The sequence below is a fragment of the Candidatus Avelusimicrobium alvi genome (assembly GCF_958451995.1).
Taxonomy (GTDB): Bacteria; Elusimicrobiota; Elusimicrobia; order Elusimicrobiales; family Elusimicrobiaceae; genus Avelusimicrobium; species Avelusimicrobium alvi.
Window position 1 is genome coordinate 1 of the sequence record NZ_CAUDSG010000014.1, and the last position, 40,667, is coordinate 40,667.

The 40,667-nt window shown below is 55.8% G+C and carries 35 protein-coding genes and 2 tRNA genes; 9 read left to right on the forward strand and 28 right to left on the reverse strand.

The window, feature by feature from the left end; all coding sequences use genetic code 11:
* Positions 1-254 (forward strand): hypothetical protein (locus tag ACQY36_RS04030; RefSeq protein ID WP_428077909.1); only part of this gene is annotated, 254 nt, incomplete at its 5' end.
* A 213-nt stretch (positions 255-467) separates the two neighbouring features.
* Here the strand turns inward: ACQY36_RS04030 and rpsI are convergent.
* The 8 genes from rpsI to nifU form a co-directional block, all read right to left on the reverse strand.
* A complete protein-coding gene (rpsI, locus tag ACQY36_RS04035; RefSeq protein WP_428056037.1) occupies positions 468-863 on the reverse strand; it encodes a 30S ribosomal protein S9 in 396 nt (131 codons plus the stop codon).
* Between the two features lie 15 nt (positions 864-878).
* Entirely contained in the window at positions 879-1,304 is a 426-nt protein-coding gene (gene rplM / locus ACQY36_RS04040) for a 50S ribosomal protein L13 (protein WP_428056034.1), read from the reverse strand.
* Positions 1,305-1,405: 101 nt separating this feature from the next.
* Positions 1,406-2,398: a tRNA dihydrouridine synthase DusB gene (gene dusB / locus ACQY36_RS04045; protein ID WP_428077911.1), complete on the reverse strand. Its 993-nt coding sequence runs from the start codon at positions 2,396-2,398 to the stop codon at positions 1,406-1,408.
* Positions 2,395-3,885, reverse strand: coding sequence for a bifunctional metallophosphatase/5'-nucleotidase (locus ACQY36_RS04050; RefSeq protein ID WP_428077913.1), 1,491 nt, complete (start codon positions 3,883-3,885; stop codon positions 2,395-2,397). Before ACQY36_RS04050 ends, dusB begins: the two co-directional genes overlap by 4 nt.
* Before the next feature lies 1 nt (position 3,886).
* The gene (locus tag ACQY36_RS04055; protein ID WP_428077915.1) at positions 3,887-5,350 is read right to left on the reverse strand and encodes a bifunctional metallophosphatase/5'-nucleotidase; all 1,464 of its coding nucleotides are present in this window, start codon (positions 5,348-5,350) and stop codon (positions 3,887-3,889) included.
* A 73-nt stretch (positions 5,351-5,423) separates the two neighbouring features.
* The gene (locus ACQY36_RS04060) at positions 5,424-6,872 is read right to left on the reverse strand and encodes a bifunctional metallophosphatase/5'-nucleotidase (protein ID WP_428077917.1); all 1,449 of its coding nucleotides are present in this window, start codon (positions 6,870-6,872) and stop codon (positions 5,424-5,426) included.
* 48 nt (positions 6,873-6,920) lie between these two features.
* The gene (gene nifS, locus ACQY36_RS04065) at positions 6,921-8,090 is read right to left on the reverse strand and encodes a cysteine desulfurase NifS (protein WP_428077919.1); all 1,170 of its coding nucleotides are present in this window, start codon (positions 8,088-8,090) and stop codon (positions 6,921-6,923) included.
* A gap of 1 nt (position 8,091) precedes the next feature.
* Entirely contained in the window at positions 8,092-8,943 is an 852-nt protein-coding gene (nifU, locus tag ACQY36_RS04070) for a Fe-S cluster assembly protein NifU (RefSeq protein ID WP_428077921.1), read from the reverse strand.
* Between the two features lie 139 nt (positions 8,944-9,082).
* Between nifU and ACQY36_RS04075 the strand changes: the two genes are divergently transcribed.
* The 6 genes from ACQY36_RS04075 to ACQY36_RS04100 all read left to right on the forward strand — a co-directional run bounded on the left by ACQY36_RS04075 (position 9,083) and on the right by ACQY36_RS04100 (position 14,881).
* Complete coding sequence (locus tag ACQY36_RS04075; RefSeq protein WP_428077923.1) at positions 9,083-9,913, forward strand: NAD(+)/NADH kinase; 831 nt, start codon at positions 9,083-9,085, stop codon at positions 9,911-9,913.
* A gap of 1 nt (position 9,914) precedes the next feature.
* Positions 9,915-11,573, forward strand: coding sequence for a DNA repair protein RecN (gene recN / locus ACQY36_RS04080; protein WP_428071650.1), 1,659 nt, complete (start codon positions 9,915-9,917; stop codon positions 11,571-11,573).
* Entirely contained in the window at positions 11,557-11,868 is a 312-nt protein-coding gene (locus ACQY36_RS04085) for a hypothetical protein (protein WP_428077925.1), read from the forward strand. Before recN ends, ACQY36_RS04085 begins: the two co-directional genes overlap by 17 nt.
* A gap of 138 nt (positions 11,869-12,006) precedes the next feature.
* Complete coding sequence (locus ACQY36_RS04090; RefSeq protein ID WP_428077927.1) at positions 12,007-12,366, forward strand: hypothetical protein; 360 nt, start codon at positions 12,007-12,009, stop codon at positions 12,364-12,366.
* A gap of 58 nt (positions 12,367-12,424) precedes the next feature.
* On the forward strand, positions 12,425-13,777 hold the full coding sequence (locus ACQY36_RS04095) for an outer membrane beta-barrel protein (RefSeq protein WP_428077929.1): 1,353 nt from the start codon (positions 12,425-12,427) through the stop codon (positions 13,775-13,777).
* Positions 13,778-14,881, forward strand: a complete 1,104-nt coding sequence (locus ACQY36_RS04100) for a glycerate kinase family protein (protein ID WP_428077931.1) — start codon at positions 13,778-13,780, stop codon at positions 14,879-14,881. It abuts the gene before it with no gap.
* Between the two features lie 48 nt (positions 14,882-14,929).
* On the opposite strand, the gene ACQY36_RS04105 is transcribed toward ACQY36_RS04100, so the two are convergent.
* Together ACQY36_RS04105 and gatB are read right to left on the reverse strand one after the other, a co-directional pair.
* Entirely contained in the window at positions 14,930-15,997 is a 1,068-nt protein-coding gene (locus ACQY36_RS04105) for a hypothetical protein (RefSeq protein ID WP_428077933.1), read from the reverse strand.
* 568 nt (positions 15,998-16,565) lie between these two features.
* Positions 16,566-18,011 carry an Asp-tRNA(Asn)/Glu-tRNA(Gln) amidotransferase subunit GatB gene (gatB, locus tag ACQY36_RS04110; protein WP_428077935.1) on the reverse strand — a complete coding sequence of 482 codons (1,446 nt, stop codon included), beginning with the start codon at positions 18,009-18,011 and terminating at the stop codon, positions 16,566-16,568.
* A 34-nt stretch (positions 18,012-18,045) separates the two neighbouring features.
* Here gatB and ACQY36_RS04115 point away from each other — a divergent pair, with 34 nt between their 5' ends.
* Positions 18,046-19,569: a lipid II flippase MurJ gene (locus tag ACQY36_RS04115; RefSeq protein WP_428077937.1), complete on the forward strand. Its 1,524-nt coding sequence runs from the start codon at positions 18,046-18,048 to the stop codon at positions 19,567-19,569.
* On the opposite strand, the gene ACQY36_RS04120 is transcribed toward ACQY36_RS04115, so the two are convergent.
* The 17 genes from ACQY36_RS04120 to mutS form a co-directional block, all read right to left on the reverse strand.
* Positions 19,566-20,750, reverse strand: coding sequence for a hypothetical protein (locus tag ACQY36_RS04120; RefSeq protein WP_428077939.1), 1,185 nt, complete (start codon positions 20,748-20,750; stop codon positions 19,566-19,568). The two genes, ACQY36_RS04115 and ACQY36_RS04120, sit on opposite strands and share 4 nt — an antisense overlap.
* The gene (locus tag ACQY36_RS04125) at positions 20,747-21,829 is read right to left on the reverse strand and encodes a glycosyltransferase family 4 protein (RefSeq protein WP_428077941.1); all 1,083 of its coding nucleotides are present in this window, start codon (positions 21,827-21,829) and stop codon (positions 20,747-20,749) included. Before ACQY36_RS04125 ends, ACQY36_RS04120 begins: the two co-directional genes overlap by 4 nt.
* A 53-nt stretch (positions 21,830-21,882) precedes the next feature.
* Entirely contained in the window at positions 21,883-22,893 is a 1,011-nt protein-coding gene (locus tag ACQY36_RS04130; protein ID WP_428072139.1) for a glycosyltransferase, read from the reverse strand.
* A gap of 152 nt (positions 22,894-23,045) precedes the next feature.
* Positions 23,046-23,119, reverse strand: a tRNA-Met gene (locus tag ACQY36_RS04135).
* 44 nt (positions 23,120-23,163) lie between these two features.
* Positions 23,164-24,351 (reverse strand): prepilin-type N-terminal cleavage/methylation domain-containing protein, encoded by a 1,188-nt coding sequence (locus ACQY36_RS04140; protein ID WP_428077943.1) that lies wholly within the window; start codon positions 24,349-24,351, stop codon positions 23,164-23,166.
* 426 nt (positions 24,352-24,777) lie between these two features.
* Complete coding sequence (locus ACQY36_RS04145) at positions 24,778-25,434, reverse strand: HAD family hydrolase (protein ID WP_428077945.1); 657 nt, start codon at positions 25,432-25,434, stop codon at positions 24,778-24,780.
* Positions 25,435-25,488: 54 nt separating this feature from the next.
* A complete protein-coding gene (locus tag ACQY36_RS04150) occupies positions 25,489-26,388 on the reverse strand; it encodes an alpha/beta hydrolase (RefSeq protein ID WP_428071898.1) in 900 nt (299 codons plus the stop codon).
* A gap of 21 nt (positions 26,389-26,409) precedes the next feature.
* Entirely contained in the window at positions 26,410-27,315 is a 906-nt protein-coding gene (locus tag ACQY36_RS04155) for an NAD(P)H-hydrate dehydratase (RefSeq protein WP_428077947.1), read from the reverse strand.
* Positions 27,312-27,659, reverse strand: coding sequence for a holo-ACP synthase (gene acpS, locus ACQY36_RS04160; protein ID WP_428055987.1), 348 nt, complete (start codon positions 27,657-27,659; stop codon positions 27,312-27,314). The genes ACQY36_RS04155 and acpS overlap by 4 nt, the downstream gene beginning before the upstream one ends.
* Positions 27,659-29,500, reverse strand: coding sequence for a glutamine--fructose-6-phosphate transaminase (isomerizing) (gene glmS, locus ACQY36_RS04165; RefSeq protein WP_428055985.1), 1,842 nt, complete (start codon positions 29,498-29,500; stop codon positions 27,659-27,661). The genes acpS and glmS overlap by 1 nt, the downstream gene beginning before the upstream one ends.
* A 9-nt stretch (positions 29,501-29,509) precedes the next feature.
* On the reverse strand, positions 29,510-30,226 hold the full coding sequence (locus tag ACQY36_RS04170) for a pyridoxine 5'-phosphate synthase (RefSeq protein WP_428055983.1): 717 nt from the start codon (positions 30,224-30,226) through the stop codon (positions 29,510-29,512).
* On the reverse strand, positions 30,223-31,575 hold the full coding sequence (glmM, locus tag ACQY36_RS04175; protein ID WP_428055981.1) for a phosphoglucosamine mutase: 1,353 nt from the start codon (positions 31,573-31,575) through the stop codon (positions 30,223-30,225). Before glmM ends, ACQY36_RS04170 begins: the two co-directional genes overlap by 4 nt.
* Positions 31,576-31,657: 82 nt before the next feature.
* The gene (ftsH, locus tag ACQY36_RS04180) at positions 31,658-33,589 is read right to left on the reverse strand and encodes an ATP-dependent zinc metalloprotease FtsH (RefSeq protein ID WP_428077949.1); all 1,932 of its coding nucleotides are present in this window, start codon (positions 33,587-33,589) and stop codon (positions 31,658-31,660) included.
* Positions 33,589-34,119, reverse strand: a complete 531-nt coding sequence (gene hpt, locus ACQY36_RS04185; protein WP_428055977.1) for a hypoxanthine phosphoribosyltransferase — start codon at positions 34,117-34,119, stop codon at positions 33,589-33,591. Before hpt ends, ftsH begins: the two co-directional genes overlap by 1 nt.
* Before the next feature lie 176 nt (positions 34,120-34,295).
* Positions 34,296-34,913: a 4Fe-4S binding protein gene (locus ACQY36_RS04190; RefSeq protein ID WP_428077951.1), complete on the reverse strand. Its 618-nt coding sequence runs from the start codon at positions 34,911-34,913 to the stop codon at positions 34,296-34,298.
* 167 nt (positions 34,914-35,080) lie between these two features.
* Positions 35,081-36,964 (reverse strand): DNA mismatch repair endonuclease MutL, encoded by a 1,884-nt coding sequence (mutL, locus tag ACQY36_RS04195; RefSeq protein ID WP_428077953.1) that lies wholly within the window; start codon positions 36,962-36,964, stop codon positions 35,081-35,083.
* Positions 36,957-39,518, reverse strand: a complete 2,562-nt coding sequence (gene mutS, locus ACQY36_RS04200) for a DNA mismatch repair protein MutS (RefSeq protein WP_428077955.1) — start codon at positions 39,516-39,518, stop codon at positions 36,957-36,959. Before mutS ends, mutL begins: the two co-directional genes overlap by 8 nt.
* A 196-nt stretch (positions 39,519-39,714) precedes the next feature.
* Here mutS and ACQY36_RS04205 point away from each other — a divergent pair.
* Positions 39,715-39,801: transfer RNA gene (locus ACQY36_RS04205), tRNA-Tyr, on the forward strand.
* A 322-nt stretch (positions 39,802-40,123) separates the two neighbouring features.
* On the opposite strand, the gene ACQY36_RS04210 is transcribed toward ACQY36_RS04205, so the two are convergent.
* On the reverse strand, positions 40,124-40,660 hold the full coding sequence (locus tag ACQY36_RS04210) for a type IV pilin protein (RefSeq protein ID WP_428077957.1): 537 nt from the start codon (positions 40,658-40,660) through the stop codon (positions 40,124-40,126).
* Between the last annotated feature and the right edge of the window lie 7 nt (positions 40,661-40,667).

Genomic DNA, 40,667 nt, shown 5'->3' on the forward strand with positions numbered 1-40,667 from the left:
ACAATACAAGCCTTTTATATCTTTCTTCTTTTATTTCTAAAAGAAGCAAAAGGTTTTACGTCCTTTTTCTGATAGAATTCCAAAACTATTTCCTACTTTTTGTGCCGACAAAAAGTAGGCAAAAAACTCGCTTAGGCGGCCCGCAGGGTTCGGGCCCTATAAAACGCACTCGCGGCGGATGTTTTTACAACTCGCTGCCGCTCAAACAAGTAAAAACATTCTTCCGCCTTGAGGCGTTTTATAAACAGGGCTAAGACCTGCATACAACGACAAAACGAACACAACTTCGGGTCAGCCGCAACAGGTCCAAGGCCTTGGGGCTCTGGCCTGGCCAGGGCCTGGGGAAAGAAGGGGCTTTTATGCCTTTTGGAAATGACAGTTGAGGGAGACAGGGGTTTTCGCTATATGCAACAACCCCCGCGTAAGCGGGGGTTGCAAAACATTTCCTGCAAAGTTCCAGCCAACGATTAACGTTTGGAGAACTGGAAGCGTTTGCGGGCGCCGGGCTGACCGGGTTTCTTTCTTTCAACCATACGCGGGTCGCGGGTAAGATAACCGGCTTTTTTCACGGCTTTTTTCAGATCTTCGCTGATCGCGGCCAAAGAGCGCGCAATCGCGTGGCGCAGCGCGCCGGCCTGGGAGGACACGCCGCCGCCCACTACTTTGGCGGTAACGTCGTATTCTTTATCCAGGTTGGTGAGCGCAAGCGGGGCTTTCACGGCCGCTTTGCAGCGGGCGTGGTTGCCGAAATACTCGTCCAAAGATTTGGCGTTGACGGTGATTACGCCTTTGCCTTTCAAGAGCTCTACCGTGGCGACGGAGGTTTTTCTTCTTCCGGTTTTAAGTTCTTTCGTATTGTTCATAAATTTCTATCCCTCTTATTTACCAAAGCGTTCGGTGAAGGAATGTTCTTCGCCGGCGAACAGTCTCAAGCGTTTCATTCTGGGCGCGCGGAGTTTGTTTTCGTCCAACATTCTCTTAACGGCCAGTTCCAGCACTCTGGTGGGGTTCTTTTCCAACACTCTTTTGACCGGAGTTTCTTTAGCGCCTTTGGCGTAACCGGAGTGGGAGAAGTAAACCTTCTGTTCCAGCTTGTTACCGGTCAGTTTGACTTTGCCGGCATTGGTAACGACGACGAAGTCGCCGCAGTCCATATGAGGCGTATAGGTCTTTTTGTGTTTGCCCATAAGCAGCACGGCGATTTTCGTGGCCAGTCTGCCCAGGGTTTGACCCGTGGCGTCAATCTGATGCCATTTGCGGGTGGTTTCAACTTCCTTAACGGAAGGCAAAAAAGTTTTTGTCATATGTTTGGTTTCTACCTTGTGTAATTAATGCGCAGCGGAGTGGTGGCCGCTGTCTTAATGACTCGTGGTTTCCTATATATTATATCAAAATGTAGGGGATTTTACGGATTTTTTTGCGTTTCCAGCCGCTCAAGCGTCCGGGCAAAGAGGGTTTCTATATCGGCCAAGGCGTCCATCCGCACGAATGCGCCGCGCACCTGCGCCGCGTTTTCAAAATCTTTTATCCAATATCCGGCCGTTTTGCGGCTGCGGTTGACGCCTATGCGCTCGCCGTAGAAAGACACGTTTTCCCGGATGAGGTCCCGGTACACGGCCATCCGCCAGGCCGGCGTGTGGGCAGAGAGAGGCTTCCCTTCCAGCTCGTCCGCAATATCTTTAAAAATAAACGGATTGCCGACCGCGCCGCGCCCAATCATCACCCCCGCGCATCCGGCCTGCAAAAACCGCCGCGCCGCCGCCGCGTCCAATACCCCGCCGTTGCCAATGACGGGAATCTTAACCGCCTGGCACGCTTCGGCCAGCGCTTCTATATTGGGCGGCCCGGCATGCACGTCCACCGCCGCGCGCGCGTGCAAAGTAACCGCCGCCGCGCCGGCGTTTTCCGCCAGTTTAGCCAGCCGCGCCCCCAACAGTTCTTTACGGGTCAGCGCGATGCGCGTTTTAAGCGTTACCGGAATGCGTACGCTTTTTACCGCGGCTTCAATCAGGCGGCCCAGCTTGGCTTCGTCTTTCATCAACACACAGCCCGCGCCCGCTTTATTAATTTTTTTAACCGGGCACCCGGCGTTTAAATCCACGATATCGGCACCTTGGGCTTCGGCGTTTTTCGCGGCCTCGGCAATAGTCGTTTCGTCCGAGCCGAAAATCTGCATGGAAACGGGATGTTCCTTGGGATTGACCTGAAGCATTTTCCCGCTTTTGGGGCTGCCGAAATGCAAGGCGTGCGCCGACACCATTTCCGCGCACACAATCCCCGCGCCGCCCTTTAAGCAAAGCACCCGGAAAGGCGAATCGGTAATGCCCGCCATCGGGGCCAGCAGTAAATTGTTCGGGGCCGTAAACGAGCCTATGGTCAGCGGGCGGATAAGCGTCATTTTACTTTTTTCCAGCGGCCGAGCGCCGGGGCCTCCACCGTTTTTTGGCGCGCAAGGCAGGAGCGCATAATTTGGCGCGCTTCCACAAAGGTGTTTTTAAATTCCAGCGAATCAATAAACCCGTCATGCCCGAAGCCGCCGGCCAGCACATGGTCCGTTACCGCAAAGCGGTACGTATCCTGCGGGCGGACGACGCGGCCATTGTCCAGGGTAATCTGGCGGATTTTTTTGCCCTGCGGCGTGTCCGCGTACGACACGGTAAATCCGGCAATCTGCGGGAAATTGTCTTTGGCGTTTAAAGAGGCTTCCATCGCTTTTACAAACGCCGCGCCTTTAATGGTAAGAAAAGTGATATTGTCCCCGTACGGATAGGCTTTGTACAAATCATATTCGGACAAACGCCCGGCGGGCAGGGAACTGCGGATAGAGTCCGAATTAAGCACGGCGCCGTCCAGGCGGGACCATTTATACAGGCACTGCGTGAGTAAATTGCCCAGCGCGGATTCCTGCGCCAGCGCGGTATTAATCTGCGCGGGCAGTTCGGCCACGCGGGCGTTCATTTTTTGACGGGTTTCCGCCCGAAGCGATGCGGCCCGGCCCGCGATTTCCGCGTCCTCCGAAAAAGAATCTTTCAAAAGCGGAATGTCTTCAAACGTCTGCCCCCGGAATTGTTTGTTCTTGTCAAACGACAGACGCACGAGGGCCACGCTGTCTAACTTGGAGCCGGGATAGACGATAAACGTATCGTTGATTTGGTCGGTTTCCGCGTTTTCGCGGTCTTTATTGGAGCTTAAAATCAAATGAATGCCGCTGACTTCTTCGGCGATGGACGTATCGCTGACGCCCGTTTTTTCCGGGTCGCCCAGGGAGCTGAGCAGGATGATATAATCCACCCCTTTTTCGTGCAGTAAGGCCGTCATGGTTTTGGCGGCCTGCACCGGGTCCTGTGCCGAGAGGCCCGGCAGGCGGGATTTGTTTTTGTTGATATTGGTGGGATTAATCAGCCCGAACACGCCGATTTTAATGCCGTTTACCGTACGGATTTGATAATCGTGCATCGGCCAGGGGATTTGGTTTTCCAGCCGCAGGTTGGCCACCACAAACGGATAGGGCATTTCGCGCACGATGGCGCGCAGAGACGGCCAGCCGTAGACTAAATCTTTATCGCTGATGGTTCCGGCGGTATAGGGAAGCGTGCGGGCCAGCTCGGCCACGTAGGCGCCTTTGGTCATGGTGCCTTCGGGCGCGGAGCCGAACCAGCTGCCGCCGTCAAACAGGAGGTATTCCCCCTCCCGGCTTTGCAGGAAATTTTTAAGCACGGCGTAGCCGCCGGCTTCGCGGTTGTCCAGGCGCGGTTCCGGGCGGGACCAGTAAAAGCCCTGCACGTCGGCCGTAAAAAAAATGTCAACGGAAGTCAACTCCTCCCGGGCGCAACCGCCCAGGAGAACCAGCCCCGCCAGTACCGCCGCAAACCGTTTTACGCGCATATCACCGCCGGATGATTCTCCCCGTCTGGGGCGGCGTTACCGGCCCTTTTTTAAGCGCGTCTTCCATCAAATCGCGGATGGTTTTGGACCCGGCCAGCTTTTTGTCTTCGTCCGGGATTTGTTTAAACATCCAGCCTTCGCTGCCGCCGCCGGCAATATACGAGTTGGTAACAAGCGTATATTTTTTGCGGTTTTCAACGGGCTTGCCGTCCACTAAAATTTCAATGTCTTTGATTTTGCCTTTTTTGTTCTGCTTATACGTAATCGTCAGGCCCGAATACGTGTAGAGGCTGCGCGGCGCAAAGCCTTTTTTTACGAAACGTTTTAAGAACTTGCCGTCCACGGTTACCAGCGTTACGGTATTGTCAAAGGGATGGATGTCAATTAAATCGCGCTTGGTAACGGGGCCTTTTTTCATATCCACGCGGGTGCCGCCGTTGTTGTGCACGGCAATCTGCGCGCCGGAATACGCGCGCAGCAGGTCGGCAATCCAGTCGTTAAGCGGCGAATCCTGCCGGTTTTCATCCGCAGGCAGTTTGGTCAGTACGTCCGACGCGGTGCCGACCACTTCGTCCACGCCCGGCTCGCGCAGGGAATCGGCATAGGCTTTCATCTCCTCATCTTCGCCGGTTTTGGCCGTTACGAGCGGAATCAGTTCGGACTTGGCGGACACGAACTTGCCCGTTTCGTCGTCCGTCTCTACGGATATGCGGCTGACGTTGTTTAAATAAGAACCGCTTTCCACAAACAGCACATCGTTAATGTATTTGTTCTGGAAAATTTTATGCGCATGGCCGCCCAGCACCACATGTACCCGGCCCGCGAATTTGCGGCCGATGTCCCCTACGTAAGACTGCGTGCCGTGCTTGTCGTCTTCCAGCGAATCGTGCACCAGCACGACCACCACATCCGGCTTTTTGGCTTCCGCCGCCGTCAGCGCTTTTTCCAAAGCCGCCAGCGGCTTGCCGTAGGAATACAATTTGGAAGGATTGGTGGGAACGCGGTTCGCCAGCCCGATTACGGCCACTTTTACGCCGTTTTCGTCAAAAATTTTATACGGCAGAACGGACGGCGGATATTTGCCGGTGGACGTTTCAAAAAAGTTGGCGGCCAGCACCGCAAACTGCGCGTTGGCCAGCAGCGGCGCGACGCCTTCGCCCTTAAAATCAAATTCGTGGTTGCCGATGGTGGCGGCGTCATACCCCATGCGGTTCATCATTTGTACGCCTTTTAAACCTTTGGAATTGCGGGTTTCCACGGTGCCGTTGGCAAAGTCCCCGCTGTCCAACAGCAGGTAGCATTTCGGGCCGGCTTTCAGCACCGCCGCCATCGCGGCGAAACCGCCCCGGCCTTCGCGCGGATAGAAGAAACCGTGTACGTCGCTTGTGTGGTAAATCGTGGTAGTTTTGGCCGTCAAAGCCAGGGGGAGCAGCAGCGCTGCAAGCAGCAACCAAGTTTTTTTCATAGTAGGGGCCTCTCTCTCCTTATAGGGGGATAATTTTATAGTAACAAAAACGCCGCGCAATCACAAGGCCGCCTTACATTGCCAAACGCACGATGCGCCCCGTCCGCGGCGGGAAAACGGGACCGTTTTTTAAAGCGTCCTCTATCAGGGCGCGCACCGTTTTCGGCCCGGCGGACTTTTTATCCGCCACCCGGGAAAAAGTTTTGTGTCCTGCCACAAAAGAATTGGTCCCCACCGTGTAAATTTTACGGTTTTCCAGCGGCTTGCCGTTTACGGAAACGGCTAAATCCAGCACTTTTCCCGTTTTTCCCTTCCGGTATGAAACCGTCAAGCCGGAATAAGTGTATTTATTCCACGGCAGCAAGCCGTCTTTTATAAATTTTTTAAGCATCCGGCCGGACACCCGCATCAGTACGACCGAATCGTCAAAAGGAAAAAGCTCCGTTAAACTGCGCGGGGTGACGGGACCTTTTTTCATATCCACGCGGGTGCCGCCCGTATTATGGATAAACACTTCCGCCCCGCTGTACGAACGGCCCAAATCGGCCACCCAGTCGTCCAGCGCGCCGTCCTGGCAGGAGGAATCGGCGGGCTTTTTGGCAAGCGTTTCGCCGGCAAAGCCCAGCACTTCGTCTATTCCCGGCTCCCGCAGGGCATCGGCGAAGGCTTTTATTTCCGGGTCTTCGCCGGTTTTGGCCGTCACGAGCGGAATCAGTTCGGACTTGGCGGACACGAATTTGCCCGTTTCGTCGTCCGTTTCCACCGTTATACGGCTGACGCCGGTTAAATAACTGCCGCTTTCCACAAACAGCACGCCGTTGATGTATTCGTTCTGAAAAATTTTGTGCGCATGTCCGCCCAGCACCGCGTGTACGCGGCCGCCGTATTTCAGCGCGATATCCCCCATATACGGCAGGATGCCGTTTTTATAATCCGCCAGCGAATCGTGCGCCAGCACAACCACCACATCCGGTTTTTGGGATTCCATCGCCGCCAGCGCTTTTTCCAGCGCTTCCAGCGGTTTGGAAAAACGGTATTTTTTTACGGGTTTGGCGGGTTTGCGGTTGGCCAGCCCCACAACGCCCACCCGCACGCCGTCCGCCTCAAACACCCGGTAAGGCTGCACAAAAGCGGGAAAGCCGCCGGAATCGGTATTACGCAAATTGGCGGCCAGCACGGCAAAATCCGCTTTTTCAAACAGCGGCGCCAGGCCGTCTTCGGTAAAATCAAACTCATGATTGCCGACCGTGGCCGCATCGTACCCCATACGGTTCATCATTTCTACGGCTTTTAAGCCTTTTGAACTGCGGGTTTCGGCGGTACCGTTGGCGAAATCTCCGCTGTCCAAAAGTAAAAACGGCCGTTTTTCCCCGTTCAAAACAGCCTTGAGTGCGGCAAACCCGCCGCGCCCTTCACGCGGATAGAAAAAACCATGCACATCGCTGGTGTGATACAAAACCGTCGTTTTGGCGGAAAGGAAAAGAGGGCACAACAAAAACAACAGCCATAAATATTTTTTCATACGGGCGTCCAAAAAACCGCGCCCGTTCAAGGCGCGGCGCACATAAATTTAAGCGGCCAGCCGCGAAAACGGCGATATCTTGCGCAGCCGTTCAATAATGGGAGGCAGTTCTTTCAGCACGGTATTTACCTCCTCTTCCGTCGTTTGGTCGGAAAGCGAAAAGCGGATGGACCCGTGCGCAAACTGGAACGGCACGCCCATCGCGCGCAGCACGTGCGACGGCTCCAGCGAGCCCGACGTACACGCCGAACCCGACGAGGCGCATATGCCGAAATCGTTTAAATACATCAAGATGGATTCGCCTTCAATATAGCCAAAGCTGATATTGGTGGTGTTGGGCACGCGGCAGGCCGGGTCCCCGTTTACTTTTACGTCCGGCACGGCGGCCAAAATGCCCTGCTCCAGCCGGTCGCGAAGCGCGGCAATGCGCGCGGGCGTTCCGTCCGACAGGCGCGCAAGCGCCAGTTCGCTGGCTTTGCCCAGCCCCACGATATAAGGCACGTTTTCGGTGCCGGCGCGACGGCGTTTTTCCTGATGGCCGCCCAGCATAAACGGCATAAAGCGGGTGCCGCGTCTGACGTACAGCGCGCCGACCCCTTTGGGGCCGTGAAATTTGTGCGCGGAGAGCGAAAGCATATCAATCCCCGCCGCCTTTACGTCCACCGGAATTTTGCCCACGGCCTGCACCGCATCCGTATGAAACAGCGCGCCGTGTTCGTGCGCAATCCGCGCGATTTCGGCCACCGGGAAAATGGTTCCCGTTTCGCTATTGGCCCACATTACGGACACGAGGGCCGTATCTTCGTCAATCACGCTTTTGAAGCGTTCCATATCAAAACGGCCGAACTCGTCCACGCCGATAAAGTCCACGCGGTATCCCTGCGATTCCAGGTATTTGTACGGCTCCATAATGGCCGGGTGTTCCACGGCGGAGGTGATGAGATGTTTTTTCCTGGGCTGGGTGCGCACGGCGGAGAAAATAGCCGTATTGTCGCTTTCCGTCGCGCAGGAAGTGAAAATAATTTCGTCCGGGTAGGCCGCGCCGATCAGTTCCGCCGTGCTTTTGCGCGCGGCGTCTATGGCGCGGCGGTTGTTCCCGCCGAAGGCGTGCATGCTGGACGCATTGCCGTATTTTTCGGAAAAGTACGGAAGCATCGCCTCCACCACCGCCGGCGAACACTGGGTGGTGGCGTTGTTGTCCATATAAATGACTTTCATATTACGCCTGCTCCACGCTGAGGGACGAATCCACTTTCTCCTTCAGTGTTTTTTCAATAAAATTTTTAAGCGTGCCCGCCGCGCCCGCACAGCCGCTGCACATGCCGGTCAGGCGGATTTTTACGGTGTTTCCGTCCAGGTCCGCCAGCTCCGCGGAGCCGCCGTCCATATTCAGTTTCGGGCGCACGTCCTCTTCCAGCACGCGTTCAATCGTTTTGATTTTTTCCACCACCGTCATCTGCGCAAAGGTTTTTTGCGCAGCCGCGGCGGGGATTTCGCACGCGCCGTTTACTTTATCCAGAATTTTCTGAATGTCGCCCTTGCACCGCCCGCAGCCGCCGCCCGCTTTGGTAAAGTGGGTAACGTCGTCCACGGTTTTTAAATGGTTGGCGCGGATGGCTTTAATAATCGTTTCTTCCGACACGTTAAAACAGTGGCAGACGATTTTTTCTTCTTCCTGCTCAAACACCACGGGTTTGCCGCCCTGGCGGTAGCTTTTAACGGCGGCCTCCAGCGCTTCCATACCCATTACGGAGCAGTGCATTTTTTCGGCGGGCAGCGTGCCCAGCGCGTCGGCGATGTCCTGGTTGGTGATTTTGGACGCTTCGGCGATGGTTTTGCCTTTCACCATTTCGGTTAAAATGGAAGACGAGGCAATCGCGCTTGCACAGCCGAATGTTTCAAATTTGGCGTCTTCAATGACATCGGTGTCCTTGTTGACTTTAATCGTCAGTTTCAGGGCGTCTCCGCACACCAGGCTGCCGACTTGACCCGTCCCGTCGGCGTCGGGAATGGCTCCCACGTTGCGCGGATTTTTAAAATGATCCATTACTTTATCCGTATAGTCCCACATAGTAAGACCCCCTTTCTGTTGCTTCTAACCTATAATATTATATCATTTTGCACAACCGCCGGAAGGCGTGCGCCGCCCCCAAAAAGGGATTAGTTGTCCCCCTCCCGCCGCCGGGTTTTTTTGCTAAAATAAGAGTACTATGAATTTTAAGCAAGCCGCCGTTTTTTACAATGCGCACAAAACGCCCGTCCGGCCTTTGGCCGAAGAAGCGTGCGCTTTTTTGCGCCAAAACGGCGTGCGGGCGCGCCTGCTGACGGATTTAAGCGGCCTGGCGGACGAACCGGCGGACCTGCTGGTCAGTATGGGCGGAGACGGGACGATGCTTCACTGCGCCCGCGCCGCCGCACCGCTTAACATTCCCATTTTCGGCATCAACTGCGGCACGCTGGGCTTTTTGGCCGCGTGCGAACAGAACGACTGCCAAAACTCTCTGCAAGCCCTGCTGGAAGGCAAGTGCGCCGTCAACGAACGCCTTATGCTCCACACGCGCGTACTGACGCCCAACGCCAAAGACCGGGAGTTTCTGGCGTTTAACGACTGCGTGCTCCGCGCCGCCGCGCCCCGGGCTTTTTTGATTGAAGCCGCCTGGAGCGGGAGCGAAATGCCTTCGTATTTTGGGGACGGCGTAATCGTTTCCACCCCCACGGGCTCCACCGCCTATTCGCTGGCGGCGGGCGGCCCCATCGTGCAGCCGGGCGTGGACGTGCTGGTGGTTACGCCCATCTGCCCCCACACGCTTAACCAGCGGCCGCTTATTTTATCCGCCGAAGGCTCCCTTACGCTTACGCCTTCTTTTAAAAACGAGGCCGACCGCGCCATAGCCAGCATTGACGGCCAAATCAATTTAACCCTTCCGCCCGGCGCCCGCGTGCAGATTACGCGCAGCCCGGTAAAAGCCAAACTGCTCTGCCCGCCGGAACGCGGCTTCTTTCCGATTTTAAACCGTAAACTCAAATGGGGGAACCGTTAGTATGCTCTCGCGCCTGCGCGTACAAAATTTTGCCATTATTTCGGACCTGTCGCTGGATTTCGCCCCGGGGCTGAACGTATTTTCCGGCGAAACGGGCGCGGGCAAATCCATCGTTATTGAAGCGCTGGGGTTTGTGCTGGGCGCGCGCGGGGACGTGTCCGTCATTAAAGACGGTGCGGACAAAATGACCGTGTCCGCCGTGTTCTCCAGCGATATGCTGCCCGAAGCCGTGCGCAAAGAATATCAGATTTCCGGCGACGTGTTCACCCTCAAGCGCGAACTGGACCGCAAAGGCAAAGGCAAAGCCTATGCCGACGGACGCGCCGTTACGGTGGCCGCGCTGGCGCATATAGGCCGCGCGCTGGTGGACTTTCACGGCCAGCACGAACACCAAAGCCTGATGCACGCTTCCGTGCATTTGCTGCTGCTGGACAAATTTGCCAAGCACGGAACGCTCGTGCAAAAAACCGAAGACGCCTACCGCCGCGTACAGGCCGTACAGGCCAAGCTGGACGCCGCGCGTTTAAGCGCGCAGGAAAAAGAACGCCTGCTGGATATGAGCCGGTACCAGCTCAAAGAAATTGAAGACATCAACCCGACGGCGGACGAAGATTTCCAGCTGGAGCAGACCCTGCCCAAAATGAAGCACGCCGGCAAACTGCTTGAAATGGCGGCCGAAGCGTACAACGAACTCTACGAAGCCGAAGATTCCGCCACCGCGCGCGCGGGCAAAGCCGCGCGGGAACTGCAAAATATGGCGGAACTGGACGAAAACCTGGCCCCGCTGGCGCAGGACGTCAGCTCCGCGCTGTTAACGCTGGAAGATGCCGCCGCCACGCTGGGCGCATATAAAGACGACATCAATCTAGAGCCCGACGCGCTGGACAAAATGCTGGAACGCCACGAAAAAATCAAACGCTTAAAAGGCAAATACGGGCCGGAAATCGCCGACGTATTACGCACCGCCGAAGAGCTGCGCGCGCGTATTGACAATTTACAGCATTCCGAAGAGCGCGAGCAGGAACTGCTGGCCGAGCTGGAAAAAGACAAAAAAACCCTGTTAAAACTCGCGCGCGAACTGCACGACAAACGTATGGAAGCCGCCGAAAAACTCTCCGCGCTCATCACCGAACAAATCCGCCCGCTGGGCTTTCACGCGGTGCGTTTCGCCACCGCCGTGGAAATGGACGAAGAAAACGTCGGCCCGACAGGCGCGGACAAAGTGGAATTTTTATTCTCCCCCAACCCCGGCCAGTCCCTGCGGCCGTTGAAAAATATCGCTTCGGGCGGCGAGATTTCGCGCGTGATGCTGGGCCTGAAAACCGTGCTCGCGCCGACCGTGCCCGTAATGGTGTTTGACGAAGTGGACGCCGGCATCGGCGGGGAAACGGGGCATTTGGTGGGGCAGAAACTGCGCTCCGCCGCACAGGGCCGCCAAGTGCTGTGCGTAACGCACCTGGCGCAGGTGGCCGCGCAGGCGGACCAGAATTTTCACGTGGATAAAAAAGCTTCCCAAACCGCTACGGACGTATCCATCAGCCCCCTTTCGGGCGAGGGCTTAACCGCCGAAATCGCGCGGATGCTGGGCGGAGGGGCGGACAGACGCTCCGCCGCGTTTACCCACGCCGAGGAGCTGTTAAAAGATGCGGGACGCCTGTAAAAAAATCCTTCCTTTTCTGCCGCATAACTGGCTGGGGCTTAAAGGCCTCAGGCGGTTGTTTATCGCCCTGTTTTACGCCACGCTGGCCGTGGGCGCGTATGCGGCCCTATGCTGGGTGCAAACCTTATTTATAAGCGCGGCGGAGCTGGCCGTCCATTCCGCCCCGCTGCGCCGGATTTACGCGCTGGCGACGCTTCAGGCCGCGCTCGCGTGTATGGGGTGGACGCTTCTCATCCGTCTGCTGGGCGCGCTTATCACCGTGCGTCAAACCCTTTGCCGCCCCGACGCCGGATAACCCTGTTTTCCGGTTGCGTTTCCGACCCGTAAAAGATACGATTTTATACCAAGAGAATTATCGCTATAAGCCTATTCTTTTGATACAATATGTGCATAGGGGGGTAAGATGTTTCCCCGCATATAAAAGGAGTGAACTATGTCTAAATGCTGCAAATGCGCCAAATGGTGGCCGCACAACTGGCTGTGCCTAAAGGGGTTGTCCGTCATTTTCCTGGCGCTTTTCTATCTCGCGTTGGTTTACGCCGTATTCCAGGCGTACGCCATCTTCACGCATCCGCAACTGACCGGAAGCGAAATGTGGCTGGCCGCCGCCTTCTATGTGGCGAGCGATTTGGCCGCCGCCGTGGGTTTCTTGACCGTGGCCAAGATTCTCAAGGCCGTACGCAAAATTAAAAAAGCGGTGGCTCCGTGCGGCTGCTCCGTTACCGAAGCAGCGGTGGAAGAAGCTCCCGCCGAATCCAACATTGAAAAAGTAGTGGAACACGAATCCAAATAACAGCTGCGGCGCGGCACGCCCGCGCCGCCCTTTTGCCCTTTTATCCGAGTGAGGTTGTATGAAAAGAAGCGTTTTTGCCATATGCCTGGTGCTGGCCGCCGCCGTATTGCAGGCGGAAACCATAAAAATGAAAGACGGGGAGCTGATCAGCGGGTCTATTCTGTCCCAGACGGAATACACGCTTAACCTGGCCACGTCTTACGGCAATATTACGCTCAACCAACGCGAAATTGAAGCCATCCTGCCCGACAAGCACCGCCTGATTTTAAAAGGCGGCACACAGCTGGTGGGCGTGATTTTGGATTTGGACGAATTCAATTTAAAACTCCAGACCGACGACGGGGCCGTCGTCAACGTGGATATGCCGCAAATCGTTTCCATTGAAACGTACGATTACGACCGCGGCGAAAATGCCCAAAAAGAATTTGTAGAAAAAAATCTTGAACGGCAGCAGGCCGCCGCCGAAAGAGCCGCCGCCACCGCCGCGCAGCAAAATGCCGCCCAGGCCGGTGCGCCCGCCGTGGTACCCGCCGCCGGGGGGCTGACTTTTGATTCGGACATTGACCAGGTGTTTGACGCCCAAAAAGCCACCGTCGTCAACGGTTCGGTGGTAACGCCTTCCGCCCGCGTGGAAGTGCCCGCGCCCCGCCCGATGACGGACGAAGAAGCGTTTATCAAAGGCGTTAAAACCGGGGAAGTAAGCCAGCAGGATTACGCCGCCGCCGCCAAAAACGAACTGTCCGCCAAAAAAACCGCCAAGAAAGAAGCGGCCAAACCCGCCGCCAAGCCGAAAGAAAAAGATTTCAACAAATACTTTGCCGTGGAAGCAGGCGTCATGCCGCTTGATTTAAAGCTGGACAATTCCGCACGCGACGGCTACACCGCGGATGACAATTCCTTAGATGTGGGCGGCACCAGCGCGATTGTGTCTTCCAAATTTATGTGGCGCATAAAAGAAAGCAACTTCTGGGCGGGCCCGATGTTCGCCATCGCCAACATTTCCAATAATTCTTTTGCCGATAAAGACCCTAACGTAAAAAACGCTAACGACACCGCCGTTGACCCCTCGGACCCGCCGTACCCGGACCCGAAAGTAAAAACGAGCGGCCAGATTTTAACCATCGGCGCCGCCGCCAACTACTACCTTAATCCCGCCGGCCGTTTTGTATTTTACCTCACGGCCTCGGCCGCGTACGAAATGCTGACGCTTAACTACCGCGGTGAAATGCAGAGCGACACCATTAAATCCAACGGATTCGCGGGCGGAGCCGGCATCGGCGTGGAAACGCTGGTGGACGACGTGATGATTGGCGTGGAAGCGCGGCAGGTATTTGCCCAGCGCAGCGGGGAACTGAAAAACTCCTCTTCTTCCAACACCGTAATTCAGGCCAGACTCAGCTGGAAATTTTAAATGAACATTCTCATTCTGCCCAACGCGTTTAAAGGTTCCCTAAGCGCGGCTGACGCCGCACGCGTGCTGGCGCGCGCACTGGGCGGAAAACACGCGGTCCGCGCCCTGCCGGTATCGGACGGAGGGGACGGATTTACCGATTTTTTCCAAACGCTGGACCCGTCCGCCCAAACCGTAACGCTCCGCGCAAAAAACGCTTTTTTAAAATCCCGCAAAACTTCTTTTTTGCTTCTTTCAGACAGTCGGACCGCCGTGGTGGAAACCGCGCTCGTCTGCGGCCTGGGCAAAGCCAGGCCGGAAGAGCTGGACCCGATGGGAGCCTCTTCCTACGGTGTGGGGCAGGTGATTTTAAAAGCCGTGCAGGCCGGCGCCAAAACCGTTTACGTAGGCTTAGGCGGCGTGGCGTGCAACGACGGCGGGGCCGGTATGGCGGCCGCATGCGGCGCGCGTTTTATGGATAAGAAAAACCGCGAACTGCCGCCGGGCGCGGAACCTTTGCTGCGCCTTAAAAGTATAGACTTAAAGGGGCTTAGAAAAAATTTAAAAGGCGTGAAAATTTACGGCGTAGCCGATGTAACCAATCCGCTCCTCGGCCCGAAAAGCTCAGCCAAAGTGTTCGGCCCGCAGAAAGGTGCCTCGCCCGCGCAGGTAAAATTGTTGGATAAAGCCATGGCCGCTTTCGCGCGCGCCGCCGCCCGGGCGTCCGGCCGCAACCCGGCGCACGCGCCCAGCACCGCCGCCGCCGGCGCGATTGCCGCCGGGCTTTACAGCTGTTTTGGCGCGGAACTGATTTTAGGGGCGGACTTTTTATTTAAAAAAGCGGGGCTGGAAAAACATTTCGGCTGGGCCGATCTCGTGATTACGTCCGAAGGGAAACTGGACAAACAGACCTTCTACGGCAAAGCGCCGCTGGCGGTACTGAAACTGGCTAAAAAACATAAAAAGCCCGTCCTGTTTATTTGCGGGGAACTGGAAGAAAAGGCCCTTAAAAAACAAAAATACGCGCCGGACCAAATCGCCGTATTAACGGATTTTGCCAAAAATAAAGAAGATGCCCGCCGCCGCGCGGCCACATACCTACGGCAAGCAGTTAAAAACCTTTAAACGGTATTTTAAAAAACCCGGAACATAAGTTCCGGGTTTTTTACTAAATTAGTTTTGACAAGAAACAACATTATACGTCATATGGCACCGCCCGTCGTTTGACTGGTATTGTGTACAGGAAGTATACGCTTTGTATCCCACGGCCGTACAGGCTTCTCCAAGCGACACTCGGCCAAAAGGCATCCCCGCGGCGGCACAATAGTTACTACACGGCGGAACCGAAGCGCATTGCCCCGCATAACTGTAGCCTATAGTTCCCATAGAGCGCCAATAATATTTAACAGGCGTGCACGAACCAGAGACTTGACGCCAATTGCAAGAAGGATAGCCGTCACAATAATATGTTTTGGATCCAGTATATCCGTTAGGGCAATTTTCCGTTTTTGTAGTTCCCGCAGTACACGCGGTAGATGGACAGGAACTGGAAGGACCGCCACCGCAGTTCTGAAGAGCCAGCAGCCACACTTCTTTCGGCGTACTGTCACTCGTCTTTCTCTTTTCCCACGCCAGCTGGCACTGGGTTAAGTTAGTACCCGTATTGGTATGCGCGGCCGTAGGCTCCGGGATGTCATTCCCCGCCAAGTGGAAACCTGCCGTATTCCCGCTGTCGTACAGTCCCACCGTGCTCCCGCCGTTGCCCGTAATCTCCAAAGTGCCGCCCTTTAAACTCCCCACTTTCTGTTTGAGCATATTTACGGCGTCCAAGGTTTGGATATACGAATCATTATTATATGTCTGCGTGCCGCCTTTGGCCGCTACACTCGGTAAAAGACCCGACGGGGCGGATGTGCTTTCCGATTTATAGCTGGAATACGTATTGGACGTATTGCCGTGGAAAGCCGTATTCGGCATATTGATAGCGGAACCCGACGCGCCCGTTACCGTCGGCACGTCATAAATACGCGCGCTGTTATCCGTCGTCATCGTTACGGTGCCGCCGGAGTTAATGTTCATTGTGGTGGCGTTTAAGCCTCCTTTTAAATTGGCTTTATCCGTTATCTTTAAATACGTATATTCACCCATACGAGACGGATTAAAGCTGACCGAAGAGATAATCTCGGCAAAAGAAGGTACGGACAAGAACAGAGACAGACAAAACAAAAGAATACGTTTCATAGAAACTCCTTCCATCCTGATGGGAATGGGGTTAAAATCCCCGTGGAAGAAGTTTTAAGTGAGCGCAACGGAGGGGATTAGCTGTTAGGCTATCTCCCAATTTATCAAAAAAAAAAACAATACAAGCCCCCCTTCCAGGGGGCGGTTTTTTATACGGGTACATCCGACTAATTGAGCCACACTGTTTAAACAATGTTGCCAAGTACCGTAAAGTCTGCACGGCCTGCAAGGCCCCTTTTTCTGACAGCAGAAAAAGGAACAAAAAGACTGCCGGCCGGTGCCCATAAAATCCAGTTTTACGCGGCGCGTTTTACAACTCGCTACCGCTCAGACAAATAAAACGCTTCTCCCGCGTAAAACGGATTTTATAGACGGGCTAAAGGCCGGAAACACAACGACAACAACACGGCTAAGACCTGCTTAAAACGGTAAAACAGACACAGGGTTCGGGGCGGCCTGCAGGGGCCCGGACCAATAACGTTTGTACTTGCCGCCGCTTCCCTATGCCTTTATGCACAAAAAGCCGGCCCCATAAAGGGACCGGCTTGTAAACTCTTTCGCGCCCAAACTAACTGAGCAGCTTGTTTAACAGCTGGCTGATCAGGCGCGGGTTGGCTTTGCCTTTGCTCATTTTCATCACCGCACCCACCAGCGCGCCGACGGCGGCTTTGTTTCCGCCCTTAAAATCGGCCACGGCTTTGGGGTTGGCCTCCATAGCGGCTTTGGCCCATTCTTCCAGCTGGCCTTCGTCGCTCACCTGCACCATGCCGCGCTTCTCCACCACGGCGGCGGGAGCTTCGCCCGTTTTCCAAATTTCGTCAAACACTTCGCGGCCCTGCTTGCGGTTGATTTTACCGCTTTCCACCAACTCCAACAGCTCCGCCAAACGCGCCGCGGGAATGGGAGACTGTTCAATTTCCTTCTTCTCGGCGTTTAGCATCCCCAGCAGGTCGGTTTGAATCCAGTTGGAAGCGGTTTTCAAAGACACTTTGCCGCTCTTGGTCACTTCTTCAAAATAGTCCGAAATTTCGCGTGAACTCGTCAGCACGCCCGCGTCGTAAGCGGACAGGCCTTCTTTAACAAAGCGCGCTTCTTTCGCGCCCGGCAGTTCGGGCATACGGGCCGTTACGTCGGCAAGCCACGCTTTCTCCAACACCACGGGCGGAAGGTCCGGCTCCGGGAAATAGCGGTAGTCCAGCGCGTCTTCTTTGGAGCGCATGGGCTTGGTGACGTTTTCCTCTTTGTCCCACAGGCGCGTTTCCTGTTTGACCTGGCCGCCGCCGTTTAAAATTTCCGTCTGGCGCGCGATTTCGTAATTCAGCGCGTCTTTGACGGCTTTAAACGAGTTCAAATTCTTAATTTCGGCGCGCGTGCCGAATTTTTCCTGCCCTTTGGGGCGCAGGGATACGTTTACGTCTACGCGCAGTTCGCCTTTTTCCATATCGCAGTTGGACGCGCTCACCCAGCGCATCAGGCGTTTGATTTCGGTTAGATACGCGTAGGCTTCGTCGGCGGAGCGCATATCCGGCATGGACACGATTTCCAACAGCGGGCAGCCGGAGCGGTTAAAATCAATCAGCGAATAGCTGCCTTCGTGCGAAGATTTGCTGGCGTCCTCTTCCAGATGGGCGTGATGGATGCCGATTTTTTTCTTCTGCAAATTGTCTTTGGGGCCGTACGTAATTTCAATAAATCCCGCGCCGTTGATGGGTTCGTCGTACTGGGTAATCTGGTAGCCTTTGGGCAAATCCGGGTAAAAATAATGTTTGCGCGAGAACGAGGAGTATTCGTTGATTTGGCAGTTCATGCTCAGCCCGGCGCGCACCGCCAGTTCCAGGGCGCCTTCGGTCAGCACCGGCAGTACGCCGGGGTGGCCCGTGCAGACGGGGCAAATGGCGGTATTGGGCTTTGTTTCGTCGCCCACGCCGTTGGGGCAGGCGCAAAACAATTTGGTTTTGCTGGCGAGCTGGACGTGTATTTCCAGCCCGATTACGGGTTCAAATTCAGTGGTCACGATATTATTCTCCTAAATTATTATAATATCAAATATGGTTAATCTTTTTAAGCCCACCTCCTATACCGCCGGGGCCGTGCTGGCCGTGGGGGCCACGCTGGCGTGGAAAGCGGTGTCTTTCGCCAACGCACTTTTAATTGCGCTGTACTACGGCGCGGGCAAAACCACCGACGTTTACTTTTACCTCATTATGCTGATGGGCTTTGGCGTAACGTTTTTACAGCGGATGAACGCCGCCGTCATCATCCCGGAAGCCATGGCGCAGGACGCGCAGTCCCCCGGCGCGGGACGGCCGCTGTTAAACGGTTTGTTTTATTTTTATGCGGCGCTGGCGCTCTTGTTGGCGGCGCTGGGTTTTGCCTGCCCGGTGGCGCTTGCCGGGTTGTTTTCCCGCTTTGAAGCGACCCAGCTGGCGGCGGACAAAGCATTGCTGTCGCTGGGGTTTTTACTCTTCGGCCTCCAGCTGCTGACTTCCTATTTGCTCAGCGTGCTGGAAATGTACCGCCGCTTTGCTTCCGCGCTGCTCACGCCGCTTAATGCGCTGCTGCCGCTGTTGTTTTTAACCGTTTTCGGCCGCTCCTGGGGCATCATCAGCATGGTGTACGGCTTTCTGGCGGCCAACGCCGTACAAATCGCCGTATTTCTGTATACGATGAAAAAAGAACTGGCCTGGGATTTCGCGCCCTCCCGGCCGGGCTGGAAAAAACATTTAACCAAAAACCTCGCCAGCAGCCAGTTAATTGAACTGACCAACATCGTTTCCAGCGTACTGCCGCTTTATTTGTTAAGCGGCCTGGCGGCCGGGTTTGTCAGCGCGCTTAACTACGCCAAACAGCTTTCCGATTCCCCCACCGAAATTTTTACCCTGCGCGTAACCAATGTCTCCAAAATCCAGCTGACCGAAAGCGCCGCCCGAAACGACTGGACCAAACTAAACGCGGACTATCTGTCCACCCAGCATTTTTTGCTTTTTCTCCTCACGCCGCTGGCGGTGTTTACGTGTTTCTACGCGCCGGAAATCATCACGCTGTTTTTTAAACGCGGCCATTTTACACCCCGGGCCGCGTACGATGCGGCGGCGTTTTTGCGTCCGCTGATGGGAATGATGTGGTTTATGGCGCTTATTCTGATGCAGAACAACGTGGTGGCCGCCGGAAGAAAAGTAAAAGAAAGCCTGCCCTATGCGCTCACGGGCATTGTGCTGTTTATCGTTTCGGTGCCGTTTACGATGAAAATCTGGGGCGCGTTTGCGTACCCGTACACACAGCTCGCGTGCTGCGCCGTCAGTTTATTTATCAATTACCGGCTGTTTAAAAAGCATTTCCCGCAGGTGGAGTATCTGTATTCCCTGCGCCGGGCGGCGCGGGTGCTGGCGGTAAACGTGCTGGCGCTGTTCCCCTCGGCCGTATACGCGTTTTACGGCGCGGGAACAAACGTGTTTTACACACTGCTTTTAGGCGGAATCATCTTTTTGGCGGGGCTGTACTTCTTTTCTTATCAAAGCGGGGACTGGGCGCTGTTTAAAGCCCGGCTGGCCCGAAACGCCGCGCGGCCTTAACGCCGCAAAATACGTTTGACGGCTTCCAGCATTTCCCGCGCGCTTACGCGCTCCGTACACGGCGCGGGCGTATGACCCAGCGGACAGTTCATCATCCAATCCGCCGTCGTCCACATACAGCCGCCGCACGGCCCGGCGGCCAGATTTTCGTTTTTGGCAAAGCCGAGAAACCGCGCGGAGGAGGGGCCGAACGCCACCGCGCTTCTTACGTCCGTATACTGCACCAGCTGTACGAGTCCGCTCTCCGTATCCGCGTGCGCAAGCGCGCCCGCGAGAAGCGAAGGCAGTTCCGTTACGTCCGTTTTTCCCACCAGGCAGATATCGGCTTCTTCGTAAACCGGGCTGTTGTGCCCGCCCAGCTGAACGACTTTAATCTGCGGAAATTCCCGTTTAAACAACCGTACAAATTCGCACCAGCGCACCGCCGGCCAGGCGCGCGTCGGGCGCGTGCGGCCCACCTTCTGCGCGTGGCTGGTGCCGTCATGAAACGTGATGTAAGCCGCGCCTTCCAGGCCGAATTTTTTAAGCGCGCCGCCGTCCGCCGGCAGACGTTCCTGCGCGTCGTGCGGCAGTTCTGTGCCGCCCGTATAAGCCAATAAATCAAACCGCCGCCCGCCCTGTGCGTACAGCCAGCGGCCCAGCACGCCTTCGGTTAAAAAAGGATCTTCCAGCAGTACCCCCAGCGAGTCCTGTGCGGCCTGCGCCCGTTCCAACACGGGCAGAAACGCCGGGGCCAGCCGGCTCAGGCGGTCTTTGCGTACGTGTAAAAATTTGGCGCTCAGGCACGTCTGCAGGGCCAAATCGTAGCCGGAAAAACGCATATTGTCTTTTTCTAAAATCCGCGTATTTTTATCGGCGCCGAACAGCATACGCGCCACACCGGGCAGCGGGGAATATACGTCAAAGCGGGCATTGGGCAAAAACGCGCGGTACGCCGTTACCAGCCGGCGCGCGCCGGCCGCGTCCCCCATGCCGCCGGCCAGCCAAAACAACACGCGCGGGGCGGAAGCGTCCCCTTCCGGCGGGCGGGCGAAAAATTGTTTCACGCGGCGCATCCACCGCTTTTTACACCGGCTCCAGGCAAAAGCGGCGCGCACGACGCGGCTGTCCCGCCCGCGCCAGTCCAGCGTTTCCTGCAGTTCTTTTAAACTCAGCCGGATGTGAGGGTCGTTCCAGTTCATTTAACGGCCTCCCGGCACAGCGCTTCGTACGCGTCTAAATACTTGTTCATGGAAAAACGTTTGGTCACTTCGCGCGCCTTCTCGCCGAAATGACGGCGTTTTTCTTCGTCTTTCATCAGTTCCGCCAGCTTGGCGGCCAGGCGGTCGGTATGGTGCTGTTTAACCAAAAATCCGTCCACTCCGTCGCGGATAATCACGTCCGGGCCGTTGCAGTCAAAACTCACCGCCGCAAGCCCCGCGGCCATGGCTTCCAATAACACCATCGGGAACCCTTCGGCGCGCGAGCTCATGGCGTACAGCTCCGCGTGCTTATACACGGCCTCCAGCCCCTGCACGGGCGGCACAAACCGCACGCAGTACAGCACGTCCAGCGTGTCGGCCAGGCCTTTGAGTTCCTGCTCATCCGGCCCCGCGCCGATAATGCACAAACGCCAGTCCGGAAACTCCTCGCAGATGCGCCGCCAGGCTTCCAGCAGGCGGTCAAATCCTTTTTGCTTGACCAGCCGGCCCACGGCCACTACATGTTTTTTGCCTTCTTCCAAAAATGCGGGACGCGCAAAAAAACCTTTCGGCGCGGGCACGGCGGGATTATAGATGACGGCGGGCTTCCACTTGGGATGATACAGCGCGATGTACTTCCGGTCCCGTTCAGACAGCACGGTAACGCGGTGCGCATGGCGCAGAAAAAAGTTGCGCAGAATCCGCCACTTGCGGGAGTAGGCCAGGTGGCGTACGTCCAAATGGTCGGCGTAAATATAGGGGATGCGCAGAAGAAAACAGGAAGCCAGCACGCTGACCGTCATAAAACTGATGACAGCGTCCGGCCGCGTGCGGCGCACGGCGCACGTTAAACGCCACAGGCGGGGAATGCCGCCCAGCACGCCGGCTTTTTTAAAGGTGGGCAGGTTGACGCGCTCGCGCCGGACGCCTTCGGGCACGGGGTAGAAATCGGGCACGCTGTCGTCCAACGTAAGAAGCGTAACCTCGTGGCCGCACGCCGCCAGACCGCCGCATAAATACGTCATTACGCGTTCCGCGCCGCCGCCCCCCAACGTACCGATCACACACGTGATTTTCACGCCTTCTCCCCCTTAAAACAAAAACGCCCCGGCAGTTATCCGGGGCGCTTAAATCAGCGCAGGAACTGCGCGAACGCGCGGACAAAATCTTCAAACGGGTATCTGTCTTTGAGCTTGCCCGCTTCCACCGCGATGCCTACGCGCTTGCCCCAGTTCACCATCAGCTCGTCCAGCGCGACGGTAAAGGGTTCCTCTTCCCCGGCGTTTACGATTAAACCGTTTACGCCGTTGGCCACCAGCGCGGTAACCGGCCCGGATTCGCACGCCACGCAGGGCAGTTTGCTGGCCATGGCGTCCAGCAGAATATCCGCATTGGCCGGATTCAGCGCCGGGTAGGCAAAAATATCGGCATTACGCAATAGGCTGTACACGTCTTCAGCCGCGGACACGATTTCCGTGCTGGCCTCCAAGCCGTTTTTAGCAATAAATTTGGTCAGCGCGGCTTTGCCGGCGCCGTCCCCCACAATGGTTAAATGCCACGTGCGGTGCGCGGGGGCCAGGCGGGCCCAGGTTTTAAGCAAATTGTCAAACCCGCTTTCTTTAGCCAGTTTGCCCACCGCCACGATGTTGTTTTCTTTCTTAAAGCAGGCGGGCTTGTTGTAATTGTAATGCTCCACCCATACGGCCGGGTTGGCGACTTCCTGCACCTTCAGGCCCGTATAGACTTTTTTATTCAGCGGTTTATCGGAGGTTTTGATGACAAACACCTGTTTGGCTTTTTTCAAAAGCGTTTTTTTGTCTTTGGCGGCTTTGTCTTCTTTAAACCCTTCGTTTTCGGCGTACACAAACGGCACGCCCGCTTCCGCGGCGGCCTGACAGCCCGTTAAATTCATCAGCGAAACGACAAAATCCGTCTTTTCCTTTACCAGCGCGGCGGCCAGCGTTTTGGGTTTGGCCGCGGCGGCGTATTCCCGCACGTCCGACGCGTCTTTGGCTTTAATTTTGCCTTTGACGGCGCGCAGCGTAACGTTAAAACCCTGCTCCCGCAGGGACTGGGCCAACTTAACGCCCAGGCGCGAAGCGGTAAACTCTTTATTTCCGCCCGCAAAAACAGCAACGTTCATACTCCCTCCTGACAAACGGAGAAACCCTTTTATTCCCGTTTTTTCGTATTATATCTCTAATTTATTGTACATAAAAACCCGGCGGTTTTAAACAGTGCTCCGTCAAAAGATCATAAAAAAACCGCCCTTGCGGGCGGTAATGATAGAAAACATTGCGGGGACTGGATTTGAACCAGTGATCTCAAGGTTATGGGCCTTGCGAGATACCAGGCTTCTCTACCCCGCAATATTATTATAACACTTTACCCAAAGAAACGCAAACCCCGGCGGCTAACCGATATAACAAGTGCAGTCACAGGTGCTGCAAGTACCCAGCCCGCCGTTGGTGCACTTTTCTTGAGAGCACGAAAAACACTTTCCCCAGCCCTGAGTTATTTCGCAGGGTTTATTCGGGTCGGAACAATTGGATGAACCCGGCATGGCAACACAAAAACTGACATTCTGGCCATACTTTTCACAGGCGTTTCGCGCCGCTTCCAAAGTCGGATGAGTATTTACATTCGTAGAAGCTTTCCAATAATCCGTACGGCCACACACTAAATTATAAAATTCTGTTGTTTCTTTCGGGCAGGAATCTTCGCACTGGCAGGTATCTTCGTTCCAGGTTAGCACGGATGTGCTTCCATCACCGCATGTTACTTCCCCGCTGCAAAGGTCTTTTTCCCAGCTTTCTTCACACACGCACACCCCGTTTTCCAGTACCTTTCCTTCCGGGCACGTGGTACACTCCGCTTCCGTCTTGCTGCATGTATTCCAATTTCCCGTTTTCCATTGGCCGGTTGCCGTATCACACGTTACACTGCGCGTCTGCGTGCCGCAGTCGTTGCACGTCTGGCTTTCTTCCGGCTTCGTTCCCGTGCATTCGCACGCATCGCTGATACTGCACGCGCTCCACCCGCTCCACGTGCCCGTGGACGTATCGCACGTACGCGTTTGTGTTCCGCCGTTGTTACACCCGCACGACTGCGTAGAAGAGCCCGTACATTGTTTCTCTTCCGGTTCCCCTGCACATTCCGCACCGCTCCGGTAGTCCGCTCGCGCCATTAAGGCAGAACATAACGGGTAGTCTTTATTCAGCTTCGCACATTCCGCTTCGTTCTCACAGCAAATGCGCCCGTCCGCATACGACGGCATCTTCAGCGTATACCCATACTTCCCTTTGCTCTGCGCTTCCATACCCGTGCTCGTTAAACTATAGGCATAGTTCTTGCTGGTTCCCGACGGTACTATATCTTTTACCGCCGTTAAACTCGTCACATAGCTCTTGTCCAAAGCACAGCGTTTTTCCTGCTCCGTACGCACCGCCGACATCAGCTCTTCCGCTTCCGTCGTCTTGCGCGTTTCCACTACTTTACTGAACTTCGGCAATACTACCGCCGAAAGCACTCCTATCACGATTACCACTACCAACAGCTCCGTAAGCGTGAAGGCTTTCTTCCTCTTGTGGGATGTTTGCATATTCCCTCCTCGGCTTAATGGGGGGCGTAATAAGATAGGTTCATCACGCCCCCGTTCTCTCTCTGTCTTGGTGGTTGAGGAGGGACAGAAAGAAGCATTCAAAATCCTTTAAAACAGCCCCTAAATACAAGGTTTATACGTCGGGGATTCTTTTCCCATCTCAGCCACCTCAAAATCGTATCAAAAAAAAACAATACAACCCCTTCCAGGGGCAGGCAATCTGGCCTGGCCAGGGCTAAAGCAATAAACGGTGCTATTAGTTAGATGGGAACAACAAAGGGGGTATGCCGCCGCCCGCAGGGGACGGGCCTTGGGGCTCATTAGTGGACCCACACCAGCAGGCAATAGCGTAAAACAGCCGGACAATAAAAAACGGATAAGAAAAATATCCTTATCCGTTGGGTTGATTTCGTGACAAAGTATCGTCTAGCCGAGCATATCCAAAATTTCGTTCGGGTCGTCCGTAATGAAGTCCGGCCTGTATTCCGCCAGCACGGCGCGGGAGCGGAAGCCCCACGTTACGCCGCAGACGCGCACGCCCGCATTCTTCGCGGTTTGCATATCTACGTCCGAATCGCCCACATACAAGGCGTCCTCTTTGGCCGCGTTCGCAAGCATGAGAATCTCGTTTACAATGGACGGATCAGGCTTAACGGGCACCCCCTCGCGCTGGCCGAGCACGGCTGAAAAAGAAATATCCGGAAAGAAATGCTTTACCAGCCGCTCCGTCGCGCGCTGGTATTTGTTGGACGCTACGGCCAGTTTCACGCCGCGAGACTGCAGCTCCGCCAGCAGTTTTGCCATGCCCGGATACGGCTTCGTGCGGTCCGTTAAATGTTCGTCGTAATAAGCGAAAAAAGCGGGCCGGATTTTTTCCATATATTCCGGTGTTTTATAGCCTTCCGGCAGGGCGCGTTCCAGCAGTTTGCCCACGCCGTTGCCCACAAACGTTTCACACTCGGCTTCCGTGCGCGGGGCCAGCCCCAGCGCACTAAGCGAATGATTGGCCGCGCAGGCCAAGTCCGCAATAGTGTCCAGCAGGGTGCCGTCCAAATCAAAAATAACCAGCTGACCTTCCTTCATAATACTTCCCCCTCTCATAAAACACCCGCCAACACTTCCGGCGGGTTAAAGATGTTATAAATACTGCCGGAAAAAATCCGCCAGCCGCTGTTTGTATTCAAACCCGCCCACCTCGGCGCATTTATTATGCTTTGCGCCGGGCACCAGCCAGATTTCTTTGGGTTCGCCCGCTTTTTTAAACAGCATTTTGGCCTGTGCGGCGGGGACCAGGTTGTCGTACCGGCCGTGAATGATAAACACCGGGCGCGGCGCAATTTTAGGAATGTTGTACTTCGGGCTGTAACGCTCCGGATTGACACCCAGGTATTTGCGGATATAATGCAGAATAATCGGAATCAGCGGGAAATAGGGCACCTTATGGTGCACCCACGCCCAGCGGGACACCACGCGGCGGAACGAATAGTACGAAGCTTCCGCCACCACGCAGGAAATTTCGGGGTTGTGCGCGGCTTCGCAAATGGCCACCATGCCCCCCATAGATAAACCGTACAAGCCGATTTTTTCGCAGAACTGCGGGCGCGTTTCTTTTAAAAAGCGCACGGCCGCGGCCACGTCTTTAAGTTCCAGGTATCCGATAGAGCTCGTCTTGCCGCCGCTTTCGCCCAGTGCGCGGAAATCAAAATACAGCAGGTTAAAACCCAAATCGCGCAGGAAGTACGTATTTTTTAAAATATCGGAGCGGTTCATCCCCCAGCCGTGCATTAAAATAATGGTTTTGGCGGAATACTCCTCGCTCGGGATAAACCAGCCCTTGATTTGCACCTTGTCTTCCGTTTTAAAGTACACGTTTTCATACGGCAGGCCGAACTGGTCCGGCCACGCGTCCAGCGCTTTGCGTTTGGAAACGGGGTGTAAGACGCTTTTGGCCGCGCGCATACAAAAATAAACGGTCAGCAAGGCGATTAACGCCAGCACGCCCAGCACGATTAAAATAACATACAAGACAGAACTCATAACTTCTCCTTGTGTAAGCAATTATTCCAAAATCTCTAAAAACGCCTGCGGGATGTACGCCGCCGTATCGCCGGCGAGCACGCCGTAATCGGTGCGTTTAAGCGCGGCCAAATCTCCCGCCAGGCCGTGCAAATATACGCCGCACAGCGCGGCCTTTAATGCGCTGGAGGCGTCAAATCCTTCTGCGGCGCCCAGCTGCGCCCACAGCCCGGCAATCACGCCGGACAACACGTCGCCGGACCCCGCCTTGGCCAGCGCAGGGCCGCCCGTGGTGTTTTGCCAGGTTTCCGGGACGCCGTCCGTTTCCGCGCACACCAGCGTGCCGGACCCTTTTAAAACGCTCACGCCGCCCGTCAACCGGCACAGCGCTTCGGCCTGCCGGCGGCGGCCGGCTTCGTCCAACGTAATTTCCGTTTTAAGCAGGCGCGCCATCTCGCCGGGGTGCGGCGTAAATATGGAAGGCCGGTTTTTCGGCCAGCATTTGGCCCAGTTTTCCCGGCGGGCTAAAAAATTAAGCGCGTCCGCATCCGCGATGACGGGCAGCGGACACTGCGCCAGAAACTCCCCTAAAAGCGGGCTGGCCCCCATACCGGGGCCGACAACGGCCAAAGACGGCTTGCGCAACGCGCAAAAATCCATCAGCAGGCCAAATGCCTCGCGGCTGATTTCCCCTTCCGGGGTTTCGGGAAGCGGCAGGGTAATGGCTTCGGGCAGAGCGGCGGCAAACGCCGGCTGCATACTGGCCGGCAGCGCCCAAAACACCAGGCCCGCGCCGGAAAGCAGGGCGCTTTTGGCGCATAAAAAACCCGCGCCGCACATCGTGCGCGAACCCGCCAGCACCAGCACCCGGCCGAAAGAGCCTTTGTTGGCCTCCCGGGGGCGTTTGGGTAAAAAGGAGCTGAGCGTTTCGCGCGTAATCTGTTTCACCGCTGCACCACCGCCGTCGCCGCCGCATACGCTTCCGTATGCGACAGCGTAATTAAAATCACCAGCCCACCGCACCGCGCGTCTTGCACGCGCACCTGCGGGCGGCCGCTTTCCAGGTTGGTTACCTGTATATTTTTAAACGCCACGCCGTCAAACGGCAGGGCTTTGTACACCGCTTCTTTCGCCGCAAACCGCACGGCCAAATGCTGGTATTTATTTTTGCGCGCCAGGCAGTACGCGATTTCTTCCGGCGAGAACACGCGCTCCAGCGCGCCCGGTTTTTGGGCGAACGCCTCAATGCGTTTTACTTCCACCAGGTCCGTCCCTAAACCGATTACGTTCATTATTCCACCGTTACGCTTTTGGCCAAATTGCGCGGCTGGTCAATGTCGCAGCCGAGGCGTTTGGCAATCCAATACGCCAAAAACTGCAGCGGCACCACATTGATTACCGGCTGTAAAAATTCGCCGGCTTGCGGCACAATAATTAATTTGTCCGCCACGCCGCGCGCCTGCTTGGCGCCCGCTTTTGTGGTAACGGCCACGACAAACGCCCCGCGCGCCCGGCACTCCTGGCAGGCGGAAAGCATTTTTTCAAACAGCGCGTCGTGCGGCATAATCATAATGACGGGCGTGCCTTTATCAATCACCGAAATCGGCCCGTGTTTGATTTCGCCCGCAGCGAAACCTTCCGCGCTTCGGTACGAAACTTCCTTGAGTTTCAGCGCGCCTTCCAGTGCAATCGGAAAGTTGACGTTGCGGCCTAAAAAGATAAACCGGTCCGCTTTATAAATTTTGCGCGTTAAATGGCGCACGTCATATTCCAATTTCACCACTTCGCTCATGGATTTAGAAAGCGTCAGCAGTTCTTTATAAAGTTTGTCAAACACCGTTTTGCTTAAATTGCCGTTGGCCTGCCCCAAAAACACCGCCAGCGCATACATAGAAGTAATTTGGCTGGTAAACGCTTTGGTGGAGGCCACGCTGATTTCCGGCCCGCAGTGCGTAAAGAACGTACTGTCGCACGTGCGGGTGAGCGTAGAGCCCAGCACATTACACACCGCCAGCGTGCGGAACCCCAGCGACTGCGCTTTCTTCACCGCGCCGATGGTGTCCGCCGTTTCGCCGGACTGGCTGATGGCCACCGCCAGCGTATGCGGCAGCTGCGGCACCGAGCGGTATTTGTATTCGCTCGCCAAATCCACGCTTACCGGAATGCCGGCCAGCTGTTCAATATAGTATTTGCCCACCAGGCCCGCGTGGTAGGCGGTGCCGCAGGCGATAATATGAATGTTGCGCAGTTTGCGGATGCCTTCGGTGTCCAGCCCCAGGATTTTGCCAAAGTCCGTGCGCGCGGTGCGCAGGGTGTCTTCTATGGCTTGGGGCTGGTCGTAAATTTCTTTGAGCATAAAATGCTCGTAGCCGCCTTTTTCGGCGGTTTGCTGGTCCCACGAAATTTTAACGGGTTTGGGTTTTGCTTCTTTGCCGTCTTTGCCGATGACGGTTACTCCGTCCACGTGCAAAACGGCGATTTCGCCGTCTTCCAAAAACAGCACTTTGTTGGTGTGTTTTAAAAAAGCGGGCACGTCGGACGCTAAAAAGTTTTCGTTTTTGCCCAGGCCAACCACCATCGGGCTCTGGTTTTTTACGCCGATCAGCAGGCCGGGCGTGCGCGCCCACAATACGCCGTACGCAAACGCGCCGGAAATTTCTTTATTGGTTTTCTGGACGGCTTTTAACAAACGGTCCGGGTCGTTGGACGCGCGCACGTGAAGCAGGTTTTCTTCAATCAAATGCGCGATGACTTCGGTGTCCGTTTCGCTTTTAAAACGGTGCCCGCGCGATTCCAGCTTGGCGCGCAGCGTCAGGTAGTTTTCAATAATGCCGTTGTGCACGACGACGATGTCGCCCGTGCAGTCCGTATGCGGGTGGGAGTTTTCTTCGCTTGGTTTGCCGTGCGTGGCCCACCGCGTATGGCCGATGCCCGTGCCGCCTTTGGGGTTGGCGATAAGGGCGGCTTTTTCCAGCTCCGCCACTTTGCCCACCGCGCGCACGGTAACCAGGCTTCCGTCCTGAATAATGGAAATGCCCGCCGAATCATACCCGCGGTATTCCAATTTTTTGAGTCCGTCAATAATATAGGGAACGCTGTTGTTGTTGCCTACGTATCCGATGATTCCGCACATAGCACGCTCCTATAAAAGCCCTTTCATCTCGCTTACGGCCGCAGGAAGCCCCGCGAATACGGAGCGCGTAACGATGGAAAAACCGATATTCATGCACGCCATCCCGCCGATGTCCGCCACCGCCAGCACGTTATGGTAATCCAGCCCGTGCCCGGCATGCACTTCCAGGCCGAGTTCTTTGGCCAGCAGGGTGGAAAGCGCCAGGTCCTGCAATAATTTCTGCGCGCGTTTGGGGGTGGCAGCCTCGCTGTAATCGCGGGTGCACAGCTCCACAATATCCGCGCCCAGCTTGGCCGCCGCACGCACGTCGGCCGCTTCGGGGCTGATAAACAGGCTGACTAAAATGCCTTTTTTATGCAGTTTTTCAATCATTTCCAGCAGGCGTTTGGTTACTTTAGGCGTAAATTTCAGGCCGCCCGTGGTGGTTACTTCGCCCGGTTCTTCCGGCACGATGCAGACGGAAAACGGCTTATATTTCAGCGCGGCTTTTTCCAGCTCCGGCGTGTAGGAACATTCCAAATGGATTTTGCCCGGAAACGTTTTGCACAGCCGGGCCACGTCTTTCTCGTTAATATGACGCTGGTCTTTGCGCAAATGGACGACGATGTAATCCGCCCCGGTGCCCAGGCACACGGCCGCGGCGTCCACCGGGTCCGGGTAGGGCGCGCGGCGCGCCTGGCGCAGCGTGGCGATATGGTCTATGTTTACCCCTAATTTCAAAGTCATTTGCGCACCTCCGTTTTTTGTTGGTACAAGGCTTCCACTTCGTTCATCACGCGGTCCACCGCCGTTTCTTCTTCCCCCTCCACCAAAATGCGGAGCTTGGGCTCGGTGCCGCTGTAGCGCACGATGACGCGGCCTTTGCCGTTCATCGTTTTTTCAATTTCCGCCACGCCGGACAAAAACCCGTCCAGACTTTCCAGCGGCGGTTTCTGCTCCACGTGCACGGCTTTTAATTTGCTGGGATATTTTTTCCACCGGTCGGCGAACCAGCTGGCCGGATGACCGGATTTTTTAACAAACTGTAAAAACTGCAGGGCGGACAAAATGCCGTCGCCCGTGTTGGCAAAGCGGCGGAAAATGATGTGGCCGGACGTCTCTCCCCCCAGCGCCAAATCGCCTTTTTCCAGCGCCTCGGAGACGTATTTGTCCCCCACCGTGGTCAGCTCCACTTCTACGCCGTGCTCTTTTAAGTAGTTGATGCAGCCCAGGTTGGCCATAATGGTCAGCACCGCTTTGTTGCCGCTTAACAGGCCGGCTTCTTTCATGCACAGGGCCGAAGCGGAGATGATATTGTCCCCGTCCAGCTGGCGGCCTTTTTCGTCGGACGCAATCACGCGGTCCGCGTCGCCGTCAAAGCTAAACCCGATAAAAGCGTTTTCTTTCACGGTCAGCCGCTGCATAAAATCCGTATGCAGCGCGCCCACGTTTTTGTTGATGTTCGTGCCGTCCGGCTTGGCGCCGGTAACCACCACGTCCATCCCCAGGCCGGCAAAGACGTTTACCGCCACTTTGGAGCTGGCGCCGTTGGCGCAGTCCAGCACCACTTTGGTGCCTTTGAGCAGGCCGGCGTCCACGGTGGACATTAAAAATTTTTCGTATTCTTTTATCAGGGCTTCGTTCTCTTCAAACGAACCTTTGGGGGCGGGTACGGCTTGCAGGGTTTCAATTTCGGCTTCAATGGAGTTTTCCAATTCTTCGGGCAGTTTTGTGCCGTGGTTGGTAAAGAATTTGATGCCGTTAAATTCCGCCGGATTGTGGCTGGCGGAAATAACCACGCCGCACAGACTGCCGGTTTGCTTGACCAGATAGGCCACGGCCGGGGTGGGCGCGACGCCTACGCTGATGACGTTGGCGCCGCTGGCGCGGATGCCTTTTTCCAGCGCGGCCAAAATGGCCGGGCCGGACGCGCGGGAGTCCTGCGCGATAATCACCTGGGGCTTTAAATGCTCTTCTTTGGCGTATTCCTGCAATTCGCGTAAAGCGGCATAGCCCAATTTTTGGATGAAGTCATCCACCAACGGGAACTGGCCGGCTACGGCGCGGACCCCGTCGGTTCCAAAGTACTTTCCCATACGTTGCTTCCTTTTGCGCCAAGTGCGGGCACCACAGCCCCGGACCTGCGCGGTAACGTCCCGGCCCAGCGGTCAAACGGCCTTAAAAGAGTTCCGCCTGTTGAGCCTCCGGCCTTTCGGCTTTCGGCGCCTTCGGTTCCTCTTTTACGGGTTCTTGCGCTGCGGGCTCGCGCGAAGCGTCCTCGTTCGCGGCGGGTTTCAAGCCCAGGATGTCGTCAATCTCGGCGGCGTCCACCACTTCTTTTGCGAGCAGTGTTTCCACCAGTTTGTCGAACGCGGCGCGGTTGGACACGATAATGTCTTTCGCGCGCGCATAGGACGACTTAATCAAATTCATAATTTCTTCGTCAATGGTACGGGCCAGTTCCTGCGAGTATGTCGTATGGCGCGAAAGGTCGCGCCCCAGGAACACTTCGCCTTCTTCGCCGCTGGGCAGGGCAATGGGGCCGAGTTTTTCGCTCATTCCCAGCTCCACCACCATCTTGCGGGCGTAGGCCATGGTTTTGTTCAAATCGTCGCTCGCGCCGGAGGTAATTTCCCCGAACACGATTTCTTCGGCCGCGCGGCCGGCCAGCAGGATGCAGATTTTGTCCAGCATTTCGGACTTGCTGACTAAGAATTTATCCTCCAGCGGCAGCTGCAGCGTGTAGCCCAGCGCCTGGCCGCGGGGGATGATGGTAACTTTGTGCACCGGGTCGGAATGGTTCGTCAGGCGCGCCACCACGGTGTGCCCCACTTCGTGCGCGGCAATCACGCGCTGTTCGTGCTTGGAGATGATACGGCTTTTTTTCTGCGGGCCGGCAATCACGCGCTCCACGGCTTCGTCCATATCGCTTTTGGTAACGGCTTCTTTGTCGGCGCGGGCGGCCAGGATGGCGGCCTCGTTGACGACGTTAGCCAAGTCCGCCCCCACAAAACCGGGCGTGCCTTTGGCGACGGTTTTCAAATCCACGTCTTCGCCGAGTTTCACTTTTTTGGCGTGTACTTTTAAAATTTCTTCGCGGCCTTTTAAGTCCGGCGCGGGGACGGAGATATGCCGGTCAAAACGGCCGGGGCGGATGAGCGCCGGGTCCAGCACGTCGGGGCGGTTGGTGGAGGCCATTAAAATAATGCCCTGCTTGCTTTCAAAACCATCCAGTTCAATCAGCAGCTGGTTGAGCGTTTGTTCGCGCTCGTCGTGTCCGCCGCCGATGCCGGCAAAGCGGCGTCTGCCCACGGCGTCCAGCTCGTCAATAAAAATGATGGCCGGAGAATTCTTCTTGGCTTGGTCAAACAAGTCGCGCACGCGCGCCGCGCCCACGCCCACGAACATTTCCACAAATTCGGAAGCGGAAGCGGAAAAGAACGCCACGCCGGCTTCTCCCGCCACGGCTTTGGCCAGCAGGGTTTTACCCGTGCCGGGCGCGCCGTAAAGCAGTACGCCTTTGGGCAGTTTGCCGCCGAGTTTTTGGAATTTTTTCGGGTTTTTTAAAAATTTGATGACGTCTTCCAGCTCTTCTTTGGCTTCTTCGCAGCCGGCCACGTCTTTAAAGGTGACGGTTTGCTGGGACGGGTCCTGCATTTTGGCCTTGGAGCGCGCAAAGTTCATCGCGCTTTTGCCGTCGCTTCTCTGCGGGCGCAGAAAAATAAACCACCACAGCCCCACCAGGAGCACAATCCACAGCAGGTTGAACAAAATGTTGCCCACCCAGCTGTTGTCCTGCTCGGCTTTGTATTTCACGTTGGCGGCAGAGAGCTCTTTTACCAGTTCCGGGTCTTCCATGCGCACCGTTTTAAACGGCGCGAACTGGCCCTCGGCGTTTTTGTACATACCGGTAATCACGCCCGGAGCCACCGTTAAATCCGACACTTCGGCCGCGGCCACTTTGTGTTTGAAGTCGGAATAATCCAGCTCCGTCTGCTTGGCGCCCGGCTTGTTAAAAATTAACACCGCCAGGGCGAAAATGGCCAGCCACCCCACGATTTGTCCTACGGAAATGATTTTGCGGCTGTTCGGATTTTTGTTGTTCTTCATTATTTTCTAAATACCCCTATATACGGCAAGTTGCGGTACAGCTCGTTGTAATCCAGCCCGTAACCGATGACAAATTCGTTCTCCACGGTAAAACCCACATATTTCGGGTGTACGTCGGCTTTGCGGTTGCAGGGCTTGTCCAGCAGGCAGCAAATTTCAATGCTGGCCGCGCCGCGGTTTTTTAAATTGCCCATCAGATATTCCAGCGTCAGCCCCGTATCCACAATATCTTCCACGATAACCACATGGCGGCCTTTGATGCTTTCGCGCAAATCCAGCATGGTGCGCACCTGCCCGGTGCTGGCCGTTCCGCCCGCATACGAGGAAAGACACATAAAATCCATATTACAGTCCACGCTGATGTTTTTCATCAGGTCCGAATAAAACAAAATGCAGCCGCGCAAAATACCGACGAAAAGCGGAAGTTTGCCGCGGTAGTCGGCGGAAATTTCGCGGCCCAGTTCGGCCACCCGGCCGGCTAATTGTTGTTCCGAAAATAAAACGCGTTCCAAAACGGGGTTTTCAGGCATATGCCCTCCAATAGAGAATATACATAAAGGATACCTTTTTTTCGGCCTAAAGAAAAGAGAAAGGAGCCGTGAAAAGGCTCCTTTCCAAATTTCCGCGCGCAAGATGCCGCGCCCCGGCGGCTCCACGCCGTACAGCCGCACGCTTTCATCCGCCAAAAACCGTGTACTGCAACTTGTTAAATAAAAAATTCGGGCTCTTTGCGCGCGCCGTGTTTAAAAGCAAACACTTTTTCGGCCAGCGCAAGCGCAATTTTATTAAGCCCCCGCGCACCAGCCGGGCACACGCTTATACAGCGCATGCACGAAATACAGCGCGTTTTGTCCGTCTGCTCCGGCGCGTCCTCCGGGATGGCGTTTACCGGGCATTCGCGCGCACATTTGCCGCATTGGATACACGCGGCGGAAGCGGCGGGTTTAAACGGGATATTCGGGTATGCCATATATGGGCGGCGGCCTTTAACGGACGGCAGGGAGAGGGAGGAAATGTCCGCCTCGTTTTCCAGCTTGCGCCAAACATCCTGCGCAAACGCCGCGAGCTTTTCGCGGTCCGCCGCGTCCGGCCGTCCGGCGGCGACGGAGTGCATAATAGAATGTTCCGCCACCGGCGCGGCGCAGGCGGCGGGCACCAATCCGCCGGCAAGGGCCAAATCGCACATTTCAAGCAGGGCGTCGTCATAATCCCGGTTGCCGAATACGGCCAGCAGAACGGCGGGCGTTTGGGTTCCTTTTAATTGTAAAAACCGCTCCTTCGCCGCGGCGGGAATACGGCCGCCGTAAACCGGGGCCGCCCACACAGCCAGCTCATCCGGGCCGAACGTGCACGCAAAACCGCGTGCGGAAAAGGGCGTAATATCTATTTTTTCAGCAGGCAGAGGCAGGGCGGATAAAAACGCATCGGCCGTTTTTTCGGTCGGCCGGTTGCGCTGAAAAACACGCAGGTGATTTTAGTTATCTTCATACATTACCGCCCGAACAGTTTGTCCACTTGCTTCATATTTAACTGCGCCACGCAGGGCCGGCCGTGCGGGCAGTGCATGCCGTCCCGGCATTTTTTCATATTCTCCAACAAGCCTTCGGCTTCGGCGGGAGAAATCTGGTCATGCGCTTTGATGGCCTTTTTGCACGCCAGCATCGCCACCATTTTGCGTTTTAAACTTTCGGTGGATTTGGCCGGATCGCCCACCACCTGCGAAAGCGATACGATGAAATCTTTCATATCGTCTTCTTTAAAACGAATCATATGCGGCATGGTGCGCACCAGCACGGTATGCGCGGAAAAAGGCTCTATTTCAAAACCCGCGGTTTTCAGCCAGTCCGCCCACGACAACAGCGTCTCGGCGTTGGAGGGCGGCAAATCCACGTGAATGGGAAACAGCAGTTTTTGCACTTTTACTTCGCGCTTTTCAAAAGCATCCAGATAATACTCAAACAGTACGCGTTCCTGCGCGGCGTGCTGGTCTATAATCACCAGCCCTTCCGGGTTTTCAAACAGCAAATAACTTTTTTGCAGCTGGCCCAAATAATGGTACGGGCCGTGATACCAGCCCGGGTCCGTCTGCGTGTGCAAATCCGGCTGGGCGGAAGGAACGGCCGGCGAAGCGGCCGCTTCGGGCGCAGCGGCGGCGGGGCGCGCCACATACTCGGCGGGCTCTTCGGTTTCCCGCATTAAAAAAGCGGGCTTGGGCGCAAAGTCGGACGAGGGCATTTTTGCCTTGGGGGCAAATTCGGCCGCGAACGTTTCCATCGGCGTGGGCGCGGACGGCGTAAACAGCGCCTGCGCCGCCGGCTGGGCGGCTTCGGACAGGGAGACGGACGGCCCCGCATCGGGCAGTGCCACGTCCACCGGGCGCGCATTGGTAAACACGGTTTCGCCCGCGCAGTGCATAATAAAGCTGAATACTTTGTTTTCGTTTACAAAACGGATGTCGCGCTTCTGCGGATGAATGTTTACGTCAAAATCGGACGGGTCCAGCGTCATATACACCAAAAATGCGGGATGGCGGTCTTTGGGGCGGACGTTTTGGTACGCCTTGTAAATAGCCTGCTGGACGGTTTTGGAATCAATCGGGCGGCGGTTGACGAACACATACTGCATATCGCGCACGGAAACCAGTTTGTCGGCGGGGGTCAAGAAAAGCTTTAGGCCCATTTCGCCAAATTCTTTAAACACCAGCGTATTGGCCACTTCGTCGCCCAAAATCTGCCGGGCGCGCGACACGGCGGCTTCGGCCATCGGGCCGTTTTCGGCGGGCAGGTCGTACACGCGGCGTCCGTTGATGCTGACGCGGTAGCCCACATGTAAATTGGCCAGCGCGCTTTCTTCAATTACTTTAAGCAGGCACGCGCGTTCGTAGGCGTCGCTCTTTAAAAATTTAAGCCGCGCGGGCACGTTATAAAACAAATCGCGTATTTCCACCGTCGTGCCGCGAATGGACGGCGCGGGGCTTTGGGCAAACACTTTTCCGGCGTGAAGTTCCAGCCGGCTGCCGCTGCCGCCTTCGGTGCAGCTGGTAAGCGTCATGCGCGATACCGCCGCCGCCGAGTACAGCGCCTCGCCGCGGAAACCGAACGTGGTCAGCGAGGCCAAATCGTCAAACGCGCGGATTTTGCTGGTGGCGTGGCGCATTACGCTAAGCGCCAAATCTTCCGCGCTCATGCCGCAGCCGTTGTCGTTGATGCGGATTAAGTCGCGCCCGGCGCCTTCAATATCCACGTTTACGCACGTGGCGCCCGCGTCCACCGCGTTTTCCAATAATTCTTTCAGCACCCCGGCGGGGCGTTCAATAACCTCGCCCGCGGCGATTTTTCCGGCTGTTTTTTCGTCCAGTACGCGTATGTTACTCATTAATCCGTTTCTTCCATTCGCAAATCAGCTGTAAGGCCGCAAGCGGAGTCAGTTTGTCCGGGTCGGCCATTTTGATTTCTTCCACAATGGGCGAAGAAAACAAGTCTTTTACCATGTCCTGCTCTTTGGCGGAAATTTTGGCGCCTTTTTTGGCTTCCAAATCTTTCAGCACTTTCTTGGCGCGCAGGGTGCAGGCCGCGGGAAGCCCCGCGATTTCGGCCACGTGAATGCCGTACGAACGGTCCGCCGCGCCGGGCAGAATCTGGTACAGAAACGCCAGGCGGCTTTCGCCCGTGGCGTCTTTATATTCCCGGGCTTCCACGTGGTAATTGCGCACGCTTGCGTATTTGTTTTCCAAATCCACCAGCTCAAAATAATGCGTGGCAAACAGCACCTTGGGCCCGCCGTGCGGCTTGTATAAATACTCCACAATGGCCCAGGCGATGGAAATGCCGTCAAACGTAGAGGTGCCGCGCCCCACTTCGTCCAGCAAAATTAAACTGCGCGGCGTCATGCACGCCAGAATATGCGCGGTTTCGTTCATTTCCACCATAAAGGTGGAGTTGCCGCGCCCCAGCGCGTCGTGCGCGCCGATGCGCGTCATAATTTTATCCACCACGCCAAGCCGCGCCGAAGCGGCCGGCACAAAACTGCCCATCTGCGCCAGAATTACCAGGATGGCCGTCTGCTTTAAAAATACGCTTTTGCCGCCCATATTGGGGCCGGTGATAAGCATAATCTGGTTTTCCGGCGTGCCGATGCCCAGGTGGTTGGGCACAAAGCTTCCGGCGGGCAGGGTTTCTTCCACCAGCGGATGGCGGCCCGATTCGTAATGGAGTTCCGTGCTGTTGTCCACGGTCGGTTTGACCCAGCCGCCTTTCATCGCGCACAGCGCGAGCGAAACGTACACGTCCAGCTCCGACACGATTTGCGCAAACGCTTTTAAATGGTTGATCTGTGCGGCCAGCGTTTTGCGCACCTGGTCAAACAAACCGCTTTCCAGGCGGATGATTTTTTGCTCCGCGTTTAAAATTTTGTCTTCCAGCTCTTTGAGTTCTTCGGTAATAAAACGCTCCGCGTTGACGAGCGTCTGCTTGCGCACGTAAGAATAAGGCACCTTATCTATATGGGATTTGGTGACCTCAAAATAATATCCGAATACGGAAGTGTATCCCACCTTCATCGTGGAAATACCGGTTTTTTCGCGTTCGCGCGCGCAAATGTCTTCCATGGACTTGCTGCCGTTTGATTTAAGCGAACGCAGTTCGTCCAGCTCGGCGTTGTAGCCCGCGCGGATGACGTGCCCGTCGGACAGGCGCATCGGCGGATTTTCGTTTATCGCGTCGTACAGCACGCGCGCCATATCTTGAAGGACGGGCAGATTTTCGGCAAAGCGCGCCTGCAAATGCGGCGCGATGGAGCCGTACGCCTCAAACCAGCGGGCGATGGGATCTACGTTAAGCAAAGACTGCCTCAGCCCCGACAAATCCCTCGGCGAAGCGGTGCCGGTGGCGGTGCGCGTCATGATGCGCTCAATATCCGAAATGTTCTGCAAAAGCGCGGTCAAATCCGCCACGGCGGACTGATTTTTAACAAATCCTTCCACACAGTCCTGCCGCTGGGAAATTTCACCCGGGTCCATCAGCGGGTGCAAAATCCATTCTTTCAGCTTGCGGCTGCCTACGGCGGTTTTGGTTTTGTCCAGCAGCGCCCACAGGCTGCCCCGGCGGCCGCCGTCCTGGCTTTTGACCAGCTCCAAAGACGCCACGGCGTTTTCGTCAATCTGCAAACATTCCTTGAGTTCGCGGTAAGAAGGGATTAAAACGGTTTTAAAGCTGGGCTCGGTTACGTTTAAATACTTCATCGTCTGCAGAGCGCAGGCCAGGGCTTTTTTATGGCCGCCCCACGCGCCCAGCGCGGGCCAGTTGGCGGGGAGGGTATAGTCCCCATCAAACGGTTCCTGTTCCGTAAGCGTCAGCTTGCCCGGGAGCACCACTTTGGTTTGCAGCTGCGCAAGCGACTCCTTATCCCCGATGATTTCGGAAGGGTTGATGGCGGCCAGCGCGGCGGCGAGGTTGGTGAGCGTTGCGTCTTTATCGTTTTGGTTGACCCAAAATTCGCCCGTGGAAACTTCCACGCACGACAGCCCCCACCCGCTTCCGCTTACGCTGATTGCCACCAAATAGTTGGCCTGGTTGGCGTCCAACAGAGTGTCTTCCATCAGCGTGCCGGGGGTAATCACGCGCGTGACTTTGCGCTCAAAGAGTTTGGTGTTTTTATCCATCACCGAGCTGGTTTGTTCGCAAATGCCGATTTTCTTCCCGGCGTTAAGAAGCCGTACAATGTAGTTGTTTGCCGCATGATAGGGAATGCCGCACATGGGAATGCCGTGGCGCGCGGTGAGCGTAAGGCCCAAAATGGCGCTCACTTCGCGGGCCTGCTCGTCAAACATTTCGTAAAAATCACCTAACCGGAAGAATAAAACAATACCCGGGTGCTTGGCCCGGATGTCGTAGTATTGTTTCATCAAAGGGGTAGAATTCGTCTTTTGCATAGTGATATTTTAGCAATTTTGCGGACTTATTGCCCGACGGGAACGAGGGTTAAAAAGAAAAGAACGCCCGCTTTATATATGCAGGCGGCCGGATGACAGAAAATGATTTTTTTGTTATAATATTTGTACCTAGTTGTTTAAGTAATAACTACGGTCCGGGGGCTTTCGGGTTCCCGGCGTTTTTAACGAATTGTTTGGTAGGATGGCTGAGCGGTCAAAAGCAACGGTCTGTAAAACCGTCGGGCTACGCCCTACATAGGTTCGAATCCTATTCCTACCACCATTTAAACCCCTGCGGGTGCCTTGAGCATACGCAGGGGTTTTATGTAGGAAAGCAGGCCAACTGCTTGGCCTGCGTTAGGATGAGAAAGCCGCAGCCTTATGCGAGTTTTGCCCGCAGGGCAAAGGCGAGCATGGCGAGGCGGGGCCGCGAGCGCCGAGGGTCAACGAGGCGACTTGTGGCCGAATCCCTTACCACCATTTAACCCCCGCGAAAGCGGGGTTTTGTTTTTGTATGCGGCTGTGGCCAGAATGATTCCTGCCAAAAATAAAGGCTCCGCTGGAAGCGGGGCCTTTGTCGCAGAAAAAGAGCGGAGCGTTTCACGTTACGGAAGCAAATAACGGTTACAGCCGCCTATGAGCGTACACGTATGATGCGAAGCCGTTCCGGCCGCCGTACCGCCTATTCCTTTGCATAACGAGTTGGCCTGCTCATCCGACTGCGCCGCCCAGCATTCCCGTGTTTGGTTTTCCGGTCCGAAAAACTGCGCATAGGCCGCCTGATACTCTCCGCCGCTTCCGGGCTTAACAAAGCAGACAATCACTTTTGTATCGACTATCCGCAAATCGCAATAAATGCGGTTGCCGTGGCAGTACATAGGACCTTCCACAACCGTATCCGAGGCGGTACAGCTGCCCGGCACGCCGATATCCATATCACCCCAATAATCCGGCGGAACGCCGTTAGCCAAATAATAGCGGGCAGCCGAATCGGCAAACGTGCGCGCCAGTGTTTGCATTTCGCTGTACCGGGCGCGCAGCACGGCACGGTTGTACTGCGGTAGCGCGACCGCCGCCAAAATACCAATGATGAGAACGACCACCAACAGCTCTATAAGCGTAAATCCGAGGCTTTTCTGCACGGGATAT

Coding starts and splice junctions, on each gene's coding strand:
- ftsH (WP_428077949.1), bottom strand. CDS start 33,589: ATGAAGAACAACAAAAATCCGAACAGCCGCAAAATCATTTCCGTAGGA.
- glmS (WP_428055985.1), bottom strand. CDS start 29,500: ATGTGCGGAATCATCGGATACGTAGGCAACAACAACAGCGTTCCCTAT.
- ACQY36_RS04090 (WP_428077927.1), top strand. CDS start 12,007: ATGTCTAAATGCTGCAAATGCGCCAAATGGTGGCCGCACAACTGGCTG.
- ACQY36_RS04095 (WP_428077929.1), top strand. CDS start 12,425: ATGAAAAGAAGCGTTTTTGCCATATGCCTGGTGCTGGCCGCCGCCGTA.
- acpS (WP_428055987.1), bottom strand. CDS start 27,659: ATGAACGTAATCGGTTTAGGGACGGACCTGGTGGAAGTAAAACGCATT.
- ACQY36_RS04055 (WP_428077915.1), bottom strand. CDS start 5,350: ATGAAAAAAACTTGGTTGCTGCTTGCAGCGCTGCTGCTCCCCCTGGCT.
- ACQY36_RS04085 (WP_428077925.1), top strand. CDS start 11,557: ATGCGGGACGCCTGTAAAAAAATCCTTCCTTTTCTGCCGCATAACTGG.
- ACQY36_RS04050 (WP_428077913.1), bottom strand. CDS start 3,885: ATGCGCGTAAAACGGTTTGCGGCGGTACTGGCGGGGCTGGTTCTCCTG.
- ACQY36_RS04150 (WP_428071898.1), bottom strand. CDS start 26,388: ATGAGTTCTGTCTTGTATGTTATTTTAATCGTGCTGGGCGTGCTGGCG.
- ACQY36_RS04075 (WP_428077923.1), top strand. CDS start 9,083: ATGAATTTTAAGCAAGCCGCCGTTTTTTACAATGCGCACAAAACGCCC.
- recN (WP_428071650.1), top strand. CDS start 9,915: ATGCTCTCGCGCCTGCGCGTACAAAATTTTGCCATTATTTCGGACCTG.
- ACQY36_RS04140 (WP_428077943.1), bottom strand. CDS start 24,351: ATGCAAACATCCCACAAGAGGAAGAAAGCCTTCACGCTTACGGAGCTG.
- ACQY36_RS04060 (WP_428077917.1), bottom strand. CDS start 6,872: ATGAAAAAATATTTATGGCTGTTGTTTTTGTTGTGCCCTCTTTTCCTT.
- rplM (WP_428056034.1), bottom strand. CDS start 1,304: ATGACAAAAACTTTTTTGCCTTCCGTTAAGGAAGTTGAAACCACCCGC.
- ACQY36_RS04120 (WP_428077939.1), bottom strand. CDS start 20,750: ATGAACTGGAACGACCCTCACATCCGGCTGAGTTTAAAAGAACTGCAG.
- ACQY36_RS04170 (WP_428055983.1), bottom strand. CDS start 30,226: ATGACTTTGAAATTAGGGGTAAACATAGACCATATCGCCACGCTGCGC.
- nifU (WP_428077921.1), bottom strand. CDS start 8,943: ATGTGGGACTATACGGATAAAGTAATGGATCATTTTAAAAATCCGCGC.
- hpt (WP_428055977.1), bottom strand. CDS start 34,119: ATGCCTGAAAACCCCGTTTTGGAACGCGTTTTATTTTCGGAACAACAA.
- mutL (WP_428077953.1), bottom strand. CDS start 36,964: ATGAGTAACATACGCGTACTGGACGAAAAAACAGCCGGAAAAATCGCC.
- rpsI (WP_428056037.1), bottom strand. CDS start 863: ATGAACAATACGAAAGAACTTAAAACCGGAAGAAGAAAAACCTCCGTC.
- ACQY36_RS04100 (WP_428077931.1), top strand. CDS start 13,778: ATGAACATTCTCATTCTGCCCAACGCGTTTAAAGGTTCCCTAAGCGCG.
- ACQY36_RS04145 (WP_428077945.1), bottom strand. CDS start 25,434: ATGAAGGAAGGTCAGCTGGTTATTTTTGATTTGGACGGCACCCTGCTG.
- glmM (WP_428055981.1), bottom strand. CDS start 31,575: ATGGGAAAGTACTTTGGAACCGACGGGGTCCGCGCCGTAGCCGGCCAG.
- ACQY36_RS04115 (WP_428077937.1), top strand. CDS start 18,046: ATGGTTAATCTTTTTAAGCCCACCTCCTATACCGCCGGGGCCGTGCTG.
- ACQY36_RS04130 (WP_428072139.1), bottom strand. CDS start 22,893: ATGAACGTTGCTGTTTTTGCGGGCGGAAATAAAGAGTTTACCGCTTCG.
- nifS (WP_428077919.1), bottom strand. CDS start 8,090: ATGAAAGTCATTTATATGGACAACAACGCCACCACCCAGTGTTCGCCG.
- ACQY36_RS04105 (WP_428077933.1), bottom strand. CDS start 15,997: ATGAAACGTATTCTTTTGTTTTGTCTGTCTCTGTTCTTGTCCGTACCT.
- dusB (WP_428077911.1), bottom strand. CDS start 2,398: ATGACGCTTATCCGCCCGCTGACCATAGGCTCGTTTACGGCCCCGAAC.
- mutS (WP_428077955.1), bottom strand. CDS start 39,518: ATGCAAAAGACGAATTCTACCCCTTTGATGAAACAATACTACGACATC.